This window comes from Kiritimatiellia bacterium, assembly GCA_025054615.1.
Classification (GTDB): domain Bacteria; phylum Verrucomicrobiota; class Kiritimatiellia; order CAIVKH01; family CAIVKH01; genus JANWZO01.
In genome coordinates this window covers 102,429-159,909 of record JANWZO010000003.1, presented here as the reverse complement: position 1 = coordinate 159,909, position 57,481 = coordinate 102,429, and the positions used below count along the sequence as shown (strand labels likewise).

General features: G+C 61.9%; 54 protein-coding genes and 1 tRNA gene (2 of these 55 only partly in view). 21 read left to right on the top strand and 34 right to left on the bottom strand.

Annotated features, from left to right (window positions below):
* Positions 1 to 338, top strand: partial view of a glutamate 5-kinase gene (gene proB / locus NZ740_02565; GenBank protein MCS6770892.1) — the end only. The gene continues 835 nt to the left of window position 1, outside the view; only the last 338 of its 1,173 coding nucleotides appear in the window; its start codon lies off the left edge, out of view; it ends in the stop codon at positions 336 to 338.
* A gap of 59 nt (positions 339 to 397) precedes the next feature.
* Positions 398 to 1,654, top strand: coding sequence for a glutamate-5-semialdehyde dehydrogenase (locus NZ740_02560; protein MCS6770891.1), 1,257 nt, complete (start codon positions 398 to 400; stop codon positions 1,652 to 1,654).
* On the opposite strand, the gene NZ740_02555 is transcribed toward NZ740_02560, so the two are convergent.
* The gene (locus NZ740_02555; protein MCS6770890.1) at positions 1,623 to 2,810 is read right to left on the bottom strand and encodes a KamA family radical SAM protein; all 1,188 of its coding nucleotides are present in this window, start codon (positions 2,808 to 2,810) and stop codon (positions 1,623 to 1,625) included. The genes NZ740_02560 and NZ740_02555 overlap by 32 nt on opposite strands.
* A complete protein-coding gene (gene lhgO / locus NZ740_02550; GenBank protein ID MCS6770889.1) occupies positions 2,807 to 4,051 on the bottom strand; it encodes an L-2-hydroxyglutarate oxidase in 1,245 nt (414 codons plus the stop codon). The genes NZ740_02555 and lhgO overlap by 4 nt, the downstream gene beginning before the upstream one ends.
* Before the next feature lie 132 nt (positions 4,052 to 4,183).
* Here lhgO and NZ740_02545 point away from each other — a divergent pair, with 132 nt between their 5' ends.
* Entirely contained in the window at positions 4,184 to 5,434 is a 1,251-nt protein-coding gene (locus NZ740_02545; GenBank protein ID MCS6770888.1) for a serine/threonine protein kinase, read from the top strand.
* 22 nt (positions 5,435 to 5,456) lie between these two features.
* On the top strand, positions 5,457 to 6,095 hold the full coding sequence (locus NZ740_02540; GenBank protein MCS6770887.1) for an NAD(P)H-dependent oxidoreductase: 639 nt from the start codon (positions 5,457 to 5,459) through the stop codon (positions 6,093 to 6,095).
* Between the two features lie 58 nt (positions 6,096 to 6,153).
* Here NZ740_02540 and NZ740_02535 read toward each other — a convergent pair whose 3' ends face one another.
* Positions 6,154 to 6,585, bottom strand: a complete 432-nt coding sequence (locus NZ740_02535; protein MCS6770886.1) for a hypothetical protein — start codon at positions 6,583 to 6,585, stop codon at positions 6,154 to 6,156.
* A 114-nt stretch (positions 6,586 to 6,699) separates the two neighbouring features.
* On the opposite strand from NZ740_02535, the gene NZ740_02530 reads away from it, so the two are divergent.
* Positions 6,700 to 6,775 (top strand) — tRNA-Ala (locus NZ740_02530).
* 137 nt (positions 6,776 to 6,912) lie between these two features.
* Here NZ740_02530 and rfbB read toward each other — a convergent pair.
* The 5 genes from rfbB to NZ740_02505 form a co-directional block, all read right to left on the bottom strand.
* Positions 6,913 to 7,971 (bottom strand): dTDP-glucose 4,6-dehydratase, encoded by a 1,059-nt coding sequence (rfbB, locus tag NZ740_02525; GenBank protein ID MCS6770885.1) that lies wholly within the window; start codon positions 7,969 to 7,971, stop codon positions 6,913 to 6,915.
* A 57-nt stretch (positions 7,972 to 8,028) separates the two neighbouring features.
* On the bottom strand, positions 8,029 to 8,694 hold the full coding sequence (locus NZ740_02520; GenBank protein MCS6770884.1) for a response regulator transcription factor: 666 nt from the start codon (positions 8,692 to 8,694) through the stop codon (positions 8,029 to 8,031).
* Positions 8,695 to 8,775: 81 nt separating this feature from the next.
* Positions 8,776 to 9,585, bottom strand: a complete 810-nt coding sequence (locus NZ740_02515; protein ID MCS6770883.1) for a thermonuclease family protein — start codon at positions 9,583 to 9,585, stop codon at positions 8,776 to 8,778.
* Between the two features lie 48 nt (positions 9,586 to 9,633).
* Positions 9,634 to 10,467: a DUF6268 family outer membrane beta-barrel protein gene (locus NZ740_02510; protein MCS6770882.1), complete on the bottom strand. Its 834-nt coding sequence runs from the start codon at positions 10,465 to 10,467 to the stop codon at positions 9,634 to 9,636.
* 83 nt (positions 10,468 to 10,550) lie between these two features.
* Positions 10,551 to 10,913, bottom strand: coding sequence for a divalent-cation tolerance protein CutA (locus NZ740_02505; protein ID MCS6770881.1), 363 nt, complete (start codon positions 10,911 to 10,913; stop codon positions 10,551 to 10,553).
* A 75-nt stretch (positions 10,914 to 10,988) separates the two neighbouring features.
* Between NZ740_02505 and NZ740_02500 the strand changes: the two genes are divergently transcribed.
* Both NZ740_02500 and NZ740_02495 read left to right on the top strand, forming a co-directional pair.
* On the top strand, positions 10,989 to 11,897 hold the full coding sequence (locus NZ740_02500) for a UDP-2,3-diacylglucosamine diphosphatase (protein MCS6770880.1): 909 nt from the start codon (positions 10,989 to 10,991) through the stop codon (positions 11,895 to 11,897).
* A gap of 304 nt (positions 11,898 to 12,201) precedes the next feature.
* The gene (locus NZ740_02495) at positions 12,202 to 12,693 is read left to right on the top strand and encodes a hypothetical protein (protein MCS6770879.1); all 492 of its coding nucleotides are present in this window, start codon (positions 12,202 to 12,204) and stop codon (positions 12,691 to 12,693) included.
* Between the two features lie 222 nt (positions 12,694 to 12,915).
* Here NZ740_02495 and gcvT read toward each other — a convergent pair whose 3' ends face one another.
* Positions 12,916 to 14,001, bottom strand: coding sequence for a glycine cleavage system aminomethyltransferase GcvT (gene gcvT / locus NZ740_02490; protein ID MCS6770878.1), 1,086 nt, complete (start codon positions 13,999 to 14,001; stop codon positions 12,916 to 12,918).
* Positions 14,002 to 14,119: 118 nt separating this feature from the next.
* Between gcvT and NZ740_02485 the strand changes: the two genes are divergently transcribed.
* Positions 14,120 to 14,872 (top strand): tRNA threonylcarbamoyladenosine dehydratase, encoded by a 753-nt coding sequence (locus tag NZ740_02485; protein ID MCS6770877.1) that lies wholly within the window; start codon positions 14,120 to 14,122, stop codon positions 14,870 to 14,872.
* Here NZ740_02485 and NZ740_02480 read toward each other — a convergent pair.
* From NZ740_02480 to galK, 3 genes are all read right to left on the bottom strand, one after another.
* Positions 14,833 to 15,636 (bottom strand): TatD family hydrolase, encoded by an 804-nt coding sequence (locus tag NZ740_02480; GenBank protein ID MCS6770876.1) that lies wholly within the window; start codon positions 15,634 to 15,636, stop codon positions 14,833 to 14,835. The two genes, NZ740_02485 and NZ740_02480, sit on opposite strands and share 40 nt — an antisense overlap.
* A complete protein-coding gene (locus NZ740_02475) occupies positions 15,633 to 16,037 on the bottom strand; it encodes a sulfite exporter TauE/SafE family protein (GenBank protein MCS6770875.1) in 405 nt (134 codons plus the stop codon). Before NZ740_02475 ends, NZ740_02480 begins: the two co-directional genes overlap by 4 nt.
* Before the next feature lie 354 nt (positions 16,038 to 16,391).
* Positions 16,392 to 17,531, bottom strand: a complete 1,140-nt coding sequence (galK, locus tag NZ740_02470; protein ID MCS6770874.1) for a galactokinase — start codon at positions 17,529 to 17,531, stop codon at positions 16,392 to 16,394.
* 171 nt (positions 17,532 to 17,702) lie between these two features.
* Here galK and NZ740_02465 point away from each other — a divergent pair, with 171 nt between their 5' ends.
* Positions 17,703 to 19,193, top strand: coding sequence for a hypothetical protein (locus NZ740_02465; protein MCS6770873.1), 1,491 nt, complete (start codon positions 17,703 to 17,705; stop codon positions 19,191 to 19,193).
* Between the two features lie 29 nt (positions 19,194 to 19,222).
* Here the strand turns inward: NZ740_02465 and obgE are convergent, their stop codons facing one another.
* The 3 genes from obgE to rplU all read right to left on the bottom strand — a co-directional run bounded on the left by obgE (position 19,223) and on the right by rplU (position 20,988).
* Positions 19,223 to 20,317 carry a GTPase ObgE gene (obgE, locus tag NZ740_02460; GenBank protein ID MCS6770872.1) on the bottom strand — a complete coding sequence of 365 codons (1,095 nt, stop codon included), beginning with the start codon at positions 20,315 to 20,317 and terminating at the stop codon, positions 19,223 to 19,225.
* A gap of 85 nt (positions 20,318 to 20,402) precedes the next feature.
* Complete coding sequence (gene rpmA, locus NZ740_02455) at positions 20,403 to 20,657, bottom strand: 50S ribosomal protein L27 (GenBank protein ID MCS6770871.1); 255 nt, start codon at positions 20,655 to 20,657, stop codon at positions 20,403 to 20,405.
* A 13-nt stretch (positions 20,658 to 20,670) separates the two neighbouring features.
* Positions 20,671 to 20,988 (bottom strand): 50S ribosomal protein L21, encoded by a 318-nt coding sequence (gene rplU, locus NZ740_02450; GenBank protein MCS6770870.1) that lies wholly within the window; start codon positions 20,986 to 20,988, stop codon positions 20,671 to 20,673.
* Positions 20,989 to 21,078: 90 nt separating this feature from the next.
* On the opposite strand from rplU, the gene NZ740_02445 reads away from it, so the two are divergent.
* From NZ740_02445 to NZ740_02420, 6 genes are all read left to right on the top strand, one after another.
* Complete coding sequence (locus tag NZ740_02445; protein MCS6770869.1) at positions 21,079 to 21,711, top strand: hypothetical protein; 633 nt, start codon at positions 21,079 to 21,081, stop codon at positions 21,709 to 21,711.
* 118 nt (positions 21,712 to 21,829) lie between these two features.
* Positions 21,830 to 24,310, top strand: a complete 2,481-nt coding sequence (mutS, locus tag NZ740_02440; GenBank protein MCS6770868.1) for a DNA mismatch repair protein MutS — start codon at positions 21,830 to 21,832, stop codon at positions 24,308 to 24,310.
* Positions 24,307 to 25,242, top strand: a complete 936-nt coding sequence (locus tag NZ740_02435) for a cation diffusion facilitator family transporter (protein ID MCS6770867.1) — start codon at positions 24,307 to 24,309, stop codon at positions 25,240 to 25,242. The genes mutS and NZ740_02435 overlap by 4 nt, the downstream gene beginning before the upstream one ends.
* A 36-nt stretch (positions 25,243 to 25,278) precedes the next feature.
* Positions 25,279 to 25,554: a hypothetical protein gene (locus NZ740_02430; protein ID MCS6770866.1), complete on the top strand. Its 276-nt coding sequence runs from the start codon at positions 25,279 to 25,281 to the stop codon at positions 25,552 to 25,554.
* Positions 25,551 to 26,144: a NifU family protein gene (locus NZ740_02425; GenBank protein ID MCS6770865.1), complete on the top strand. Its 594-nt coding sequence runs from the start codon at positions 25,551 to 25,553 to the stop codon at positions 26,142 to 26,144. The genes NZ740_02430 and NZ740_02425 overlap by 4 nt, the downstream gene beginning before the upstream one ends.
* A 41-nt stretch (positions 26,145 to 26,185) precedes the next feature.
* Complete coding sequence (locus NZ740_02420; protein MCS6770864.1) at positions 26,186 to 26,575, top strand: hypothetical protein; 390 nt, start codon at positions 26,186 to 26,188, stop codon at positions 26,573 to 26,575.
* Here the strand turns inward: NZ740_02420 and NZ740_02415 are convergent.
* From NZ740_02415 to NZ740_02385, 7 genes are all read right to left on the bottom strand, one after another.
* Entirely contained in the window at positions 26,566 to 26,952 is a 387-nt protein-coding gene (locus tag NZ740_02415) for a hypothetical protein (protein MCS6770863.1), read from the bottom strand. The genes NZ740_02420 and NZ740_02415 overlap by 10 nt on opposite strands.
* Positions 26,953 to 26,966: 14 nt before the next feature.
* A complete protein-coding gene (rseP, locus tag NZ740_02410) occupies positions 26,967 to 28,340 on the bottom strand; it encodes an RIP metalloprotease RseP (GenBank protein ID MCS6770862.1) in 1,374 nt (457 codons plus the stop codon).
* Positions 28,341 to 28,358: 18 nt separating this feature from the next.
* Positions 28,359 to 29,198 carry a phosphatidate cytidylyltransferase gene (locus NZ740_02405; protein ID MCS6770861.1) on the bottom strand — a complete coding sequence of 280 codons (840 nt, stop codon included), beginning with the start codon at positions 29,196 to 29,198 and terminating at the stop codon, positions 28,359 to 28,361.
* Between the two features lie 12 nt (positions 29,199 to 29,210).
* A complete protein-coding gene (locus tag NZ740_02400; GenBank protein MCS6770860.1) occupies positions 29,211 to 29,927 on the bottom strand; it encodes an isoprenyl transferase in 717 nt (238 codons plus the stop codon).
* Positions 29,924 to 31,222, bottom strand: coding sequence for an adenylosuccinate synthase (locus NZ740_02395; GenBank protein ID MCS6770859.1), 1,299 nt, complete (start codon positions 31,220 to 31,222; stop codon positions 29,924 to 29,926). Before NZ740_02395 ends, NZ740_02400 begins: the two co-directional genes overlap by 4 nt.
* Positions 31,223 to 31,430: 208 nt before the next feature.
* Complete coding sequence (locus NZ740_02390) at positions 31,431 to 32,567, bottom strand: iron-containing alcohol dehydrogenase (GenBank protein ID MCS6770858.1); 1,137 nt, start codon at positions 32,565 to 32,567, stop codon at positions 31,431 to 31,433.
* The gene (locus NZ740_02385) at positions 32,564 to 32,857 is read right to left on the bottom strand and encodes an antibiotic biosynthesis monooxygenase (GenBank protein MCS6770857.1); all 294 of its coding nucleotides are present in this window, start codon (positions 32,855 to 32,857) and stop codon (positions 32,564 to 32,566) included. Before NZ740_02385 ends, NZ740_02390 begins: the two co-directional genes overlap by 4 nt.
* 80 nt (positions 32,858 to 32,937) lie before the next feature.
* Here NZ740_02385 and NZ740_02380 point away from each other — a divergent pair, with 80 nt between their 5' ends.
* From NZ740_02380 to NZ740_02365, 4 genes are read left to right on the top strand one after another with little or no spacing between them, the layout of a single operon-like run.
* The gene (locus tag NZ740_02380) at positions 32,938 to 34,419 is read left to right on the top strand and encodes a cryptochrome/photolyase family protein (protein ID MCS6770856.1); all 1,482 of its coding nucleotides are present in this window, start codon (positions 32,938 to 32,940) and stop codon (positions 34,417 to 34,419) included.
* A gap of 9 nt (positions 34,420 to 34,428) precedes the next feature.
* Positions 34,429 to 35,502, top strand: a complete 1,074-nt coding sequence (locus NZ740_02375; protein ID MCS6770855.1) for an ADP-ribosylglycohydrolase family protein — start codon at positions 34,429 to 34,431, stop codon at positions 35,500 to 35,502.
* Positions 35,503 to 35,547: 45 nt separating this feature from the next.
* Positions 35,548 to 36,447 (top strand): Hsp33 family molecular chaperone HslO, encoded by a 900-nt coding sequence (locus NZ740_02370; protein ID MCS6770854.1) that lies wholly within the window; start codon positions 35,548 to 35,550, stop codon positions 36,445 to 36,447.
* Positions 36,444 to 37,121 carry a DUF3431 domain-containing protein gene (locus NZ740_02365; protein MCS6770853.1) on the top strand — a complete coding sequence of 226 codons (678 nt, stop codon included), beginning with the start codon at positions 36,444 to 36,446 and terminating at the stop codon, positions 37,119 to 37,121. Before NZ740_02370 ends, NZ740_02365 begins: the two co-directional genes overlap by 4 nt.
* Before the next feature lie 282 nt (positions 37,122 to 37,403).
* Here the strand turns inward: NZ740_02365 and NZ740_02360 are convergent, their stop codons facing one another.
* The 3 genes from NZ740_02360 to NZ740_02350 form a co-directional block, all read right to left on the bottom strand.
* A complete protein-coding gene (locus tag NZ740_02360) occupies positions 37,404 to 38,294 on the bottom strand; it encodes a CPBP family intramembrane metalloprotease (protein MCS6770852.1) in 891 nt (296 codons plus the stop codon).
* A 9-nt stretch (positions 38,295 to 38,303) separates the two neighbouring features.
* Positions 38,304 to 39,290: a glycosyltransferase family 2 protein gene (locus NZ740_02355; protein MCS6770851.1), complete on the bottom strand. Its 987-nt coding sequence runs from the start codon at positions 39,288 to 39,290 to the stop codon at positions 38,304 to 38,306.
* 170 nt (positions 39,291 to 39,460) lie between these two features.
* Positions 39,461 to 46,069 carry an alpha-amylase family glycosyl hydrolase gene (locus tag NZ740_02350; protein MCS6770850.1) on the bottom strand — a complete coding sequence of 2,203 codons (6,609 nt, stop codon included), beginning with the start codon at positions 46,067 to 46,069 and terminating at the stop codon, positions 39,461 to 39,463.
* Between the two features lie 241 nt (positions 46,070 to 46,310).
* Here NZ740_02350 and NZ740_02345 point away from each other — a divergent pair, with 241 nt between their 5' ends.
* A complete protein-coding gene (locus NZ740_02345) occupies positions 46,311 to 47,066 on the top strand; it encodes a biotin--[acetyl-CoA-carboxylase] ligase (protein MCS6770849.1) in 756 nt (251 codons plus the stop codon).
* A gap of 40 nt (positions 47,067 to 47,106) precedes the next feature.
* On the opposite strand, the gene NZ740_02340 is transcribed toward NZ740_02345, so the two are convergent.
* From NZ740_02340 to pyrB, 3 genes are read right to left on the bottom strand one after another with little or no spacing between them, the layout of a single operon-like run.
* Complete coding sequence (locus NZ740_02340; protein MCS6770848.1) at positions 47,107 to 48,054, bottom strand: glycosyltransferase family 9 protein; 948 nt, start codon at positions 48,052 to 48,054, stop codon at positions 47,107 to 47,109.
* Complete coding sequence (argF, locus tag NZ740_02335) at positions 48,051 to 48,992, bottom strand: ornithine carbamoyltransferase (GenBank protein MCS6770847.1); 942 nt, start codon at positions 48,990 to 48,992, stop codon at positions 48,051 to 48,053. The genes NZ740_02340 and argF overlap by 4 nt, the downstream gene beginning before the upstream one ends.
* Before the next feature lie 9 nt (positions 48,993 to 49,001).
* The gene (gene pyrB / locus NZ740_02330; protein MCS6770846.1) at positions 49,002 to 50,093 is read right to left on the bottom strand and encodes an aspartate carbamoyltransferase; all 1,092 of its coding nucleotides are present in this window, start codon (positions 50,091 to 50,093) and stop codon (positions 49,002 to 49,004) included.
* 105 nt (positions 50,094 to 50,198) lie between these two features.
* Here pyrB and NZ740_02325 point away from each other — a divergent pair, with 105 nt between their 5' ends.
* The gene (locus tag NZ740_02325) at positions 50,199 to 51,206 is read left to right on the top strand and encodes an NAD(P)-dependent glycerol-3-phosphate dehydrogenase (protein MCS6770845.1); all 1,008 of its coding nucleotides are present in this window, start codon (positions 50,199 to 50,201) and stop codon (positions 51,204 to 51,206) included.
* A 42-nt stretch (positions 51,207 to 51,248) separates the two neighbouring features.
* Here NZ740_02325 and NZ740_02320 read toward each other — a convergent pair whose 3' ends face one another.
* From NZ740_02320 to NZ740_02295, 6 genes are all read right to left on the bottom strand, one after another.
* Positions 51,249 to 51,704, bottom strand: coding sequence for a V-type ATP synthase subunit K (locus tag NZ740_02320; GenBank protein MCS6770844.1), 456 nt, complete (start codon positions 51,702 to 51,704; stop codon positions 51,249 to 51,251).
* Between the two features lie 23 nt (positions 51,705 to 51,727).
* Positions 51,728 to 53,488, bottom strand: coding sequence for a hypothetical protein (locus NZ740_02315; protein MCS6770843.1), 1,761 nt, complete (start codon positions 53,486 to 53,488; stop codon positions 51,728 to 51,730).
* An 8-nt stretch (positions 53,489 to 53,496) separates the two neighbouring features.
* On the bottom strand, positions 53,497 to 54,102 hold the full coding sequence (locus NZ740_02310; GenBank protein ID MCS6770842.1) for a V-type ATP synthase subunit D: 606 nt from the start codon (positions 54,100 to 54,102) through the stop codon (positions 53,497 to 53,499).
* A 27-nt stretch (positions 54,103 to 54,129) separates the two neighbouring features.
* A complete protein-coding gene (locus tag NZ740_02305) occupies positions 54,130 to 55,425 on the bottom strand; it encodes a V-type ATP synthase subunit B (GenBank protein MCS6770841.1) in 1,296 nt (431 codons plus the stop codon).
* On the bottom strand, positions 55,418 to 57,154 hold the full coding sequence (locus NZ740_02300) for a V-type ATP synthase subunit A (GenBank protein MCS6770840.1): 1,737 nt from the start codon (positions 57,152 to 57,154) through the stop codon (positions 55,418 to 55,420). The genes NZ740_02305 and NZ740_02300 overlap by 8 nt, the downstream gene beginning before the upstream one ends.
* A 98-nt stretch (positions 57,155 to 57,252) precedes the next feature.
* Positions 57,253 to 57,481 carry the final stretch of a DUF2764 domain-containing protein gene (locus NZ740_02295; protein MCS6770839.1) on the bottom strand. The gene runs 311 nt beyond the window's last position, so only the last 229 of its 540 coding nucleotides appear in the window; the start codon falls outside the window, past its right edge; its stop codon occupies positions 57,253 to 57,255.

The window sequence follows — 57,481 nt, the reverse complement described above, 5'->3', positions numbered from 1 at the left end:
TCGCGCTGTTCCACCGGCCGAAGGGCTCACTGGTGGTGGACGACGGCGCTCGCGAGGCGGTAGAAACCCGCGGGAAGAGCCTGCTGCCGGTCGGCATCCGCGCGGTCGAGGGGAATTTTGACGCGGGGGCGGTCGTCAACCTCAAGGCGGGGGATGGCTCGATTTTCGGGCGGGGTCTCAGTAATTTTTCGAGCACGGAAATTCGGTTGATGAAAGGGAAACGGTCGGACGAATTGGAGGCCGTGCTGGGCGCGTCAGAGTCGCCGGTGGTGGTACATCGCGATAACATGGTTTTCCGCAAAAAGGAAGCCCCCGCGACCGTGGGGGCCGGAAACTGATCCAAAGGGCCCGCCGGGAAACCTAACCGGCGGAGCTGCCCGAGAAGGGATGGTGCCGTATGACGCTTCATGAACAGATGGTGGAGATGGGACGCCGCGCCATTTCGGCGGCACGGAAACTCGCGCAACTTTCCTGCAAAAAGAAGAACGCCATCCTCGAAGCGATGGCCGAGGAGTTGGACGCGCGTCGCGCCGAAATCAAGGCGGCGAACGAGCGGGATATGGAGGCCGGCCGAGCCGCTGGCCTTTCCGCCGCGATGCTCGACCGGCTTCTGCTCACCGACAGTCGGATCGACGCGATGATCAAGGGCATCCGTGATGTCGTGGGCCTCAAGGACCCCGTCGGCCAGGTGATCAGCAAATGGATGCGCCCCAACGGGCTGGAGATCCGCAAGGTCCGCGTGCCGATCGGCGTCATCGCCATCATTTACGAATCCCGTCCGAACGTCACGGTGGATTCCGCGATTTTGTGCATCAAGACGGGCAACGCCGTTATTCTGCGGGGCGGCAAGGAGGCCGTTCATTCCAACAAGGCTCTAGCCGACGCTCTCCAGGCGGGCGGCGCCTCGAAGGGCCTGCCGGAATACGCCATTCAACTGGTCGGCACGACGGATCGCGAAGCGATCCGCGAGCTGGTCCAACTGGAAGGGATGGTGGACCTGGCGATTCCGCGCGGTGGCGAGGGCCTGATTCGGGCGGTCGCCGAGCACGCGCGGGTGCCGGTGATCAAACACTACAAGGGAATTTGTTACGTCTATGTGCACGAATCGGCGGACCGGGAGATGGCCCTCAAGGTTGTTGAAAACGCGAAGTGCCAGCGCCCCGGGGTTTGCAACGCCGCCGAACACGTCCTCATCGATGCCTCGATCGCGCGCGAGTTCCTGCCGGCGCTTGTTGAGATGCTGCGCGCGCGCAAGGTCGAACTCCGCGGCGACGAAGCTGCGCGAGCCATTGTTCCGGACCTGAAGCCCGCAACGGACGCCGATTGGGACACCGAATACCTCGACCTGATCATGGGCGTCAAAATCGTCCAAGGGCTGGACGAGGCGATCGACTTTATCAACGCGCATGGGTCGCACCACTCCGACGCAATCCTGGCGAGCGACCCCGCTGCCCAGCGCGAATTCACGGATCGCGTCGATTCAGCGGCGGTCTATGTGAACGCGTCCACGCGCTTCACCGACGGCGGCGAGTTTGGGATGGGCGCGGAAATCGGAATCAGCACCGACAAACTACACGCCCGCGGGCCGATGGGGTTGGAGGAGCTGACAACGTATAAGTACATCATCCACGGCTCGGGCCAGGTTCGAACCTGACCGGCAGTTCCCCCGTTTCGGGAGCCGCGCCTGGGTCGTAGTAGCGGTAGAGGGCACCGGCATGGTTGCGGATGACGAGGTCGGCGCCCTGCCGGCCCACGACATACGAGGGAGTCAGCGGCACCTTCCCCCCGCCACCGGGGGCGTCCACCATGTAGGTCGGCACGGCATAGCCCGACGTGTGGCCGTGCAGGGCGCGGATGATCTCGAGGCCTGCCTGAATCGGCGTGCGGAATTGCATCGACCCGACAATCGCATCGCACTGATGCAGGTAGTACGGGCGAACCCGCATGCGGAGCTGGCCCTGGCAGAGACGCCGCATCGTCTCAGGATCGTCGTTGATTCCCTTCAGCAGGACCATCTGACCGCCCAACGGGATTCCCGCGTCGGCCAGCCGCTCACAGGCGCGAGCGGTTTCCGGCGTCAGTTCCTCGGGGTGGATGAAGTGGATGCTGATGAACAGGGGGTGAAACCGCCTCAGCGTACGGCAGAGGGCAGGGGTGATCCGCATCGGCAAGACCGCCGGCACCTTGGTCCCGATCCGGATGATCTCCACATGACGGATGGCGCGCAGGCGCTCGAGCAGCCAGGCTAGCCGTTCGTCGGACAGGATCAGCGGATCGCCTCCCGAAAGGAGGACATCGCGTACTTCCGCATGCGCACGAATATAGGCGAGGGCCTCCTCCCACATCGCCGCATTCGGGATGAAGGTTCCCTGCCCGACAAGCCGAGACCGCATGCAATATCGGCAATACGTCGCGCAAAAGTCGGTGACAAGAAAAAGGACTTTGTCGGGATAGGTGTGAATGAGGCCCGGCGCGACTCGATGCCTTTCCTCGCCGAGAGGGTCGTCATATTCGCCAGGGTACCGCTGGAATTCCGCAAGCGAGGGTATTTTCGTCCGGCGCAGCGGATGGGCGGGATCGACCGGGTCAATCAGGCTCGCATAGTACGGCGTGATTCCTAGCGGCAGGCGATTCAGCCTCCGGACGGCCTCTCTCTCCTCTTCGGTCAGGCGGAAGATGCGCTCAAGTCCTTCGAGGTCCGTGATCCGGTGCCGCAACTGCCAACGCCAATCGTTCCAATCGGTGAGTGTGGCGGAAGGGTAAAAGCGCCGGCGGAATGCGGCGCGGCGCCGGCTGGTCGTCAAGTTCATGTTGGATTCTGCACCGCTGCGCGAATCGGACCTCCCGTCTCGCGGCCGCGCCCGAGGTGGCGCAGGACCATTTCCGCAACAGTCATGCCGATGCTCAGCGAGGATGTCGCTGCCGGCGACGGGGCGTTGAGCACATGGACCATGCGCTCCGCCTCCACGATGTGGAAATCGTCGACGAGTCGGCCATCGGGCGCTACGGCCTGCGCGCGGACCCCCGCGCCAGCGGGGACGAGGTGCTCCTCGCGGATCTCCGGCATGAGCCGCTGCAGCGCCCGGACAAATGCTTTCTTGCTAAAGGATCGGTGGAACTCGCCGAGGCCGGTGCGCCAATATCGGCCCGCCATGCGCCAGAATCCGCCGTAGGTGGCGAGGTCCACGCTGTCGCGCAAGGAAACATCCAGTCTGCGGTAGCCTTCGCGCTTGAACGCGAGCACGGCGTTCGGTCCCGCCTCAACTTTACCGTTGATCATCCGCGTGAAATGGACGCCCAAAAATGGGAACCGTGGATCAGGAACGGGATAGATCAGGTTGCGGACAAGTTGTCGTTGGTCGGGGACCAGCTCGTAATATTCGCCGCGAAAAGGGACGATCTGCACGCCGGGATCAACGCCGCACAGCCGCGCGACACGGTCCGATTGCAAACCGCCGCAGTTCACCAGCACATCCGCCCGGATCGGTCCCTGTGTAGTTTCCGCCACCAGCCGGCCGTCCGCCCGCTTGGCGCCCAGAAATCGGCAGCGCGTTCGCACCTCGGACCCCTGCTCCAGAATCAGCTCGGCCATCTTGATCGCCACCGCGCGGAAGTCAACGATGCCGGTCTGAGGAATGAACAATGCCGCAACGCCCGCGGCGTGTGGTTCGATCTCCCGGAGTTCTTCGGGCCCCAGCCTTCGAATCCCATCGAGCCCATTCGCTCGGCCGCGCCGCTCAAGCTCCTCGAGCGCGGGGAGTTCGGCCGAGTCAACGGCGACGACCACCTTGCCGCACCGCTCATGCGGTATGCCGTATTCCGCGCAGAAACGGTACATGGCCTCCCGGCCCCTGGTGCAGTTCTGCGCCTTCAGCGAACCAGGCTTGTAGTAAAGGCCGGAGTGTATCACTCCGCTGTTGTGACCCGTCTGGTGGGCGGCCAGCTCGGATTCGGCCTCGGCGACCACCACGCGGAGTCCCGGCCTAGCGGCAAGCGCCAATCCGGTTGCCAACCCCACGATGCCGCCGCCAATAATCAAAACTGCAGGCATGTTGGAGGGTGAAAACGCTTCAGCACTGTAGCTCAATCCGTCGGTACGTCCAGCGCTCAATCGTCCGCGGAAGCCGCCCGGCGGCCGGACAAATCGATTGCGAAACCTGTCGTTCGCCATAAACTTCCCGCGATGGATCCCGACGAAGAGAACGAGAGAATGGTGCCGATTCACGAGGCGGAAACGGCAGTGGACAGCTTCGTTCTCCACGCGGAAACGCGACCGGAGACTAGCTCGGCGCCGGGGGCGGAGCCCACCCAGCCGATGGCGCAGCCCTCCGGCAAGGGGATGTCGCAATTGGTCTCGAATTACCGCGCCATTGTTCAGGCGCGCGCGATCTACTACCCCGTCGCCTACCGGTTCACGAAGGAACTCGGCCGCGGAAGGCAGGGGATCGTGTTCCTTGGCTTGCGGCAGGGCGCCCGAGGCTGCATTACCCGACATGCGATCAAGGTCTTTGATCCGGGGATTTACCCGAACGCAAAAAAATATTGGACCGACATGGGCCGAATTGCGGCCCAAACCTCAAAACTTCAGCTTGTCAAAAGCCCCAATTTGGTCGCCCCGGACATTTACGAGGAGTACAACGGGATCGGATACGTCCAAATGGAGCGTGTCGACGGCGTGGGGCTGCGCTACCTGCTGGACGGGCAGCATCTGGCCCGCGCCCGCCGGAACAGCACGGACCAAGAGTGGAATACCTTCACCGACGTGATCTTCCGCCTCGAGCGGAACCGCATCGCGATCCAGCCGGGCGTGGCCATTTACATCATGCGACGCGTGTTGCGCGGCCTCGAAACGCTGCACGACCTCGGGTTCGTCCATTGTGACGTCAAACCTTCGAACATCATGATCGACCGTCTCGGCTACGTAAAACTGATCGATTACGGTCGCGCGAACACGGTCAATGAGAAGCTTTCTTTCCTGCTCGGTACACCGCTGTTCATGGCACCCGAGATGCACCGCCGGGAGACGGCGCTCCCCCAATCGGATATTTATGCGGTGGGGCTGGTCGGTCTCGAAATGCTGCGCGGGCAACCGTTGCTTGACGCCACGACGACGTCGGAAGCGGACATGCTGAATTACAAAATGTCGCTTTGTGATCGCCTCCCCGACCTGCTCCCGGAATACGTCCGGCGCAATGCGGAATTTGTGGATGTGATGCGCCGATTTCTGAACCCCGACCCCCGCAAGCGATTTGCAACGGCTCAGGAAGCGGAATCGGGCCCGAGGGGCCTCATTCTCGTTCACAAGCAGCTTGCGTTGGCCGGGCAAGATACAGAATATGGGCGCGAATTAGAGGGATATTTGGCCAAGTTGGTCGATCCCCGTACGGGTCAGGTGGAAACGGAAGAGACCATGGCCGTCCCTGGAGAGACATAACGCGGTAAGAGAAGGAAAACGAATGAACGTATTGCATGTGATTGCCAACCCAAGGCCAATCGAAGAGTCCGTGTCGAAACAACTGGCAGCGGCGTTTTTCGCTACCCTGCTGGAAAAGAATCCGGACGTGATCGTCAACAATGTGGATCTTTACCAGGACCCGCCTCCCTACCTGTCCCTGCAGGCTTATCGTCGGCTGTACACGCCGCTGACGGACCCCGGATACAAACCTTCGAAAGATGAAGAAGACGCGATCGCGTATGCGAAAGCCCAGGCGGAGGCGTTGCGGCAGGCCGATGTGCTCGTTTTGACCATGCCGATGTGGGTAGGCGGACCGCCCGCCATCATGAAAGCCTGGCTCGACCAGGTAATCCAACCGGGGCTCCTCTACACCATCGAAAACGGGTCGGTGAAACCGATGCACCAGCTTCGGAAGGTCATCCTGCTGGTCGCTTCCGGCGATGTGTACAAGGAAAGTGACGACCGCGACGGCCTGACCCCCATCATTCGCAATTCCTTCGGTTCTCTCGGTGTTGACGACATTGAGGTGGCCTGGGCCGACGGGCAGGACCCGCAATTCCATGCCGACGGCGCCGAGCGCAAACAGGCGGCGATCGAAATGGCCCAGGAAATCGCTGAAGATATTGCGGCCGCAGTTTGAACGGCTTGCCAACTCATGGTTGCCGTGTTCCGCTCGCTCCCGGCGGCCAAGTTGTTCCTCAACGGCGGCGATTCGGCGGTTGGACACTCGGCTTAGGCCTAATCGTTTGGGGATATGGCCTCAATTCCCATTCGTTTGGGAACCGCCGAATAGCCTCGAAGCGCTCCTGCGGCGTTTCGATGACAAAACCGTCCATCCGACGAGTGATCCGGATATTTCCCTGGAGCGTGGAAATGTCATAGCCCATAGCGGTCTTATACGGCCGGCCGTCGAACAGTGCGGCAAAAGGGGCGACCTCCTCCGGCGCATTCTGCGCCTTCCACCGAGACAGAAAACGGGTGGTTGATGGCAACTTCGCAGTCCACCCGTCCCGATGCTCCCGGATCCAGCCCGGCGCGTAATATGATTCGTCCGCCGCGCGGATCGGTTGCGGGATCGGCCCCACGAACGCAGCAGCGGAGACCAGTATGAAGAAGAGCCGGGATTTCATGGCGTCGTTTTTCCTATCACTTTACCCCAAAACCGCATCTCGACACAGCGTTTTTCGCGGACAGCAAAGTCTTGCATCACAACTGCTCGCGGTGTTAGCTTGAAAACTCCCTTTGGGGCGGTAGCTCATCTGGTAGAGCGCCTCGTTCGCAACGAGGAGGTAGAGGGTTCGAGTCCCTTCCGCTCCACCATCCGCCGCGGATCACTTTTAGTATCGCGGTCCGCCCGCGAAGGCAAACCGCCCCGGCAAGAGGGCCCCTCCAGTCCTTATTGCAGCGCTCATCCTCTCATGCGTGCGAGGCCGAGTTTGTCCTTCCATTAAGGCGGCCTAGGCGGATCCGTAATGTTCCTCGATCCACCTTCGGTACTCTCCGGAGCGAACGCGGTTCACCCATTCCCGATTCTCAAGATACCACAGCACAGTTTTCCGCAAACCGGTGTCGAACGACTCCTCCGGTTTCCACCCCAGTTCCATCTCGGCTTTCGTGCAATCGATGGCGTACCGTCGGTCATGGCCCGGCCGGTCCTTGACGAACGTGATTAGCGAATCGCGGGGCTTTCCGGAGGGAATCGGCGGGGCAAGCTCGTCCAGCAGCGAGCAGATCTTCCGAACCACTTCAATGTTTCGCATTTCGTTTCGGCCGCCGATGTTGTAGGTCTGACCCCGGCGCCCGCGCGTCATGACGGCCCACACCGCCGCCGCGTGGTCGCGCACATACAGCCAATCGCGGACATGAAGGCCGTCGCCATATACCGGAAGCGGCTTGCCCTCGAGCGCGTTGAGGATCATCAACGGGATTAATTTTTCGGGAAATTGATACGGGCCGTAGTTGTTGGAACAGTTGGAAATCGTCACGGGCAGTCCATAGGTGTGGTGATAGGCCCGAACCAGATGGTCGGACGCGGCCTTGGAGGCTGAATAGGGGCTGTTCGGCCTGTAGGGGGTCTCCTCTGTAAAAAATCCCGATTCGCCGAGGGACCCAAAGACCTCGTCGGTGCTGACGTGGTGAAACAACTGGATGCGGTCTTTCCGGGCGCGGGCCGCTTGTAGCAACACGTAGGTTCCTACGATGTTCGTTTGGATGAAGTCGTCCGGCCTGACGATGGACCGGTCCACATGGGATTCGGCGGCGAAGTGGCAGACCGCATCGATGCCGTATTCATCGAACACGCGCGCGATCGCAGACGCATCGCAGATATCGGCGCGAATGAATACGTATCGGTCCCCCGCGCGCGCGGCCACGTCCGCAAGGCTCTCGAGATTGCCGGCGTAGGTCAGCTTGTCGACGTTGATCACCCGGCCGCGATATCCGGACTCCTCAAAGAGGTATCGAATGAAGTTGCAGCCGATGAAACCGCAGCCGCCGGTCACAAGAAGGTTTTCCATGTTCGCGAGTGTAAGCGCCCGCCAGTCGGTTCCAATGTCAAAAACCCCTGCCCCTCCTTAGGGCGGATTGTTTTCGACCCAGCGAACCGCTTCGCGGACCAGTTGGGCAGTGTCCGCGCAGCCGAGCTTCCGCTTGATGCTGGCTCGGTGAACCTCAACAGTGCGGGCGCTCAATCCAAATTTTTCGGCAATCTTTCGGGTGGTCATGCCCTCGCCGACGCAGCGGAAAATTTCGCGCTCGCGGTCGGTGAGACTTTCGATCCCCGACTCCGGCCGAGCCTGCCCGGGACCTGCAACGGCCTGCTTGAGTAACCGCGCAGCCACGTCGGGGCTCGCGTAAATGTCTCCGCTGAACACCTTGCGAAGCGCATCCACCAACACCTCATCCGCATTCTCCTTCATCACGTAACCGCGTGCGCCGGCTCGGAGGGCGCGCTCCGCGTACTCCATTTCATCGTGCATCGAAAGCACAATGCAGGGCAGATCCGGCTTTTTCCTGAGCAGCTCCCGGATCAAATCGAGGCCGCTGCCGTCCTTCAGCGCCAGATCGATGATGGCCGCGTCGATTTTGCCCGGCTCAAATTTGGCCAACGCCTCCGCGCAGCCCGCCGCCTCCGCGGCGATCGCATACTCGGGGTGGCGAGCCAATAGCATTGCCAGGCCCTGCCGCACGATGGCGTGATCATCCACAACCAGCAGCCGCTTTTTCGTAGTTTTTGTCACGGTGCTGAATTGTAGCGAAAGCTTGCGGGGCTTGACAAATCGGCGCGCCGCGCCTACGCGGGAAACCCGGGCGGAGGCCGGTTACCAACCCAGATCAGCCCGCCGCGCGATCGCCTCCATCATCCGTCCATCCGGCAGTCGGAACCGAATCCGCACATCGGCAGGCGATTCTGTCCGAAGAATTTCAATTTCTGTTCCGGCGCGCAGCATGCCAAGCATGCGGGCCGGGTCTTCCACGGCGTAAACGGGAACCGTTCGAGTCAGGGTCCGCCAACCCGCCTCAAGCGGCTGGAGTCGAGCACGGGGGTCTCCGGGCGAAAACCCGCGGGACGCGAGGGCCCACGCTCCACGCCGTTGATCCCGAGCGGCCGATTCCAGCGCGCGCAGCCGCATTCTCATCGTCGATTCAGAAGGGCCCTCCGGCGGCATTTCCTGCATGCCGTAGATTCGCGCCAACCCATTCGACACCAGAGCCTCCATCAGGTACGTATCGCCAGATTTGACGATCGCATAGTCCCGCTCCTTTTCGCCCGCGCCGCGGGCATCCTCAAACTGCGTATAAACGGTGAACGGCCGGCTTTTGAGAAATTCGCGCGTGAACCGCGAGGCTTCCTGCCCGATTCGCAGGACTTCCTGCGTTGATATCCCAAAGTATTCGGCTTGTTCGGCGACCCGCTCCGGAAACCGCATGTCGGTCTCGGGCGCATCGACCCATAGTAAGCGAAGGACATAGATTCGCCGGCCGATCCGGACGCGAAAGCTGTCGCCGTCATTCGACGGATGTTCGATCAGCGTGCAGTTCTCCTTGGTCCGCCATTTTTTGGACGCATGCACCTCCGGAATCATCGCCGCGAATACGAACAGCAGCGCCACCGCGAATCGGATGTTCATGATCCGATGATATGGAGCATCCAAGCGGATTGAAGGCCAAGTGCAACGCTAGCGGAAAATCAGCGCAATTCGGGCATACCATGTCTCATCGAGGTCCCGCTCAAGACGAGGCTCGCCGCCTCCGCGCACATCGATTTCCCGACCGAAAACCCCGCCTGCCTGCGCCTGCAAAGATAAATTCCGAACAGGACTCCATTCTACGCCCAAGCCCGCTCGATATTCTTTCAAAGCGACATCGCGCTCGGTCCCCGCGAGTTCGACATTCCACTCATCACCGCCTGGCTCAAGTCCGACGCCGAATGAAAGCGAATCCGTTGCGCGATAGATGAGTCGGGGTCTCGGAAACTGTACGTCGACTGTCCATACTTCATTTGTCCAAAGCGCCCCGATCGCAGGAAACAGGCGACTCCGACCGAAATCCTGGCTGTAGACGGCCCCGAGGCTGAGACGCCAACCTCTGGCCCAATCTCGACTCGCCAAGGACATCGCGCTAACGCCGAGATCGTCGGATGAAACCGACTCAAGGTCGGACCGGATGGCGGGCGCGATCATGTTCATCCAGCGCCAACCGCCCTTCTCCGGGCCGACCGCACGAATCGGGAATCGCAAAGAATGCGCTGTAAAATCGGCCAAGTCCTCCTCTTCGATTGAAAAGTCATATCGTGTCCATCGCACTCCCGCCATCACCCGTACGCTCGGTCCACGATAAATCGGAAATCCCGTGCGAAGCTCGACCTCGCGCAGCTCGATTTCGCCCCCCTGTTCCGTTTTTGCTGGGCCCTCGTGGGTATACGTGAAGGCGGATCGCTCACGTGCGCTTTGGGCGCTCGCCGCCAAGACCAGCCCGATTCCTATAATGACCGCTGCAAGATACCGCTTCACAAGGATTGCCTAAACTTGCCTTTTCCACCATTCGCGCGGCCGCCAAATTGCTTATCAAAAATCGACCACACTTCGACCCGGCTTCATGGCGTGCCGACCCCGGAATCCAGCCCGGATGTTTCATCGCAAATCCACCGGAGGAACGGCCCATGTCCACCCAGTACAGGAACCACGAGAACGCAGGGGATCTGATACGGATGCAGTTCCCGGATCCGAGCCACGAGTCGATCCTGCAACGCGCCCCGCGTCTTGACCAGCATCGCAATTTCGCGACTTGTTTCCACCGCCCCCTCCCACCAGTATATCGACTCGATGGGACCGAGTATGTTCACGCACGCCACCAGCCGCTCCGCCACCAAGGTTTGGGCAAGCCGCCTCGCCGTTTCATGATCGGGAACTGTCACGTAACCCAGTACCACATCGCCACTTCGATCAATGGAATTCATACCGCGTACTCACAGATTTCTAATCGGGAATTCGCAAGATTACGGAAATCAATGCATTAGAACGGATTCGCTCCAGTGAAAGCAAAAGCGCCAGTCACCACATTTCGGACGATCTGGCTGTCCGATATACATTTGGGCACGCGAGGGTGCAAGGCTCATGCGCTCCTTGATTTCTTGCGCCATCATGACGCCGAATACATTTATCTGGTGGGCGACATTTTCGACGGGTGGGCGCTCCGAAAATCGTGGTACTGGTCCCAGGAGTTTAACGACGTCGTCCAGAAATTGCTCCGCAAAGCCCGGAAAGGGGCCAAGGTCGTCTATCTGCCCGGCAATCATGATGAATTCATGCACCATTTCGTTGACCTCGAGTTCGGTCACATCGCGATCAAAAAAGAAGTGATCCACACGACGGCTGACGGGCGGCGCCTGCTCGTTCTGCATGGCGATGAATTCGATGGCGTGGTCAAATACAACAAATGGCTGGCCCTGCTGGGTTCGCGTGCATATGACGCCGCGCTCATTTTGAACCATTGGTTCAACGTCATTCGAAGAGCGATGGGGCTTCCCTACTGGTCGCTGGCGGCTTTCCTCAAATACAAGGTAAAAAATGCCTGCAAATTCGTCAGCGATTTCGAAAACGCCCTGGCCGAGCACGCCCGGAAGCAGCGTTGTGACGGCATCGTGTGCGGCCACATCCACCGTGCGGAGATCCGGCGCATTCATGAGATCGAGTATTGCAACGACGGCGACTGGGTGGAGAGTTGCACCTCGTTGGTCGAACATCACGACGGCCGTCTGGAACTGATCACATGGGCCGACGTGCGCGGCACAGCTAACGCCGAAGAAGCGGAAGCGACCCGAGAATCGATCCCGGCCCCTACGCCGCTACCGTTCAGCTCGACCGCAATTCATGCCCTGCGTCTCCCCGTCGATTCCAACGCCGCCCGCGCCATCTCCCCGCTGCTGCCGCACTCGATGTAGGCGCCGAAGGCGTCGTTTCACGGCGGCACATTGAGCGAGAGATACTCGAACGCGATTTCACACAGGAAAGTTTTTCGCCATCATCCTACTCGCCATCTTGTGAGGGCATCCCATCGGGTCAGGTGAGTTCGAAAGCATTCCCTCTTTCCCTATTCGCAGTTGTGCAAAAAAATACGATTTTTGAAAAAGGAAGCTCAATTCGGGCAGGCTGGTAGAACGATTTATTAGCCATTTTTTTCGAATTCGGGGCATTTTGGCACGGGACATGCTTAGAGCTCATTTGATGCTGATTAGGTCTACAATTGTGAGTTTGGCCGTGCTGGCTGTCGCAGGTGGCTGCGGCACTGTCAACCAGACGTATCGCCCATCTCACCTTGGGAACCTCGCGGACAACAAGGTGGATCGGGGGGTAGAAGTTTCCATCCTGCCGGATAAGTATCGGGCTCGCATCGGGGATCCGTTGTCATTCAAGGTTGTGATCAAGAACGTGAGTTCGGAACCGATTCTTTTGCCGGTCGAACCGGATTTGGTGCTCACGTGGATCTATCCGGACGGCAAGCGGGACAATATTATCCGCGGGCCCAAGAAAAAGGTAGCGGTGAAATATAGGACGCTGGCACCCGGCGAATCGATTGTAGAAAATTCCGTCATAACGACCTACTACTTCGATCGACCCGGGATTCACGAATTTCGCGCGATTCTGCGAGGAGATGAGGTTGCGATGTCAACACATCCCCAGTCTTGGAACGGTCGTGCGGTTTCGAACGGTTTCGGAGTCATGTTTGAGGGAAACTAGCAAAAAAAATATCTAACTCCATTTTCCAATAACAGACGACGCCCGCGAGCCCCTACTACCCCCCACACCCACCCTCCAATCGCGGGCCGTCTGTTTTAAGCGACCTGTATAGAACGACGACGCGGAGGAAATTTTGCGCGATTCGTCCCGTCTCACCGTTGAATCGAATTCAGCCGCGGCCTCCAATATGGGGTGCTCTTGGGAGGTGGCGAACGACAGCCCTCATGCTGCCCGCCGCGCCGAGCCGTTTTTATAGAAGGGCAACTTGACGACCTCTGCGCTCAGCCGGGTGCCGCGCGCATTGATTTCGACCTTCGTGCCGACGGCCGTATAGGCGTCATCCACGTACGCAAGCGCGACGGCAACTCCGAGACTGGGGGCCAAAGATCCGCTGGTAACCTTGCCAATCACCTGGTCCCCCGCCACCACATCATCTCCGGCCCGCGCCGCACGTTTGGAGGCGAGTTGAAGGCCGCACAAATAGCGGCCGCATCCCTGCTGAAGGTCCCGCAAACAAGCTTCGCGGCCGATGAAATCCTTGTTGACGTCGATGAATTGTCCGCGAGCCGCCGCGACAGGTGTGCGGTCGGGCCCCAGTTCGTGCCCATACAATGTATAACCCATCTCAAGACGCAGGGTGTCTCGAGCGCCGAGGCCGGCAGGCTTGATGGCGCCAGGTTTGAGGAGCATGTCCCAGATATCTACGGCCGCCCGCGCAGGAATGTAGAGTTCGTAGCCAAATTCTCCCGTGTATCCGGTCCGACTGATCAGCGCGGGTACACCGGCCAGCCTCAAGAGTTTGAACCGGAAATAGCGCAAGGGTGGCAGGGACTCCCCGAGCGCCTGCTCGAGATCTTCCTTGGCGCGGGGGCCTTGGATGTCGAGTTTTGCCGTCTCTGGGGACAGATCCTCGAACTGCGTCCGCGAGGAGAGGTGGGCCCGAATCCACTCCGCATCCGCCTCCCTCGTTCCCGCGTTGACAACGAGCCAGAAGTGATCTGCGGAGATTCGGTAGCATGTCAGGTCGTCAAGACATCCACCGTCGTCGCGCAGCAAGTAGCCGTACCGCGCCTGGCCGGCCTCCAGCGACGACACATTTTGCGTCAGCAAGCGCTCCAGGTCCGATAGCGCTGTAGGTCCCCGGAGTGAAAACTCACCCATATGGCAGGTGTCGAACACGCTGGTCCGCGAGCGGGTCCACTGGTGTTCGGCAAGGATCCCTTCATATTCGATTGGCATGTCCCAGCCGGCAAACGGGGCGATCTTGGCCCCACGGGCGACATGCCGGTTGTACAGCGGCGTCTTCATACCTCGAGTGTACCCGTGGCGCGCCGAATCGGCAATTTTTTGCAGCCCCGATCGCCGTCAGCGTAAAATAGTTCGTATGCGATTCATCGCGTTGGAGCGTCTCCTCGGTCCCGAGGCCATGGCAAGATTGCAGGCCGCCCGCGTCTTGGTCGTCGGGCTGGGCGGCGTCGGATCATGGGCTGCGGAAGCCCTTGCACGAAGCGGAATCGGGCACCTGACACTGATGGACGGCGACGACATCTGCGTTTCGAATACCAACCGCCAGTTGCATGCCGTTGCGGATTGGATCGGCCGGCCCAAGGCAGAGGCGCTCGCCTCCCGTATCCTCGCAATCAATCCCGAATGCAGGGTGCGAGCGCGCAGGGAATTTTATCTGACCGGGAATCCCGAGCGGCCCTTCGATGAACCCCTCGACGTTGTCGTGGATTGCATCGACGGCGTGATGTCCAAGGCGACTCTGATCGGCAGTGCGCGATCGCGCGGCATTTCAGTCATCACCTGCGGCGGGGCCGCGGGGAAATTGGATCCATCGCTTGTCCGGACCGACGACCTGGCACACGCCCACCACGACCGACTGTTGATGTTCGTTCGAAAGAAGCTTCGCCGCCATTTCGGACTTCCTGGAGGCGGCAACCGTAAGATGGGCGTCCTTTGCGTCTACTCTCCCGAACCTGTCAAAATGCCGGACCCTTGCGACGCGGAGAAAACCGTGTCGGGAATCGACCCAAACAGCGGACCGGTCTGCGAGGGCCGCCTGGGGTCCGCCGTGTTTGTAACTGCGGTTTTCGGATTCCACGCCGCCGCGGCGGCTGTACGGCTGCTGCTGGGCAATCAGGCCCCGAACCATTCTGCGAAGTTGGCTTCCACCTGACTCACGAATTCCTCGAAAGGTCGATCCAGCGCCTCGGCGGCCCGGCGATAGATCGCCCGCAAATTCGCTGGGTGGTTGATCGGCTGCCCATCCGGACCGACTATGGGGTATTCAACCAAATCCGCCGGCGGAAGCTGATCCGGCGCATCGGTTTCAATCAGAAGTCGGTCTGACGGCACGCGGCGAAACGTCGCCAACTTGTTTTCCTTGTCAGGCCGCAGGAAATAGCCCGGCAACGAAAAACGGGCGCCATACGGGATGAGGATCGAGACCATCTCAGCGGATCCACCGTAGCTGTGCATCAAAAGCCCTCTCTCGGGTAACGGCTCCGATTCCAAAACGTCGACCAGCGCACCCCAAGCGCGCAAACAATGAATGCTCACAGGTCGCTTCAGCTCGCGGGCGAGTCGAAGCTGTCGGCGAAACGCGTCGACCTGTCCCTCCCACGGCAGGTCGGATTTCCAGCGATCCAGTCCCACCTCCCCAACGCCTGCTTGAGGGAAATCCTCTAAGTAATCGCGCAGAGATTCTTCCCAATCTGTCGGCTGCTCATGGACGTACCATGGATGCACGCCGAAGCTAGGAATAATTAAATCCGGAAACTGACGCGCAAGAGCCGCGACATCCGCCCAATCGCTGCACGTGGAACCGTTTACCACCATCCGCGTGATGCCGACCGTCCGCGCCGCGGCGATGATCTCGACCTGTCGCCCCCCGAAGCGTTCGTCTTGCAGATGGTTGTGCGCGTCGACTAGCCGGATCATCTCACCCAAAGCCGCCACGCCGCATACACCAGGAAGACCGCAAATGCGCGCCGCGCATAAAGCTCAGGGACTTTCTGCACCAGAACCGCGCCGGCGATAGCCCCGAGCATCCCGGCAATCGACGCGATCGTGAAAATCCGCCAATCCAAATTTCCGAACCGGCCGTGCGCCGCCGCGCCAGCCAGCGAGATCGGAATGATCAGCGCGAGCGATGTGCCCACGGCCACCGGGTAGGGAACCTTGAACCAGAGAATCAACGCAGGAACAATCAAAACCCCGCCTCCCACTCCAAACGCCCCGCCAGCCACCCCCGCCGCCAATCCGATTATCGCGTAGCCGAGCCAGTTCATGCGCCGAATCATGCGAGCGCGCAAACGGGGCGCAAGCGCCAAATCGGCCACGAATTTTCCGGCCGTCCGCTCGCAGTTCCATTACGATCGGATGCGAGCGCGACGTCGGCCGTCGCTACCAGCTTCAGGCCCGACATCGGGCTGGCGATGAAAACAGCGCACATCATGGCGATTGGTCCAATACTCGCAGCGCTGCCACGCATGCATTCGCGGGTAGGGGTATCGCCGGCACGAGCCAGTTACGATGTACGCACTGCGCTCCCAAAAAAGGCACTGCTCGCAACAGGAAAGCCAGATGATTTCCTTCCCCGGCGAAACCGGCCCGGAATCTCCGATGCGCTTGAGAGTGATAGCCACGAATTCAATTTACCACAGAGGAACGACCCATGCCCGTGCGGTGTCGCATCAATCCGTGGCGGCGCCGTCAGCTCCCCGAGTCACATATAAACTGGGCGATTTCCCCGTCCGGGCCGAATATTCCGCCCGGAGCCGGGCACAGAAATCGTCAACGCCCGATTCGGAAACCAGCGCCACTGCGCAGCCACCGAATCCCGCGCCGGTCATCCGGGCGCCAAGACAGGCAGGGTGAGCGCGGGCGAGATCCACGATCAGATTCAACGCGTCGTTGGTGACCTGAAAATCATCGCGCAGACTGTCATGGCTTTCATTCATCAGCCGGCCCAGCCGGCGGCCGTCGCCAGCCGACATGGCCTCGGCGGCTGCGAGCGTCCTCGCGTTCTCCGTGACCACATGTCGAGCGCGCTTCCGAACGGTCTCCTCGAGCTCGTGGGCGCGGGCTGCCCATTCCGCCTCCGTGACGTCGCGTAACGCCCGTACGCCGAGTTGGCGGGCCGCCGCCTGACACTGCGCGCGCCGCTCGTTGTACGCCGAATCCACGAGACCGCGCCGCGTCATCGTATCCATGATCACAACCGCGCAACCCTCGGGCAGCGGCGCGGCCCGATGAGACAGGTCCCGGCAATCGATCAGCAGAGCGTGTCCGCGTTTACCAATAGCCGAAATCAACTGGTCCATGATCCCGCATTGGACACCGACCCACCGGTTTTCCGCGCGCTGCGCCAACAGAGCCATCCGAATCGGGTCCCACGCCCAACCCGAGACCACCTGGAACGCTCGCGCGACCGCCAGCTCATATGAGGCCGAAGAAGAAAGACCCGCGCCCATCGGCACGTCACAGGCCGTCACCCCCTCAAATCCTCGAAGGACGAATCCTTCTTCCCGCAATGCGTTGGCGACGCCCTTCGGATACTCGGTCCACGCCTCGCCGCCGTGTTCCGGTCGGTCCGCGTCAAACTGCAGCGTGGCCTGATGGTCCAGCGAATGGAGGATCACCATCGTGTCCGACCGGGCGCGAAGGGCGATCCATGTCGCGCGTTCGATCGCGATCGGCATCACGAACCCTTCGTTGTAATCCGTATGTTCGCCGATCAGGTTGACTCGCCCCGGCGCGCGGACCAGCGCGTCGGGGGCGCCGCCGCACCGGGCAGCAAATTCATTCAGGACCCGTGACCGAATATCACTCATCGTTGAGATTGGTCGATAAGTGGAGGCGGCCTGACGACCTCTGCGCACGCCGCAACATCCTCGCCTCTCACTCCGGCCGCGTTTTCGACGTCGGCATCCACGGTGTATATTTACATTGTGCAAAGTCTTCAACAAGTCCGTCTTGCCGCATGGATAACCCTTGTTGCGGCCATGAGTGCCCCGGTTGGCCGCGCATCTGATCCGCCGGCCAACGTTTGGATTCAGGATACCCCCGCCTATGACTGGCACTACGGCTGCTACGGCGGAGGATCCGGCATGCTGTTCGCCTACTGGGACCGCAACGGCTACTCAAACATCTACACGGGACCGACTGCGGGTGGAGTGGCACCTCTCGTGTCCTCGGGGACGAACAGCGGTATTGTGGCGCTGTGGGCTTCCAAAGCGGGTCTGGACGGGCGCCCGTCCAACCACTACGGGCACGTGGACGACTACTACGTGGGCTACCAGAGCACCGCTCCAGATCCCTGGCTCTCGCGCGGCGTCGAGCACGAGCCCGACTGCATCGGCGATTTCATCGGAATGAGCCAGGACAAGTGGACAAACCTCAATGGCGAGTGCCGAGGAAACAAAGACGCGTGGGCTTTCAATTTTTTCGACACCAGTGGCGCACTCCGCGTGAATTTTCAGCCCGTTGACGGGCAGGGCAATGCTATCCGGGACATCCAGTCCGGACTGCGCGCCTTCGCCGCATGGCGGGGATATGATGCAGACGTTTTCTCCCAGTTGGTTGACATCTGGCATCACACGCCACCGGGCACAGGCTTTACCTTCGATCACGTGCGCCGGGAAATCGATGCTGGACGCCCGATCCTGCTCCACTTGCAGGAGCAAGCTTATGCCGATAGCTCGGGGTACAACCCGGACATCCACGCCTTTCTCATCGTCGGCTACGAGATCACCGCCGGTGGGGTTCGCCGCGTTCGCGTGCGCACAGGCTGGTCGGCCAATCCCAACGACTTTCAGATCTGGACCTGGACGAACCAAGCCTTTGTACCTTGGGGGACATATCTCTATCCCCGAGGGGTCATCGGCTTGCGAATGAATTCGGCGATCACGCTCGGATCGATCTCTAACAACATGGTGACCATCGAATGGCTCGGCCCCACGGGTACCGTGACAAATTCGGTTGCAGGAACCGCCTGGCCCTCCACATGGCATGTTGTGGAAGCCGCCCCGTTCCCCGGCGCGCCTTTCGCTCCAGTCTCTACCGCCGCCCCCGGCCGGCGGGTGGACTTCCAAATCTCGGATCAAGAGCCGGCATCTCAAATCTTTCGGCTCCGCAGACTGGAGCCATCCATCGTGCCGGATCCGGCACTTCGCTCGGCGCTGTTAGCTTCCGTGCCCTTCAAATGGGGGGCGTCCAACGTTCTTTATGACCTGGATGTGGAAACGGTCCGCTCGCTCAGCGTTTCCGGCGCGGGCGTGTCCAGACTCGACGGCTTGCAAGACGCAGTTTCGCTCACGAATCTCGTTGCCGACAACAACGCGATCTCCGACCTTTCGCCGCTTTTGGCCTGCCTCGCGCAGGGAGGCTTGCCTAGCGGTTCGTACGTCAACGTTACGGGCAACCCGCTCTCCAGTGAGGCGTTGACCAATCAGATTCCCTCGCTCCTCGCCGCCGGCGTTTGGGTGGATCACTGACCCTGCCGGCAAGCGCAGCGGTTTCGACGCTAGAGCGCCACGAACGTGCGCCGGCCACGCCGCCAATCGTGTAACAGCTCCCGCAGCGCGCCGAGCCCCTCGCCCGTTTGAGCGGAAATCGGAAGCGGGTCGAGATTGGTCTTCCGCCGGAACGCCTCCAGATTCCTCGCTGCCACCGGCACGTCCATCTTGTTCGCCACCACAACGTACGGGCGCTGCACAAGATCCTCAGAATAGAGACGCAGCTCCTCGCGCAGGTGCGCGAAATCGTCCGCGGGGTCCCGGCCGTCGATGCCCGCCATGTCGATGACATAAACGAGAAAACGTGACCGCTCGATGTGCCTCAAAAAATCGTGGCCGAGGCCGACGCCCGCATGCGCGCCGTCGATGAGCCCTGGGATATCGGCAATGCGGAGCGAGGTGTAGTCCTCGAACTGGAGCGTCCCGATTAGCGGGTTGAGTGTCGTGAACGGGTACGGCGCAATTTTCGGATGGGCCGCTGTCAGCGCCGCCAATAGGGTCGATTTGCCCGCATTCGGATATCCTACGAGCCCGACATCGGCCACTGTTTTGAGCTCAAGAATAATCGTCCGGGCCTCGCCAGGCGTCCCTCGTGTGAATTCGGTTGGCGCGCGGTTCGTTGGCGACTTGAAATGAACATTCCCCTTGCCGCCCCGCCCTCCCCGGGCCAACAGCAGCGTATCGCCGTCGGATACCACCTCGCCGATCGGCACGCGCTCAGCCTGGAAAACCGACTCCCGCGGATGCCGCTCCTCATCCTCCATCTCGGGGACGGGGGCGCCGGGCGGAATCGAGGGCACATGCCACGCCTGCGTTCCGCAGGGCACCGGCAGGATCAGGTCCTCGCCATCCTCGCCCGTGCGCTGAGCGCCCCTGCCCCGCCCGCCATGCTGCGCGCGCTGGATCGGCTGGTAGTAAAGGCTCACGAGCGAGTCCACATCCTTGCTCGCACGGATAAACACGCTACCGCCCCGGCCGCCGTCTCCCCCATCCGGGCCGCCGAGCGGAACATATTTCTCACGCCGGAAGGACGCGCAGCCGTCGCCGCCATTACCGGCGAACACCTGAATCACCACGCGATCTTTGAACGCGATCCCTTTCATGGACCCCCAAAAACCCTGGCGGCCTAAAAAAAGCGCGTCCGACGTGACCGCCGGACGCGCCATCTGTAACTTGTCGACCGACCCGTCAGGCCGATGCGGCCGCCCGGACGTTCACCCGCCGCCCGCCGCGGTCAAACTCGACCGTCCCATCCCGCAGCGCAAACAGAGTAAAATCGCGGCCCATCCCCACGTTCATCCCGGGAATATATTTCGTTCCCACTTGGCGGACGATAATGCTCCCGGCGGTCACAAACTCGCCGCCGAACGCCTTTAGGCCGCGCCGCTTGCTGACACTGTCGCGCCCATTGCGCGTGGATCCCTGGCCTTTTTTATGCGCCATAACCCGCCTCCCTTCAGCTCGAGATCGACTCTACCTTCAGCCGGGTCAGGCTTTGGCGATGCCCGACCTTCCGATGATATCCTTTTCGGCGTTTCTTTTTGAAATTGTAAACTTTCTCACCGCGGTGCTGGTCCACCACGGTTGCGACCACCGACGCCCCGGCGACCAAAGGCCGCCCGACCGACAGCCCCGCGCCGGTATTCAAAGCGAGAACGCGGTCGATCGTGACCTTCTCACCTGGCGCGGCCTCCAGCTTTTCGACGTCCAACACGTCGCCCGCTTTCACGCGATATTGCTTGCCGCCGGTTTCAATGACTGCATATGCATCCATGGACATACCCTGAACAAAGTGCAAACTTTTACGAGAGAGATGGACAGCGCGTCAACCCCAAAACCCCGCCTTGTGCGCATCCCGCGTGACATGCGGCGTGTTCACCCGCCGGCGCCGCGCCGCACCCGCCGCCGGGTCCGACTGCCCTGGATCCGACTCGCATTCATGGCAATTGCCGGCCTCGCGATGATCGGGTTGACAGCCGACCTCGTCTCGCTTCGCCTCCGTGCGGAGCGCGCGCTCGATCCCAAAGGATCGTCCACGCTCGTATCCGACGCCGTCGTGGAGATCGCGACGGCGACCAACCGTTACGTCGACTTCGCGGGCCGTTTTTCGCTGCCTCTGCCGCCCACGTGGGCCGCCTACCCCTATCAGAACGAGGGGGATTACGACGTGACCTTGCGCGGCCCGCACCGCATGGAGGTCTGCGTCTCAACCCGGCCCATCGGAACTGGCACGCTCGAAGAGGTGCGCGCGACGATCCTCGCCAACGAGGCCCGCGCGCGCATCCGAACCAACCTTGAAGAGACCGAATTCCTTGGCCGCCCCGCCTTTCGCCGGGTGGTCCCCCTTCGCACCTTCACCGTCGAGGCGTACGACTTCATCGCCGGCCCGTGGCACATGCACATCTCCGCCAGCGCCCCGCGCAATGCGTTCGACACCCTTCGACCCGCCCTGATGGAAATGTGCACGCGCCTCACGGTCGGCCCGGAGACGCCCTGACCCCGGTTTTTCCATCGCTTGTAAAAATTTTGTCCGCGGCTTCCATGCTCTGTAATTTACAGGCCATGGAAAAACCGCACTCGTCCTGACTCGCCGCATGTCCGACACCACCACACCCATGATGGCGCAATACCGGCGCATCCGCGCCGAACTGCCACCCGATACGATCCTCTTCTTCCGGCTCGGCGATTTCTACGAAATGTTCTTTGAGGACGCGAAGACGGCCTCCGCCATTCTCGACATCGCGCTGACACGGCGGCAGGGCGTTCCAATGTGCGGCGTGCCATACCACAGCGCCGAACTCTATGTGGCCAAACTGCTGCGCGCCGGGCTCAAAATCGCCGTGTGCGACCAGATGGAGGATCCCGCCACTGCCAAGGGCATCGTCCGCCGCGAGGTCACGCGCATCATCACGCCGGGGACGGTCCTCGAAGAACACGCGCTGGAATCGTCCCGAAACAACTACCTGGTCGCCATTGCGCCCGACGGCGGACGCTTCGGCCTCGCAGGCCTCGAACTGTCGACCGGCGAATTCTGGGTGGAGGAGGCGCCGGACGCCGACGCGCTGCGGCGCGCACTGGCCAATACCTCGCCGTCAGAGTGTATCGTTCCCGAGGCAGCACGGGAGGACCCCGCCATCCGCGCGCTTACCGCACCCGGCGGTCCAACCCTCACAGCGCAGGAAGACTGGACCTTCGCCGCGGATTTCGCCATCGACGCGCTTGTCCGGCATTTTCGTGTTCACTCGCTCGACGGATTCGGGCTGGCCGACTGTCCCCTCGGCCTCCGCGCTGCCGGCGCGGCGTTGCACTACGTGCTTTCCGCGCTGAAACGGCCCGCCGGCCACATCCGCCCCCCCCGGGCCCGACGCGCGGGCGATCACATGCTGCTCGACGAGCTGACGCTCCGAAACCTCGATATCGTCGAATCCTCCGCCGGCGGCGGCCGCGAGGCAACTCTGCTGGGGGTCCTCGACGCCACGCGGACGCCGATGGGAGCTCGCCGGTTGCGCGCGTGGCTCACGCGCCCGCTCCTCCGGATCGACGCCATCCGCGCGCGTCATGATGCCGTTGAGTCGCTCGCCCGGAATCGCGCAACACTGACTGCACTGCGCGAAACGCTTTCGGAAATCCGGGACCTCGAGCGACTGATCGCGCGGCTCGCTGCAGGAACGGGAAATGCGCGCGACGCGTGCGCCCTCGGCCGCTCGCTCGAGGTGCTGCCACGTCTGCGGGAGGTCTTGGCGCCCCTCCAAGCGCCGTTGGTAGCCGAGCTCGCCGCCTCGATCCATCCGCTGCCGGAACTGGCCGGCGAAATCGCCCGGGCCCTCGTCGACGAGCCGCCCGTCTCTCTCAAGGAGGGCGGCCTCTTCAAGCCCGGCTACAACGCCGAGCTCGATGCCCTGCGCAACGCAGCGAGTGCCGGCCGACAGTGGCTGCTCGAATACCAGCAGCGGGAAATCGAACGCACAGGCATCCAATCGCTCAAGGTCCGACACAACAACGTCTTCGGCTATTACATTGAGGTGACGCGGGCTAACCTCGACAAGGTTCCGCCTAACTACATCCGCAAACAGACGATCGCCAACGGCGAACGATTCATCACGCCGGAGCTGAAGGAATACGAGACGACCATCCTCGGCGCCCAGGAGAAATCCATCGCGCTGGAATACGAATTGTTCCAGGCACTACGGGAACGCATCGCGGCGGAAACCGATCCCATCCAGCGGACAGCCGACGCGGTCGCACAGCTCGACGTGCTGGCGGCCTTCGCCGAGCGCGCACTCGCGCGCCAATACGTGCGGCCCATCGTGACCGACAACCTGACCCTGCGACTGAAGGACAGCCGCCATCCCGTCATCGAAGCCTTGCCTGGCGCGGAACGCTTTGTGCCCAACGACGCATGGCTGGACGGCGACGCCAACCAACTGGTGATCATCACGGGCCCGAACATGGCGGGCAAGTCGACGTTCATCCGGCAGGTCGCGCTGATTGTCGTGATGGCGCAAGCGGGCTCGTTTGTCCCGTGCGCGGAGGCGGAAATCGGGATGGCCGACCGCGTCTTCACGCGCGTTGGCGCAAGCGACGATCTGGCGCGAGGGCGCAGCACCTTCCTGGTCGAGATGCAGGAGACGGCCAACATCCTGAATAATGCGACGCCGCGAAGCCTCGTCGTGCTCGACGAAATCGGCCGCGGCACGAGCACGTTCGACGGGATCAGCATCGCGTGGGCGGTGGCGGAATACTTGCACAACAACCCGCGCGTTAAGGCGCGCACGCTGTTTGCAACCCACTATCACGAGCTGACAGACCTCGCGCTCACGCTGCCCGGCGTGAAGAACTACAACGTTCTGGTCCGCGAGAGCGGCGACCGGATCGCGTTCCTTCGCCGGATCGTGCCCGGCGCGGCCGAAAAGAGCTTCGGCATCCATGTCGCGCAACTGGCAGGCCTGCCCGCCGAGGTCATCGCCCGCGCGCGCGAAATTCTCCGCAATCTCGAGGAGGGCGAATTCGAGGAGAGCGGCCAGCCGAAGCTGGCCCGGCGCTACGGTCGAAAACCTGCCCCTGCTCCGGAACAACTCAGCCTATTTGAGCCGTGAGCGCGCCAAATCCCAGCGAACCCCGTTCAACCCCGGCTCCCGAGCTGTGGGTGCTCCGCCTGTCGCTGGCGGTCGGCGTCGGCATGCTCGCGATGAAGGCGGCCGCGTATGCGATCACCGGCTCCGCAGCGATCTTTTCGGACGCGGCGGAATCCGTCGTCCACAACGTCGCTGTCGGGTTTGCCCTGTTTAGCCTATGGTACTCCGCGCGGCCGGCCGACCGGACTCATCTGTATGGCCACGACAAGATCGACTTCTTTTCCGCCGGCTTCGAGGGGGCCATGATCATTGTGGCGGCGCTCTACATTGTTTACGAGGCGGCGCGCAAGTGGATCACAGGCTTTGAGCTCGAAAACCTGTCGTCCGGCCTCTGGCTGACTGCGGCGGCCTTTGCAATCAACGGCGCGCTCGGCGGATTTCTGGTGTGGCGCGGCAAGAGGACGGGTTCACTGATTGTCGAGGCCAACGGGCGGCACGTGCTGACGGATAGCTGGACGAGCCTGGGCGTGATCGCAGGACTTGGGCTCGCCTGGCTAACCGGCTGGAAGGCGCTGGACCCGATCTGCGCGATCGCCGTGGCCCTCAACATACTCTGGTCGGGCGCGCATTTGATCCGCCGCTCGTTCAAGGGGCTGATGGACGAGGCGAGCCCCGCAGATGATCACGCGATTCGAGACGTGCTCGCGCAAGAGCTCGGCCGCTATGGCGCCCAGTATCACGACCTGAAACACCGCCGCACCGGTCGGACATTGTGGGTCGAGCTGCACCTGATGCTTCCGGACGATACGCCTTTGTGGCTAGCGCACGCGCAAGCAACGGAAATCGAGGAGGCCATTGAACGGCGGCTCGGCGATGGAACACAGGTTATCACCCATCTTGAACCGGCGCACGATCATGCGCGGGTGCACCGCGAACGCCTGAAGGCGGATTGAACCTGCGGGCCCCCCCGTGCTAGTTTTTCGATTCTGATGAGGCAGTTCGATTCGTTCACCGCTTCTGAACTGTATTGCCCTGCCTGCCGTAGGGCACAGCCGGTCTATGAGCGGCTCCTGCTCGTGCTGCCCGGCAAAGAGATTTACGACATTCGCTGCCGGCAGTGTTCGACCTCTCTGGCCCAGCGCGAGGCGCGAGCAGCTCCGCTTTCCGCCCAACTTTCGGCGCCGCGCAAGACGGAATCTTCGGTTCGTCCGCCGGCACGGCGGCGTCTTGAAATGAAGCCGCAAGCGCGTAAGGTGGGCTCGTGAGCACGCATATCAAGATCACTGGCGAACTGACCAGCGACCCGGCCGTCTGCCTCTTCCACGTGGAGAATCCGATCGTGGAGGACTGGACGGTCTCCTTCAACTCCCCGGAGGAGGCGGCCGGCTCGGAGCTCGCGGAGCGGCTTTTCGCGGTGGATGGTGTGGTGCGCGTGGTCATTTCGGGGCCGACCATCAGCGTGACCAAGAACGTGATGACGCCGTGGCCGCAGATGGCCGGCGAGATCGGCGCAGCGATTCGCGCAGCGTATGCGTCGGGCCAGCCCCTCATTGCGGAGAGTGTGATCGATCGGCTGAAAGCCCTCCCTCCGGAGGACATCGAACCGGCCGTAGCGGAGCTGTTCGAGGAACACATCAATCCGGCGCTCGCGATGCACGGCGGCTTTGTCCGGTTGGTCAAGGTCGAAGGGCGCGACGTGCACGTCGAAATGGGCGGGGGATGCCAGGGCTGCGCGGCCTCGAAGGCGACGATGAAATTCGGCGTTGAAAATGCCATCCGGCGCGTCGCGCCGCACGTCCGACATGTGATCGACGTGACGGACCATGCCGCGGGCACGAACCCCTACTACCGGTGACCGGCTTGGCGCGATTCTCATTCATCTGGATTCTGGGTCTGATGACCGCGTTCGCGACCGGCTGCGAGGGCGGGGACGACTCCGGTCCGCCGCCCTACGCGCCTCACCCCGATGACGCGAAACTCGTCCGCGGGTGGGCCAGCGTCCAGTCGGTGGAGATCCGTCCGCGGCCGGGCCGGCCGGATCGGTTTCAGCTCATCCTCCGCGGGAATATGCCGACGCCCTGCCATTCGTGGCGGGCATCGGTCAGCGGACCCGCTGATGAGGACCGCATCGACATCGAGCTTTATAGCGTGGTCGATCCCGCCATTGTGTGCATTCAAGTCATCGGCGATTTTGAGGGCGCCATCGAACTTCCGCCCGTCGCCCGGCGCACCGAGGTACGGATCAACGGGGAGCGGGTCGGCTTCTTGGGCGGCGATCACCAGTAGTCGCCGGGGTTGAGGTCCGCGCCGCGGCGCGTCCCGCGATCCCACCTCCAGACGTCGCGTCCGCCAATTTGCAGAAACAGCCGGGCGCCATCAGCTGACCAGCGCAGCCTTTCGCCGAGGTCGAGGCGAAAATCATTGGTGAAGGGCGGAGAATAGTACGCGACTAACGTTAGACCCCGTCCTGAAATGCGGACGCGGAAGTGGTCATGGACCTCTCGCGTGCGTTCCAGGAAGGCTCGTAACTCGCCGTCAGGCGAGTCGATTCGCTGGTGCAGCACGACAGGAGGTTTGCCGATCTGCCAGGCCATCCACACGAGGGCCGCGAATCCGAGGATGGCGCCCCACCGACCATGAAACAGCCCGGATGTGCGCGCCATCGGTTCAACTGACGTCAGGGAGAGGCGGGCTCCGCGGGAAGCGGATTGGTCGTCGCCGTCGGTTCGGCATCTGCCGGGGTCGGTCGCCGGAGATAGAACCGATTGATGTCGCGCCACGAAAGAAAAAGAAACAGACCGATGAGCAAAACGGCCGAGCCGTTCCAGATCCACCCCACAACGCGCGGGCTTGCCGGCCGTCGCGCGGCCATTTCCCAGAGCGCGAGCATGATATGGCCGCCATCGAGGACGGGAATGGGAAGCAGGTTCAGAATCGCAAGGTTCACATTCAACAGGCAGGTGAACCAGAGGGCCATCACGAGGCTGCTCTGAACGTAGAGCCAGAACATCGCGAGGATCGCAAAGGGGCCGCCGACCGCGCCGGCGGCGGCCTTCGCTTCGCTCGGCGTCGTCAGGCCCTTGAGCAGGCGCACGATCAACAGGGCGTGCGATTTGATCTGATCCATCGGCTTTTTCACGTCCAGCGTGTTGAACTCGATGCCGATGAGGGCGCGTCCGACGGACGGGTCATATTTCGGGGTCACCGTCAATTCGAGCTCGCGCCCCTCGCGCTCGATCACGATCGGAACCGGCCGGTCTGCCCGTTCATTAGCGAGCTGGATGAGGTGCTCCCGACTGTAGAGCTGGATTCCATCAAAGCGGACCACCCGGTCGCCGTTTCGCAAGCCCGCGGCTTCCGCGCTGGAGCCCGGGCGCGCACGAAGTACATAGCAGTAGTTCATCGGCGAAATGCCCGGAATGAAAGAAGCCCCCATAATTTCCCGCCTTGCGAGAGTGAGCTCGGCCTGCTCGCCAGAGGCATGCCGAACGGTCAGGACGGGATTTGCGGCGAGCGCGACGTCCATCATGAACTCGTCCCAGGTTTTGACTGGCTTGCCGTTCACCGCCACGATGACATCGCCGATCCGGAGGCCGGCGGCATAGGCTTCGCTGTCGGGATCGACGTATCCCAGGACCACGCGGTCCTCTGGTGGAGCGAACGACTGACCCTTCCAATACACGACATGCGCCACGGCGTAGGCGAGGATCATGTTGCACGTCACCCCCGCTAACGCGACGAGGATTTTGCGCCAGGGCGCAACGGGGGGCAGGGCTCTGCGGTTGCGCTCGCTGTCCTCGCGGCCGCCGGCCGGATCCATCTGCGGCAGCGCGACATATCCGCCGAAGGGCAGAATGCCGATCTTGTATTCGACGCCGCGAATCGTGCGCCGCCAGATCGCTGGCCCGAAGCCGATGGCGAAGGTGTCCACCGCGAGGCCGCACCAGCGCGCCACAAGGAAGTGCCCGAGCTCGTGCACAAAAATGGTCAGGCCGAACAGGGCGAGCACTACGATAAGGGTATATGCATTCAGGGCGATTGATTCGAGCATAAGTCCAATTCCAATCGGCTATGGAGGCGGCACAAAAAATAATGCGGCAATATACATCACCGGCGCGGAAAACAGCAGGCTGTCGAGCACATCCAGGATGCCGCCCATACCCTGAATCATGGTGCCGGAATCTTTCACGCCGGAAGCGCGTTTGAATAGGGACTCGATCAGGTCGCCAAAAACGCCCGCGACCGCCAGCAGGAAACCGACTCCCCAGACCGCGGGACCCTGCAGGACCGATGCCTCGCCGGCCACCGCTGAGAACGCCCATCCGGCCACCATCCCTACGGCGACGCCGCCCACGACGCCCTCCCACGTCTTCGCCGGCGAAATGCGAGGGAATAGTTTGTGCCGCCCTATGGCGCAGCCGATGAAATAGGCGCCGATATCCGTACACTTGACAACTACGACGAGGAACAAAACCAGCATCCGTCCCACCGTGTCACCCCACAAGACGAGCAGCTTGGCGATGAAGTTGAACAGAAACGCCACATAAAGCACGCCGAGCAGCGTGCCAGCGATGGAATCCCACGGGCGGTTAGTCCGCGTATGGAAGAGCTGCCGCAATAAAATGGACGCGCAGGCCGCGAAAAGCATAACCGGCTCCACCGCGTCGGCATGGGGGCACCGGAAATAGTAGGCGGCCCATGTCGCGCCGACCAGCCCCAGGCCGCTGAGGATGCCAACCATCTTGAAGTGGGGCGTCTCCCGCGCGTCGAGCAGCGCATAGAATTCGCGGAGCGCGAGATAAACGATCGGCAGCACGACAAACGGCACACCTGACGGCGGCACGAAAAACACCGCGGCCAGCAGGGCTGCGGCCAGAATTAATCCACTAATGAGGCGCTGGCGGAGCATGGAGCGGCTAGCTTATCGGATGTCGCCAAATCGGCGATGGCGCCGGCGATAATCCTCGATGGCTTCCAGAAACTGCGGTTCGCGGAAATCCGGCCACAGGACAGGCGTCACGTAGAGCTCCGTGTAGGAGATCTGCCACAAAAGAAAGTTGCTGATGCGCATCTCGCCGCTGGTCCGAATTAAGAGATCCGGATCCGGAACGTCCGGAAGGTAAAGGTGGCGGGCGACGGTCTCCTCGGTGATCCGCCTCGGATCCAGCTCTCCAGCCTTGACTTTCTCGGCAATGGCCCGGACGGCATCCGTGATCTCCCGGCGGCCCCCGTAACTCAGGGCAAGAATCAGATGCCCTGTGGTGTAGTGCGCGGTCTCATCGATCACACGGTCCAGCTCGCGGCGCACCGCCGGGGGCAGATCCTGCTTGTGGCCGATCACCCGCAGGCGAACCTTGTGGTTGTGCAGCTCGTCGGATTGCTCCCGCAAGAATTTGCGAAGGAGACTCATGAGGCCGCTGACCTCGGGCCTCGGGCGAACCCAGTTTTCGGAGCTGAACGCATAGAGCGTCAGATATTCGATGCCAATTTTCCGGCAAGCCAGCAGGATCGCGCGGACGGATTCAGCCCCAACTTGATGCCCTCGGAGCCGGGGTAACCCGCGCGCCTTCGCCCAACGGCCGTTGCCGTCCATGATGATGGCGACGTGCCGGGGAATGGCCTGCAACCGCTCCGTCATGGCTGAATCATCGTGCCGGCCCGATCGAGACGCAAGGTATTCTCGCGGCCGGGACCGGTGGAAAGGATGCCGATCGGGACGCCGGTCAGCCGGGCAAGCGACTGCAGATAGAACCGGCACGCGGCGGGCAGCTCCTCGACGGAACGGGCCCCCCCCGTCGGGACCTTCCAGCCCGGAAACCGCTCATAGACCGGGATGCACCGTTCAAGCGCCCGGACCGAGGCCGGAACATGTTCGATCCGCTGCCCGTCCAGCTCGTAGGCCACGCACACCTTAATCTCGTCCAGCTCGTCCAGGACGTCGAGCTTGGTAACCGCCCACTCGTCAATGCCGTTGACCATCGCCGAATATCGCGCGACGACGACGTCAAACCAGCCGCACCGGCGGGGCCGCCCCGTTGTGGCACCGAATTCGCGGCCGATTTGCCGCAATCGCTCGCCTGTCCCATCCTTCAGCTCCGTCGGGAAGGGCCCTTCGCCGACGCGCGTGGAATAGGCCTTGATCACGCCGATCACGCGGTCAATCCGGTGGGGAGGGATCCCCGCGCCGGTGCAGGCGCCGCCGGCCGTCGCATTCGACGAAGTCACAAACGGATAAGTTCCATAATCAATATCGAGCAGCGTGCCCTGCGCGCCTTCGAAAAGGATCGGCTCGCCGCGGGCCATCGCGCCGTGAATCAGCGGGATGGTGTCAGCGATATAGGGCTTCAGCCGGTCAGCTGCAGCGGTCAGCGAGGCAACGGTCGCCTCCACATCCAGCAGCGGCGCGCCGAATGCCTCGAGGATCCGGTTGTTGGTTTCCACACGCTTGCGGACCATGTCCGGAAAATCCGGCTCGAGCAGGTCCCCCATGCGCAGGCCGGTACGAGCGGCCTTGTCGCCGTAGGCGGGACCAATTCCACGTTTGGTGGTGCCGATGGCCGCGCCCGTCTGCGGTGCGCGCTCGCGGTAATCATCGATCAATCGATGATACGGCATGACCACGTGAGCGCGGTTGCTCACAAACAACCGGCCGGCGGTGCGGACTCCGCGCTGCTCCACGCCATTAATCTCCTCGCATAGCGCGAGGGGATCCACAACGACGCCGTTGCCGATCACGCAACGCCTGCCCTCGTTAAGGATTCCCGACGGAATCAGGTGCAGGACATAACGCTCTTTGCCGATCTCGACAGTGTGTCCGGCATTGTTGCCGCCTTGATAGCGGACGACCCACTCTGCCTCTTCCGCGAGCACATCGATAATTTTGCCCTTACCTTCATCGCCCCATTGGGCGCCCACCAAAACCGTATTCGCCATCCTGTCCTCGGTTGGTTTGGTTGAATTCCGTAAGATGCGCTCCGCCGCGCACAACCGTCCGGCAAGCTAGAGCAAGCCGGGGGGATGGTCAATGTCCAAGCCGAAGGGGCCGGCCTTTTCCGGAACCCGGCACCCCTCACGCACCGCCCCGGATTTCATCGCCGAAAGACTTCGACTACACACCGGAAGGCGTCGGGCGACGCGGCGCTCAAAGCGCGCCGATGACGATTCGCTCCAGCTCGTCAGCTCTCAACGGGACCGGATTGCCTTTCATGCTGCTGGTTTCCAGGGCCCGAGCGGCGAGGCCGGAGGCGTCTTCGGGGCGGATGCCGTAGATGGAAAGGCGCGGAATGCCAAGCCGCCTGTTCATCTCGCGAAGCCATTCTACCGCGTCGACCGGCCGCGCGTCGGGCTTGCCGGTAAGCAGCCGGGCGACCTCCTCAAATTTTCCCTGCTTTGTAAAACATTCCTGAGGCCGTTCCATGGCATGTAAAAAATTCGCCTCGAACACGCCGGGCAGCAACGCCGCGCAAACCTCGCCGTGCGGGGCTCCAAATCCCCCGCCGATGGGAGAGGCCAGTCCGTGCACAGCGCCCAGGCCGGCGTTGGCCAGAGCCATCCCACTGTAGAGCGCGGCAAGCGCCATGTCCGCGCGGGCGTCCAAATCGTCGCCCTTCTCGATCACTCGGGGAAGGGACCGGGCGATGCGCGGGAGGCCGTCGCGGCACAACGCATCCGTGAGCGGCGTCGCACGGCTGGACAGAAAAGGCTCGATAAGCTGTGCCAGCGCGTCCATCCCGCATGCGGCGGTGATGCGCGGAGGCGCGCCGACAGCCAGCTCGGGGTCCACTAATGCGACGCGCGGCAGCATCAGGGGGCTTCGGAGGCTTACCTTCACGCCATGGCGAGGCGAGAGGAGGACCGCGTTCCGCGTCGCCTCCGATCCGGTCCCGGCCGTTGTGGGAACGGCGATGAACGGCGCGGCGGGGCGGGAAACGGCTTGTCCTTTGCCGATCACCTCGGCGTAGTCCAGCGGGTCGCCCTCGTTGGTCAGGAGCATGGCGATGGCTTTGCCGGCATCGATCGCGCTGCCGCCCCCGATGGACACGACTACATCCGCCCCCGCATCCCGCGCCGCGGCAACGCCCGCCCGCACGGTATCAAATGTCGGCTCGCCGGCGACCGGGAATACTGCTGCGGCGCGAATGAGTTCCGCATGGCGCCTCGCAGCGCCGGTGACCAGGAAAGGGCGGCCTCCGAGGCTTCCGATGATGTCCGCAAGTCCGCGCGCGGTTCCCTGTCCGAAGACGATCCGCGTGGCGGTTGCGAATTCGAACGGTCTCATGCCAGCGGAATGTATTTCACACTGCGCCGCTCCTCCGCCATGAGCGGAGCGACAGCATCTCGCCAGGCGGCGTAGTGCGGCGTCGCCTTGTGCGCGGCGGGCGCATCCGGGGTCTTGTATTCCTCGATGAGCAGGAACCGCGTCGGGTCGTCGGCCTGCTGGTAGGCGTCAAAACGCGCAACCCCGGGTTCCTTTCGGCTTGCGAGCACGTTGGCAAGCGTCGCGGCCTTGAACGCCTCGATGCCTTCCGGTTTCACGTGGACGTGGACATGTACGATGATCGGGTTCATGCCCGAATTCTAGCGCGAGGGACCGACCGTGCCGACGCCAAATGCGCGTAATGCGCGACTTGGCTCTGCGAACTGTTCATGTGTCCGAGATTGCGCTGATTTTTCCGCACCAGTTGTTCAATACCCATCCGGCGCTGAAAAGCGGTCGCCGTGTGGTTCTAGTTGAGGATTCGCTGTTTTTTGGCGACCGCTTCGCGCCGGCGCGCTTCCACAAGCAAAAGTTGCTGCTTCACCGCGCGTCCATGGCGGCCTATGCGCGGGAACTGGTACGCCGGGGCCACGAGGTTGAATGTCTGTCGTATGATCCGTCGCGAACCGCGAGGGATACGATGGCTCTGCTAGCGAAGCGCGGGGTGCGAGAGGTCCACCTCGCCGACCCGGTGGACTATCTGCTCGCCAAGCGGCTTCGAGAATCGGCGCAGAGGAACGGCGTCGCGCTTCATATCCATCCAACTCCGATGTTTCTTACGGACGTCGGGTGGGCTGCGGAAGTCATGGCGCGAAAGAGACGCTATCTGATGGCCGATTTCTATGTGGCGCAGCGTCTGCGGCTCGGCCTGCTGGTGGAGGACGGCCGACCGGTCGGAGGCCGGTGGAGCTTCGATGCGGAAAACCGCAAGCCGCTGCCGGCGACCTTGGCGCTCCCGCCGGATCCGCCACCACGTGCGAATTCGGCCATTCTTGCCGTGGCTGCAGGCATCGAGCGCGAGTTCCCTGGAAACCCGGGTTCGACGGAGGGATTCTGGTTTCCCGTCACCCGGCGAGATGCGTTGGCAGGCCTGGAGGCATTCCTCGAGAGCCGGTTGGCGCACTTCGGCGACTATGAGGATGCGATCTCTTCGCGGCGCTCCGTGCTGTTCCACTCGGTGTTGACTCCTGCGCTGAACATCGGGCTGCTGACGCCGCGGGAGGTGATCGACCGCACGTTGGAGTTTGCCGCCGGTCGCGCGATCCCTCTCAATTCGCTCGAAGGCTTCATTCGCCAAATCGTGGGTTGGCGCGAATTCATCCGCGTGCTGTACGAGATGGAGGGCACTCGCATTCGCACTTCCAATTTCTGGAACCACACGCGGCCCCTTTCTCGAGCGTGGTATGAAGGGTCCACGGGCCTCGCCCCTGTCGACGCGGTAATCCGGCGCGTCCTGAATCGGGCGTGGTGCCATCACATTGAGCGGCTCATGATCCTATCGAACGCCATGCTGTTGTGCCGGATTCGACCGGATGACGTCTACCGCTGGTTCATGGAGATGTTTATCGACGCCTATGACTGGGTCATGGTGCCGAATGTGTACGGGATGGGCCTTTTTGCCGACGGCGGCCTGTTCGCGACGAAGCCCTACATCTCTGGGTCCGCCTACATTCGGCGGATGAGTGATTTCCGTCCCGGCCCGTGGTGCGAGATCTGGGATTCGCTGTTCTGGGCCTTTATCGGCGACCACCGCGACTTTTTTGCCGGACATCCGCGGCTGGCCATGATGGCGCGCACGTGGGACCGGCTCGGCGTCGAAAAACAGCGTGAGCATCGGGATCGCGCCTCGCGATTTTTGGAAAAGCTTGTATAATGGCACCCGATGAGTGGTCTTGAAAAACCGGAAGCCGAATGGACGCGGATGCAGGATCCGGAGGTTGAGCGCGCATGCGGCGCATTGTGGGGCGCTTTTATTGGCGATGCGCTGGCCATGCCGGTCCACTGGTATTACGACCGAGCAGCCCTTCGGCGGGATTACGGAGAAATCCGAGGTTTCGTGGCCCCGCGCAATCCGCATCCGGACAGCATCCTGTGGCGCTCGTCGTATAAGCCGCCAGCGCCCGAATACGACATCTTACACGATCAGGTTCGTTTTTGGGGGAAGCGCGGCATCCATTACCACCAGTTCCTTCATCCCGGCGAGAACACGCTAAACCTGAAGCTCGCCGCGGTGCTGATGGAGTCGCTCGCGGCACGAGGGGACTATGACGCGGACGATTACTTGCGGCGCTACATCGAATTTTTGCGGACACCGGGGAAACATTCGGACACATACGTGGAGGAGTGCCATCGACGCTTTTTCGAAAATCTCGCCAAGGGCTTGCCCCCGCGCGAATGCGGCTCCGAGGACATCCACATCGGCGGATTGAGTTCGGTCCCGGTCCTCGCTGTGTTCTACCGACATGACGAGGCTCGCGCGCGCGCCGCGGTCCGGGAACATGTCGCGCTCACTCACCGTTCCTCTGGTGTGCTCGAGGCGGCGGACCAGCTCGCGCGGCTTCTGATCTCCGCGCTGCATGGCGTGCCCGCCGGCCCGCTCTACGAGGGGGCCTGGTTAGAGGTCGCGCGCGCCCGCGCTGAGGATGGCCGCTGGCTCCTGACCCGGCCGGATGACGAGGTGGTGGGCGATCTTTTCAGCCCCGCATGTTACATCGGCGACGCGTGGCCGTCCGTCCTGTATCTGGCGGCCAAGTATGTGGAGGACCCGGAGGAGGGCCTCGTATCGAACACCATGTTGGGCGGCGATAACTGCCACCGGGGCGCCGCGCTCGGCGCGCTCCTGGGCGCCGCGAACGGCGAATTCGGCCTGCCGGAACTGTGGCGTGAAGGCCTCAAGGAGGCCGGCCGCCTTGCCCGCCTGATATCCGTCATCGCCGGCACCCCCAAAAGCGGCTAGCCCTAGGGCAGCCGCACACGACCGCCGACGAAGCGGGCGACATTCATGCCAGACCTGTTGGTGAAGGGGCAAATTTTGGGCTGCAGCACGGCCGTCGCCTACGCGGTCACCACGGAGACCGTTGCGGAGGCCGTGCTTCGCCATGATTGCGACCCGGTTGCCGCGCACGCCCTCGGCCGCGCGATGACCGCCTCGATCCTCACAGCCGCCGCTCTCGGCGACCGGGAGCGTCTAAATGTGCGCTGGGCCTACGAGGGGGCACTCCGCAACATCGTTGTCGACACGGGCCCCGACGGCGCAACGCGCGCGTTCATTGCGCCCAACCATTTGGCCGACGTCGCCGATGAAGGCGAACTCTACGGCGCTGAAGGCAGCCTTCACGTGATGCGGTCCCGCGAAGGACTCATCTTATCCCAAAGCACGATCCGGACGGAGTTGCTCGAAGTCGTCGAGGATCTGAATCACTTCCTATGCGTCAGCGACCAGGTGGAATCCGCGATGGTCGCAACCATCGCGCTGGCCCCCGATCCAAAGTCCCCGATCCGAATCAGCCGCGGCCTGCTGCTTCAGGCGCTCCCCGACTGCGACTTGATCCGCTTTCAGGCCCTGCGCGACCGCATCCGCTCCCCCCGCGCGCTGGGATGGATGGGCCGCCCCGATGAATCCGACAATCTGGTTGAAAACCTCCTGCACTCCATTACAGATGAGGTGTGCGACCGCGCCCTGATCCGGCTCGAGCCCGCGGCTACCCCGGTTTTCCGTTGCAATTGTGATGCAGAAAAAATGGGCGCCGTGCTTCGCGCACTGCCGTATGAAGACCGGATGGACATCCTTCGGAAAAGAGAGCCTCTCACGGTCACCTGTCGATTTTGCGGCCGGCGGTACACGCTTTCCATCGAGGACTGCATCCGCGCGTGGAATTATGCCGGTCCACCGCCGCCATGACCCTCGAGCTCGTCGTTGCCCGACACCGCGAGGATCTGTCGTGGCTCCGCCGTGTGCCCCGTGACATTCGCATTTTCGTATACGACAAATCGGGTGCAGCAGCTCCTGGCGCAATCGCGCTGCCCAACATCGGACGCGAAGCGCACACGTACCTCTTTCACATCGCAACTCGGTATGATGCCCTAGCGGATGTCACGGTGTTCGTGCAGGGAAGGCCCTTCGACCATGCCCCGGACCTTCACAAACGTCTACGCGCCCTCTCTTCGGGCCAGGAAAGCGTGGCGGATTTCCGATGGCTCGGTTTTCTGGTGGACGAGGATGACGAGACCGGCTCACGATTGTTTCAGACGTGGAGCAAAAATACGGAACGGCGCCCGCTGAATATGGCCGAATTTTGGCGGCTCGTCTTCGGCTCCGAACCCATGCCTGACCGATTCGTATTTTTTGGCGGGGCCCAATTTGCAGTGACGCGCGAGATCGCCCACCGTCGCCCGCGCAAGTTTTACGAAGCGGCGCTGCAGATCGCCGGATCTTTTCCGGACGCGGCGCATTGCTTCGAACGCGTGTGGGACCGCATGTTCGGCGTGGATGGAATCCCGGAGTCCATCCGGGGACGGCCCCTGCCCTATTATCTGAAACCGATCCGCCGTCTGGGGGGCGCACCCGCTCATTGAATCGCCGGCCGCGGATGTGTGGCAGGATTCCGCCCAGCAGCAATCGATCTATTTCGACATATTGTCGATCGACTGCTTGAGTGGCGGTAAGAAAACCGGACTCCAACGGTTCCGAGATGTGGACCTTTGCGAGCCGCGATGGATGATCGCGCATCGAATAACGCGTATCGCGAGGACGAGGGGCTGCGTGACATCGATGAGCCGGCGACCGAAAAGCCGCGGCCGAGCACATCCAACACCGGTAACTTGCCGCCTAGGTCCAAACTTGCCCAATCGACCCGATCAGGGGAGCGCTAACAACAAGGCAGTCGTCAGGGTGTTGAAGAGGGCATGCATCGTCACTGCTGTTACGATCGATCCGCTTAAGGCGTAGGCCGCAGAGAGGGCGACTGACAGTGCAAACAAGGTGGCAAAGGAAGGTAGATGGCCATGAATGGCGGCAAAGAGGAAGGCCGAAATCAGCGTAGCCGCCCACGCGCCATACCGACGCGCCAGAACCGGCAAAAGGATGCCGCGAAACAGCAACTCTTCGAAGAGAGGCGCCAGGCCCACCGCCAGCGCGACGAAGTAAAGCCGCATCCAGGGATTTTGCTCTTCCGCCATGAGGACTGCGACATCCTGAAGTGAGGGCCGATAGCCGAGCAGGTTCAGCGCGAGCTGAAAAATAAAGGTCAGGGCAAGCAGGATTGGCAGGGCAGATAGAAGGGCGACCACCCCTTGGCCAACCGCCGGCAGGACATCCGGTGCCGAGATCCCAAACGCCGTTTTCCACGACAGTCGGCGATGGGACATTATTGCGGCAAGGGCCAGGAGCCCCAGAATATGGAACGCCAAACTCTGCAACACAACCAGACGCGAATCGCTTTGAATCGCGAGTGGCGCCGTCCATTCCAGCCACGCGTCGCTTATCAGGGCGGACGAGGCGAAACCCAAGCCCAACACGGCCAGCATGCATCCGGCATCCTCGATCCTCCAAGGCCGCGAGATCAGGTCGGCGACTGCGGCGCGTATCGGCGGGGGCCTCTGCCGCCAGTACAGCCAAAGCGCGATTTGGGCGAAGATCCCGATCAGCACGAGTACGCCATAGACCGCGCCGATCACGCCCGCGCGCTGCAACAGCTCGTACTCAAGTGGTGTAAGGCCGGCGGCGCTAGACTGATCGAGGGGCGGCATGGATCGGCCTCACGCGGCTGGCCGCGATTCGACCGTTTCGCGAATGACGTAGATCGGCTTGTTTTGCGCCTCGTGGTAGGTGCGAATCTGCATCTCGGCCAGGAGTCCCATGCTGATGAACTGCATGCCAAACGCGAGCATCATGAGCGGAGTGACGATCCAGAACGGCCGTTTCAACAGGTGGGGATCGGCAAGCACAAAGATCCGATCAATCGCGACGGCGGCGATCATGACGGCGGCAATCCCGCCGCACAGCAGGCCAAAGCGCCCGAAGACGTGAATCGGGCGTGTGCTGTATTGCAGCAGGAACTTAACCGTCAGTAGGTCGAGGACCACCCGAAACGTGCGCGAGAGGCCGTACTTTGATTTTCCGAAACGGCGCGGGTGGTGACTCACAACGACTTCGTCAATGCGGCCGCCGACCCAACTGGCGAGGGCAGGGATGAAGCGATGCATTTCCCCATACAGATGGACATTTTTGATCACCTCGCTTCGATAGGCCTTTAGCGTGCAGCCATAATCGTGAAGCGCGACACCGGTGATCCGGCTGATCAACGCGTTGGCAATCATCGAGGGCAGCCGGCGATTGAGGAATGCATCCTTGCGGTCTTTTCGCCACCCGCTGACCACGTCGTACCCAGCGTCAATCCGTTCGAGCAGCTTGGGGATGTCGGTGGGGTCGTTCTGCAGATCCGCATCCAGGGTCACGATGACCTCGCCACGCGCGGCGTGGAAGCCCGCGCTCATCGCCGCAGTCTGCCCAAAATTCCTGCGGAATCGGATGGCGCGGAAGTTCGGATATTTCTGCAGATTTTCTATCAGCAGCTGCCAGGTGCGATCCGTGCTGCCATCGTCCACCAGGATGATCTCGTAGGTCCGATCGAGCGTCGACAGCGAAGCGTGCAACTTTTCGCAGAGCAGGTGAATGTTCTCCTCCTCGTTGTATACGGGAATGACTACGGAGACCGCCGGAGGCGCTGACGCTGTCGACTGCATGACAGAGATAATGCGTTCTGGCGCACAGCGACGCAACACTGCGGTTCCGCCGGACTTTGGCCAACTGTCCACGGCGGCTTGGTGCCGTGAAACGCCCCGACCCTTCGGCCCGCTGACCACCGATGGCGCGAGGCCAAAGGTGGTCAGCGTTCCTTCTTCGGAAAGGGTCCCTAGGGCTTGAGTTCGATTCGGTAGAAGACGTTGGTCCCTGGCGGCGAAACGGCGCTCACCGTCGGATTCGAAGTCAGAGCCGTGCCGAAATAGATTTGCTGCCAATGACCGGTGATCGATGGGGCCCGGTGCACTCGGTAATTGTTGCCGGCCACCGCATCCCATGTGATGTGGTCGAGGGACCCGCCGCGCTGGATTTCAGAGATTTCCAAAACGGAGTTCGGGTTCAGCGGGACAGTGCCCGCGAGATATTCCTCGTAGTTGGTGTGGCCGTCATTGTCCGAGTCGTCGTTCGGATTGAGATTCCCGTAGAGCGCCTCCCACCAGTTGGGCAGTCCGTCGCCGTCCACGTCCGGATCGCTGTGATCTGCGATTCCGTCGCCATCCGTATCAGCATAGGTGGCGCCGGTGTCGATCAGCTTGAGATACTGCACCTGCTGGCCCAGGAACGGATTCCCGTTGAGAATCACCGTGAAACCATTGTTCAGAATATTGGATCCCGCGAATCCAGGTGAGGGCCACAGGTAATTCGTCGAGGGCGACGCAAGGTCAATGACGTTGTACACCCTGTGGGGCTGGATCCCGAACCAGTTCACGCCCGGTGAAACATTCACATTGACGTTGTAGGTGTCGAACCGATTTGTCGACCCTTGATAGTTGTTATTGACCGCCACGATCACCACGTCTTGAGAGGCCGCCGGCACGCCCGCCTTTTCGTATTTCACGACGGCGAAGATATTCGGATTCCATCCATTGGTTCCGGACAGCATGTAGTTGTTCTGGCTGCGCAGAGCAGGCGATTTCAGACGGGCGCTGTTCAGCCGCTTATAGGTCTCGAACATGTTGGTTTTCCAGCCGGCGTTGTTCCACACATTTGTCAGGTGGTTATAGCGCTTGAAGTGCGGAATGCCCTTGCCGAAGTTCACCTCATATCGGGCGTAATTGTTCAGCGGATTGATGCCGCGGTTGGTGTAGATGTGCGCGGCGTTCTGCAAGCCCATTTCCTGGCCGGCGAATAGCATCGGCACGCCGTCCCAAGCAGTCAGGATCGCATAGGCGTAGATGAGCCGCCACTGGTCATCGTGGGGCAGCAGCTCATCGTGTCCGGTCAGATTGAGCAGGATCGGCACAACGTCATACGCGTTGCGGCGGTTGTCGAACGCCTGCCAGGTTGGGAAGGTGAACGGCTGCTGGCCGCTGTAGGGCGTTCCGCCCCACGGTTTGTAGTCGAAGTATTGGTCGCGCCAGTAGAACACCATGTTTTCGTTCATGATGTCGAAGTGGCGCGCCGAGCGGAAACTCAGGCCGTTCCGTTTGTTGCCGTTGACTTCGCGGAAACCGTCGAGGGACTCCGCCATGAAGAGGAAATCCCACTTCACGCTTCGTGTTTTGTTGATGGTGTACTCCCAGAAGACGCTCGGCAGGCCCTGTGCGAAGTCGCAGCGAAGGCCGTCGATGCCCTTGTAGGACTGGTTCTTTGGCGTGCCGATCGGATGCCCGGATTTTTCTAGCCAGTAGATGGGGTAGTGCGCGAAGTAGAGCCACAATTCGCGAGTGGCATTCGTCGTGAATCCGTAGAAATCATCCTCCTGGAAGAGGTACCGGTCGCGCCAGTCGTCGGTCTGCTTCTGCACGAGCGCGTCGTAGGCGCCGAAGAAGAAGTCGGCTACATCGGTCCACTTGCCGAAATCCGTGCGGTCCGGCGCGACGGCGATGTCGGTGTTGTTCGCAGACTGGAAGTAGGTCGCGTGCGTGCCGTAATCGCCTGCCTTCGAATACCACTGGGGCCGCGCGACGCGAATCAGGTCGGTTGCATTCGTCGCCCAACTAGGGAACATTTCGACGGCCACTTCGCCGATTTCGCAGTCCCAGGCCGAGTGGTTGAAGGTCCCGTCGAGCATCACCCCAATCCCGTTCTGGTCCATCGCCTGCACGAATTCCTGGAACTCGAGCATGGCCTGGCTGCCGTCGGGCACGTAGGGATCGCCGAGAACGGGGTTGACCTTCCAGTAGTTGCGCACAGCGTAGGGGCTGCCCGGGTCATAGTCGAGGCCCGTGCTCGGGTCGATCTCGCGGTTGTCGAAGCCGATCGGGTGAATCGGCTGCAACCACAGCATGTTGACGCCCAAACTCTTGAAGAAGTTCGTGCTCAGGCGGTCGAGCCCGTCGCCGACATCCTGCTGGTAGATATCGCGGAAGGTGCTGCGCCCGGCGAATTGATCGCTCGTGGCTTCCGCGGTCATCGGGTTTAGCTCATACATCGTGAGGTTCAGCGCTTTCTTGGGCGTCACGACAACGGCGAGGTCCCGACGCAGCGCGTTGTCGGTGTAGTAGTAGCGCTTGCCATTGATCTTGTAGCGCGCGGTAACGCGATAGGCCCCGCACTTGTTGACCGGCAACGTCACGCTATAGGGGCCGTTTCCGCTTCCGCTCATCGGATAGGCGCGATAGTACGTTGTCGCGCTGGCCGGCGTTATCGTCTCCCAATCCTCGTCGCCCGGAAGCACCGCGAAATCGCGCCGGTTCAAATTCGAGAACAGCTCGACCTCCGAGATCACATTCGTGCCCGACGGACCGTTGATCCAAAGGTGGAAGGTGATGTACTCGACGTCGCCCGCGAGCTCATCGAGGAAGAACCGCCGAATGTTGTAATTCGCGTTATTCGTGTTCCCGTTGACCACCGAGACCATGTAGGGCCTGCCGCCGTCGAACACGCCGTCCAGGTTTTCATCGCGAATGCTCTCGATGCTCACCGGCAGGAAATCCGTGATTTCGAGATCGTTGGGATTGTTGTCGAAGCGGGGCGGGCACTGGCTCAACGTGCCGCCGCCGTCGTTATCATCCATCGCGACCGCCGCGATATAGATTTTCTTTGGCACATGGCCGAAGACCTCGACCAGGTTCAGCTCGCCCTCTAGCGCCTGACCCGCCGGCCCCATCGCGCTGCGTCCGCCGGCCCCGGCATTGTTGAACGCGTGATAGCCGTTGGTGACGCGCGACTCGGCAACCAAATATGGCTTGCTCGCCTTATTGAAGAAGATGACGCCGGCCTTCGCCCAGGGAGAGGGTTCTGGACCGCTGAATTGGTCGGTCACGTACAGGAAGTGATCGCCGCTCGTCTCGCTTCCGTTCGCCGACCAGGTTGCCACGTAGAGGTTGTTGCTCTTGACCGCGGCCCAGATTCGCATGCCGTTGTCGGCGATTTCGTATTGGGCGCTGTCGAACAGCCCGTCCATCACGAAGAAGTTGGTGATGACCACGCAGGGTCCGACGTTGACATTCCAGTTTGCCCCGCCGTTGTTGTCCCAGATGGTACCCGCGGAGTTGCGGAAGACGAAATTGATCTGGGTCGCGACGCCGGGAACCGCGTATGTGAACTGCCACTGGCCGCCGCCGAGATTGTTCATCGTGTTTGTCGTGACTCCAGTGAAGCCATTGTAGCCGATGTAAATCTGGATCGGCGAACTGTTGCTCAACGGGCCCTCGTTCGGTGTATACGTGATCGTGAGCGTGCTGCCGGCGCACTGGTTCACAGTATTGGGTGTCCACGTCACCTGGGGCGGAATGAAGCCTCCTCCACCGCCCGCATTGGTCTCGACACAGGTCGATGGCTTGCTTGCGCCGTTGTAAATGTTGAAGTGCCAGGCATTCGTGTGCAGGAGATAGCCCTGCCGGACCTCGCACCCGTTCGGCACACCGTCGCCATCCGAATCGAGATTGTCATCCCAAATGCCGTTATAGAACGTTTCGGCATTCATCGGGTTGAGTCGAGTCCAGGTCTCACCGTAATTGGGGATCATGTCCTGATTGCCCTGCGATGACGTATCGCCCGGCCACGGGACATTCGGGCCCGGCGCGGTGCCGCTGAAGAAATTGGGCATTTCGACCTCATCCGGCAGGCCGTCTCCGTCAGAGTCGATCGCATTGACGCCATAGAGATTGAACACGCGCCGCACCGCGGTTCGGCTGGTAACCGATCCGCTGACGGCAACCGCCTCGAAGAACTGCGGGCCGTTCACAAAGGCTCCCCAGAGCCGCTGGGTCACGCCTCCGACAATCCAGCGCCCGTCAAAGACGTTGGTCGCGCCGTTCACGCTCCCCACCAGCGGAAGTTCCTTGCCGTCCCAGAAGAGGCGCAGCGACGACGCGCCCGGCGCGCTCACTATCGTGCGGAAAAACGGCAACTCGATGTTGGATCCCGTCCCGCGATTGATTCCGGCGAAGGTAATCGTTGGAGGCGTCCCCGCCGCCACATTGAACGTCCTCACCAGGGTGCTCGTGTTGATGATATTTCGCGGCTGGCCCCAATCCGCCTCCAGCGCGCGAACGGTGACCGTATGCGTACCGACCGACAACGGGGGCAGCACAAATCGCCATTCGCCCTTCTGAATTTCATCGCAGGGCGTCCACGCGCCGCCGTTTACGCTAAACTCCACATAGTATGCGGTTTTGTCCTCGTTGGTCACGGTGACAACCGTCGAGCCGACAATCGTACCGGCTTCCGGCGGCCAAAGGATCGACAGATCAGGCCCGCGTCGGTCGACATAAACCACCTCGCGGAATGTATTGAAAAGGGCCGGCTTGCTCGGCGGACGCCCTACAAACGCGCGGCCCTGCACTAGGTGCAGACCCTCAGCCATGTTCGTGAGGGTCGCCGTAAGGCGGAAATGCCCCGTGCCGCCTGCCCCGCCGACCGTGATCGGATTGGCCGACTGAAATTTGCCGCTGACGTTGTCAACACCCGTGGAGAAGAAATTCGTCGGGTGCATCTTCTGACCAAGCCCCCATTTGATCATCACCGAATCGACCGCGCCATCCGGCGGGTTCTGGTAGTGGACGTTGATGTCCACCGTATCGGCGGTGAGTCGCACAATCTGGCGCAATTTGTTCGTCGCGAGCCGGCCTCCGGGCACTACCCACGCCATGGTCGGCGCGTTGGTGCCGCCCTGCACGAACCTGAGCGGGTCGCCGTCAGCCTCTGGAACTCGCGGAGCATAAAACACCCACCCTTGCCCACTGTTCCCGGCGGGGATCGTCAGGTTGACGCGGCCGTTGCTGTCCACGGTCAAATTCGGCGCGGAGAAAATCGAATAATTTTTGAGGACGGTTCCGGGGTCGAATGATGTCTGCACATTGTTGCGGGTCTGCGACGAGCCGGAGTCGTTGAGGCCGACAAGGAGCAGCCCCTCGCCGGCGTTGGGGTTCCCGTTGTTGTTCATGTCCTGAAAGCGCTCGAACACGAAGAAGTCGCCTTCCGACCATCGCGTCCACTCCGAGGCGCGCGCAAACTGCTTGTTCACCCAAATCATGTTTGGCACGGCGTTGTAGTTGTAGTCGCCCAACGCGGAACCGTAGCCGAGTTTCATCCATGTCTTCGTATTGACCTCGCTGCCAGCAAGGTTGTTTCCGGTGAAGAACACGACGGGCAAGCCAATGCGCGTCAGAATGTAGGCGTACGCCAGGTCGAGCTTGTTCGGGGGATTCTCATCATGGCTGTGCGCGAACATGACGCCTTCGGCGGGTGAAAAGCCGGAGGTGATATTGTCCAGCGCCGCCAGATTCCCGCCGTTGAACGCCGGTCCGATTATTTGGGCTTTTCGAGGGAAATCGAGGTAGCGGAATTTGTTGCCGAAATTACGCCAGTAATCGATCTCCCCCTGGCTGCCGATGAAGAATTCCGAGAAAATCAAGGCGTCATCGCGTTCCTGATAGTTGAGGTAAAGCTGCTCATAGCTCGTTGCCGCGTTTGTGTAATCCGTGTAGCCGCGACGATAGTCAAAGTTGTACTGGATCTCGTGCAGGAACGTGCCAACCTGCCCGGGCAATCCGAAAAAGTTTGCCACCATGTGCTTCGGCGCATCGAGCCGCACGCCGTCGTAATCCATCGCATTGCCCAGCCAGGCGACCCAGCGGCAAAGGTACTGAATCGTGTTTTCCGCGGTCGGCGGTCCATAGGGATATTTGTCCGGTTGGCCGGGATGGCGGATGAAGGGCGCGGGCGGGAACGAGTAGTTGGGCGAACCCGTGCTAAATCGATTGTCCGCCTCGACCTGAAAGTCGATCAGGCTGACCAGCTCTTGATGAAGAGTGCCACCATAGCCATTGCCATGGTCCCAGATGAACATTCGTGGCGCGCGTTTGAATCCGCCGGGCTGGCTTGCGTCCCACCATCCGTGATAGTCGTTCGGAACGGTACCTGGATACGTGCGAAAGTCCGGCCCGTTGCCGTTGTGGTTCATCACGATGTCCGGATAGATTCGAATGTGAGATCGGCGCGCATTGTCCACCATGTTGCGCAACGATCCCCGTGTACCGTATCGAGTGGCGCGGGATCCGCGTTGGGGCACATCTCCAAGGTCGAACTTATCAAAATGGCTGTAGCCAACGTTACCTCCTCCCGCAAATTGCCCACCCGCATGCGGCGATTTTGCCGGAGGCGGCGTCCACAGGCCCTCATAGCCGATCTCGGCTATTTCAGGAATGCGCCGGTAAATCTCATCCCATTCAGTCTCGAAATATTGGAGAATCACTTCAGCGCGTGCGATGCCCCAAACTAGCGGCAGGAGCGCCGCAACGAACCCAAATACCCGCCAACGTGATCGCGCCATGGTCCTATCTCCTGATCTTATTCGATAAAGCTCAAATTCGCCCAAACAAGTAAAACGCTTTACTACATTACACGCCCCGCCGCGATTGTGAAGAAAATTTGAAAAATTTTTTCGCGCCCCATTTTGGGGCCGCCAACCGTACTTTCCCAGCCGAACGCAGACTGCACAAATTATTACCCCGCGTTTTCTAAATGATTCAAAACTTTTCAGATCCGAAAACAGTATTCACGATGACCTGGGAATGATCCGACATCGTCAAAACGACCCGCTCACGGCCGAAACATTTAAGCGGGCCCTCCCCGGCTTTCAGATCTTGGTGCGTCCGTGTCTGCGTTCCACGCAGGACTTTGCCATTTCCCTTTTGCGTTCGGGTCAACTGAGAGCGCCAGCAATCATCGTCGCCTCCCGCCAGACTGCAGGTCGCGGGCAACGCGACAACCGGTGGTGGTCCGATCGCGGATCGCTGTGCATGACCTTCGTCTTGTCCGCTATCGGAGAACCGCCGGGGCAAGTCCCGCTTCGTGCTGGGCTTGGAGTGGCTGCCGCGCTGGCGCGTTGGGCCCCAACGGCCGCCCTCTCTCTCAAATGGCCGAATGATGTGCTGGCAAACGGCCGCAAAATTGCCGGGATTCTCTGCGAACGCTTGGAAGAGTGCGACGTGATTGGCATCGGCATTAACGTGAACGTACGCATGCAGGCCATGCCAACGGATGTCCGGCGCCGCTCCGCATCGCTTCACCAACTGACGCGACGACCGGTGCTCCGAATGTCCCTTGCCGTGGACGTTGCTCGGGAGTTGATGTCCGCCCTGAAACGCCGCGATTTTTTCGAGGAGTATTGCAGGTGGCTCATCCAGCTCGGCCGCGACGTGACCGTTCGCACGGATGATGGAGTTGTCGCGGGACGTTGCCAGGGAATCGATGACTGCGGCCGGCTGCTCCTCGAAACTGATCGCGGCGTGATCGCCCTTTCGGACAGCCGAGCAATCGTTGGTTGAGTTCTTCAACGCCTCTGGCTGTTGATCTCGACGGGGTTCATCAGGTCCCGGCCCGGCCTGCGCGCTTATTCGCTCCGAGCTGCTGGCGGACTGCCTCGATGACGGGTTCCGCGGGGATGTCATCCATCCGCGTTGTCGGGCGCACCACGCGGTGAATATTTCCGTAGGGACCTGTCCGAACCGGGTCCGTCGGCCCAAAAATCGCCACCGTCGGCGTTTCGACGGCTGCGGCAATATGCATAGGCCCGGAATCGACCGTCACCAGCAGGTCAAGCGCTCGAATCAGCCCCACGAGGTCAATGAGCGTGGTCTGGCCGCACAAATTTCGTGCGGACCCGCCAATAAGTCCGGCCAGCTCCGCGCAGGCGCCAGCGTCCGCAGCCCCTCCGAGGATCAGCCACGAGCCGACCTCATCGCGAAGCGCGCGAGCCGTTTCCGCGAAGCGCCGGACCGGCCAGTTTTTTTCTGGACGCCGCGAACAGGGCAACAGGCCGACGCGCGGTCGGGGGTCCTCCAGAACCGCGGGCGGAATGCGTATCGGAAACTCCACGGGTGAATCCGGAACTCCGAGATACCTAGCGGTGTCGAGGCACTCCTCGACCGCATGGCGGTTTTTGTTTCGGGGCCCGGCCACGGCATCGTAGAACAGGCGGGAGCCTTCGCGGGGAAACGAGGGGCCAATCACTCGCGCCACCCTTGCCGCGCGCGCGACCAACGCGCTTTTTAAAAGCCCTTGGAAATCGAGTGCGAGGTCGTACTCTAGCGTGCGCAACTCACGAAGAAACGCGTGTCCGTCGCGCACGAGGCTTTTCCGCGGGAACGAGATCGCGCGCGAAACAGGTTCGAATCGTTCCACCAGCGGGCGGTAGACGTCGTGGCACGCCCAGTCCACCTCCGCGCCCAGCGCCGAACGGATCCGGTGCACGGCCGGCAGCGCATGGAGAAGATCGCCGAGAGAGCTGAGCTTGACGACGAGGATCCGCTTCACCGCGCCCCGCGCGATTCGAGGAGATAGAGCATGATCGCCTTCTGGGTGTGCAGCCGGTTTTCGGCCTGGTCGAAGACCACCGACTGCGGGCCGTCGATGACCTCCGCGGTCTGCTCGTAGCCGCGCATCGCCGGAAGGCAGTTCATGAAAATGGCGTCCCGCTTCGCCACGCGCATGAGGCGCGCATTGACCTGATACGGCATGAACACCTTCACACGGGATTCCATTTTATGCGCCGGGATGTGGTAGCTCATCCACGAATCCGTATAGATCACGTCCGCGCCCCGCGCCGCCTCGGCAGCGTCGGAGGTCACGGCGACATTGGATCCGTTCTTCCGCGCGAATTTTCTAGCGGCGGACACCACATGCGGAAGGGGTTCATATTCCTCGCCCTTGGGGCAGCCCACGTAGATGTCGATGCCGAATTTCGCGCAGCCGAAGAGCAGCGAATGGGTCACATTGTTGTTCCCGTCGCCCAGAAAGGCGAGCTTGAGGCCCTTCAACCGACCCTTTTTCTCGCGAATCGTCTGTAGGTCGGCGAGGATCTGGCAGGGGTGCTCGTAGTTCGTTAGCGCGTTGATCACCGGCACCGAGGCAAGCCGAGCCATTTCCTCAATGTGCGCCTGCTCAAACAAGCGGCCCATGATGATGTCCACGTAACGGCTGACGACGCGTACGAGGTCCGCGACATTTTCCTTGCCCGCGCTGAGCGGAGAGTTCGCCAGATCGTAAAAGATCGCATGCCCCCCCATTTGGGTGGCGCCGGTCTCGAAGGAGACCCGCGTGCGCAGCGAGGGCTTCTCGAAGATCATCAGCAGGGTCTTTCGGCGCATCGCATCCCGATATTCGTCCGGGTGTGCCTTGATGTGGTCGGCGCGGTCGAGGATTTCCGACAGCTCGGCGGAGCTCCATGTCTCAAGCGTGGTAAGGTGTTTCACGGCGCGGCCCTAACTGGTCAAATCTTCGTGATAGCGGTCGATTTCCTGTTCGCGCTCAAAAATCATCGCAAGCAGCACTGCACGGACCCACATGCCGTTGCGAACCTGACGCCAATATTTGGCGCGCGGATCGTTGTCGATCTCCGGCGCGATCTCGTTACGCCGGGGTAGCGGATGCATGATGATCGCCTCCGGCTTCAGAAGCCGAAGGTGTTCGACGCGCAAGTGGTAGCGGGTCGTGTCGATGGCGCGGCTTTCCCCGGCCTGGTCCCATTCGTCCTGGATGCGAGTCATGTAGACGGCATCGACCAGCGGCAGCACCGATTCGAAATCCGAAGTGAGCTCGTAGCTCACGCGCGCGGCGTCCAGTTTTTCGAGAATATCTGCCCCGATCTGGAGTTGACGCGGCGCGACAAATATCTGCTTCACACCTGCATAATGGCGCAGCAGCAGCGACAGCGAGCGCACCGTGCGGCCCCGCAACAGGTCCCCGACGAAGGCGATCGTCGCCCCTTCGAGGCCGCCGCGCCGCTTTTCGAGGCTGCGCTGAAGTGTGTAGATATCCAGCAGGGCTTGGGTGGGGTGTTGGTCCTTGCCGGATCCGGCGTTGATCACCGGCACGGGACGGTCGGTGCGCGAGAGCATCCACGCGATGCGCTCCGCAAAACCGCCTTCCGGGTGACGCATGATGATCACGTCGAAATAAGAGCTGAACGTGCGCACCGAATCCTCCTGCGACTCGCCCTTGATCTCGCTCGAGGTGTGCGCATCGCGAACCTCCGCGGGCTGGATGCCGAGAATCTGGCAGGCCGCATAAAACGAAAGAAAAGTGCGCGTTGAGGGCTGTGCGAAGTAGAGCATCGCGCGCTTCTCGCTGAGCAGGTCCTGCAGGAATTTCATGCCCCCGCGTGTCTTCGCGATTTTTCGCATCTTGGTAGCCAGGTCGCCGATGCGGTCGAGCATGGGCCGGTCGAACTGTTGCGCGATCAGCGCGTGGTACGGGCGGCTGCCCCGGTTCAGGAGCGGACCCTTCTGTTCGGGGTCCATGTCGCGGAAGGTCTCCCACGGCAGCGAGCGCAGCGGACTTTCACGGAAGGCCATGTTGACGGGATACGCCGACCGTCCGCCCTTTCGCAACTGAAAAAATGGCCGACTGCAGCCTCCCCGGCACTCGCCTTTTCTGAGCGGTGCGGCATAATTCAACGCATGAATATCGGCATCCTTGGCGACGGAGGCTGGGGAACCGCCCTCGCCCTTGTCCTCCACCGCAACGGCCATCGGGTTCGCATCTGGGGTCCTTTTCCGGACTATGTGCACGAGGTCGCCACGCGCCGCGAAAATCCCAAATTCCTCCCGGGCGTGGCGCTTCCACCCGACCTACTGTGGACCTCAGACCGCGAACTGGCTGTCGCCGGCGCCGATTCGATCGTCCTCGCGGTTCCCTCAAGGTTCTATGGCCGGGTCGCGTCGGACTTCGCGCCGTTTCTCCCGCCGCAGGCCCTTCTCATCAGCGTCTCCAAGGGTCTCGACCAGGAAACCCGCCTGCGCCTGACGGAAATCGCCGAACGCCGACTAGGCCGGGGCCCGGTTGCTGCCCTATCTGGGCCAAGCCACGCCGAGGAGGTCGCCCGCGGCATTCCGACGGCCGTCGTGGCGGCTTGCCCCGACCACGAGGTCGCCGCCGCTGTTCAGCGACTTTTCAACAACTCGGCGTTCCGCGTTTACACCAGCGAAGACATTGTGGGCGTCGAACTAGGCGGCGCGCTCAAGAATGTGATCGCGCTGGCGGCCGGGATCAGCGATGGCATCGGTTACGGCGACAACACGAAGGCGGCGCTTATCACACGCGGGCTGGCAGAAATGACGCGGCTGGGCGTGGCGCGGGGCGCTCGCGCCGAGACGTTTGCGGGCCTCAGCGGCATCGGCGACCTGATCGTGACGTGCACCAGCCGGCTCAGCCGGAATCGGGCTGTCGGCGAACGGCTCGGCCGTGGCGAGCCCCTCTCGAGCATTCTTACGGGTATGGAACAGGTCGCCGAGGGGATCTGGACCTGCCGTGCGGCGTGGGAGCTGGCGCAGGAAATGGGTGTCGAAACGCCCATCATCGAACAGGTTGTAGCGGTGGTGCACGACAGACGGGATCCGCGCGAGGCCGTGCACGCGCTCATGTCGCGGCCTCCCCGCCGCGAATCGGAAAATTTCGGCGTCGGCTAGCCGGCCCGGCCGGCGTCGAACCCTCCGAACCGCCGAGCCACCTTACCGTACAGCGGCGCCGATGAAGACCATCACAAAGAGGGCGACTGTTTCAACGATCCCGAGGGCCATCAGGTAGTTGCCGAATCCCTTGCCGGTTTCGGCCATGGCGTCCGCCGCGCCCGCGCCGACCTTTCCCTGGTACCAGGCGGACACGCCCATCGCGATACCGCCAAAGAGTCCAGTCCCGATCATTCCCCAAAACTGCGCGGGCGACTCCGCCGCGGCCCGGAGGATGTTGTTCATCAGAATCATCCCGTAAATTGTCTGCGACAGTGGCGCCCCGACAAACGTGACGAGTATGAAAGGAGCGGCCCGGCTCTGCGCGAAACACTTCTTCCAGGCGCCGACCGCCGCCATGCCCGCCACTCCGGCGCCGAGCGCCGAGCCCACCGCCGCCATGGCGACGGACGCCGCCGCTCCTAACCGACCCAGTCCCGCCATTACTTCGGCTTCCATCTGCGTGCTCCTTTCACATTCGATCAGTTGTTCGCGTCGCCAGACACCACGGGCGCCCGCCTGCGCCGTTGAAACGGCGCATACGGTCGGCCTGTCCATTGCATGCCCATGTGCGACGAAAATTCCAATGTATTCAAACGGATTCCATGCACCAATACGCCCATGGCCGCCAGCGTAATGTTCAGGGCATGCCCGAAAAAGATGATGAACGCTCCAACGATCCCCGAAAGGAATCCGCTACCGGCCGTCCCCATTTCGTTGAAGGACGACGCCACCGCATAGGAGGCGAAGCCGACAGCAAAGAGACGGAGATAGGAAACGACGTCGACAAAATTGCTAACAAGATTCAGCGGCAGCATAACGTGGTTGAACCACTCCTGTTTGAACGAGGCCACCGGCGTCATAAACAGGACGATCAGGGCCACACCGGCGAGAAACATCCAGAGCACCCATCCGGGAAAGGGGTCGCCCAGGACCATGTTCCGGGCCGCGAAATACATCGTCCACGTCGTGCAGGTCCACCCGATCTGGGCGATTGCCTGGGGGCTGTTGCGCAAACGGACGGCATTCCACAGGTGAGCCAGCGTGAGATGAATGGCGCCGATCAGGAAACAGAGATGCTTGATATTATCCTCGTCCGTCAGCCAGGCAACCCGCAGCCGCGCGAGGGGGGCGGGGACGTCGGCGATGCCGAAATAGGTTCCCGTCAAAACGCCCCACAGAATCGTCGCCGAGCCCAGGACAGCCAGCAGGCGAAACGGCTCAGGCGGCGCGGAGGGGAGCTTGCGTCGCGCGAGCCAGGTCAGGGCCAGGAATAGCGCGCCGTACCCCGCATCGCCCACCAGCATTGCGAAAAACAGGCTGAAGAACAGCAGGAACGGCGCGCTGATGTCGATTTCCCGATAGCCCGGCATAATCCCGATGGCTTTGAAAACGGTCTGAATCGGCCGCACCCACGCCGGGTTGCGGATCAGGGTCGGAACCGGCTCATCCGGTTCCGGATCCCGAATCCGAAGGCCCCAGCCGTGTCGGGCAGCCGCCGCCCGCAGCGCCTCCACCTGGTCTGCCGGACAGTAACCCCGAAGAAATGCAATGGGCTCTGCGGAGCCCATCCCCTCGCGCGCCTCGAGAAACCGGACCAGGTCTTCCGCCTCTTCCGCCAGCTCGCGCACGGCGCGCGCATCGGCGGCATGTTCCTTGAGCGCCTCCTGCAACGAGGCCAGCCGCCCTTCGAGGTCGCGGATGCGGCGGTCGATTTCGTTCAGCGACAGTTCAGGAAGCCGTACCTCTTGCGCATCGACGGCGACGGGTTCCCGGCTGATCACGGCAAAGTAGACGCCGGACTTGTCGCGATGCAACACTCGCACCACCGCGTTCGGCAGGTCTGGCGGCTCGCGGTCGGGCTGCATCTGGTAGAGGCGGATGAAAATATTGCGGCGGCCAAGCTCGATAACCACCGAGGGATCGAACGAGCCGAACGGCTCGATCCGGCGACGCTCCTGACGCAGCTCCTCTAGCTCCTCCGCCATATCGCGAAGGGATCCCACCAGCGACCAGATTTTTTCGACGACCTGCTCCGGCGGCGCCCCGCTCGGCGGGCGATCGCCTTTCGGCGGCAGGACCTCGAGCGCGCGCGTGATGTGCGCAAGACGCGCGCGCGCTTGGTCGAGGTCTCGGCTTTCAGGGGTGCGGACCGGGTGCAAGTGGAGAATGCCGAGATCGCGTAGGGCGGCCAGGGTGGCCTCGCGGTCCTTCGCAAGACAGAGCAGCGTAACGCTCTTCATCGGGACGATCACGGCATCGCCTCCGCGGCTGCGGTCTTGGATTTGGCGATTTTCGCGCGCGCGACCTCGGCCGTCTGCTGGTCGCCGAGGAAAATGCGGATGATTCGGATGTTTGCCTGTGCCTCAGGGATTTTCACCTTTTCAAACAGGTTCACGCGCTGGGTGGTGATGCGGAGTTCCTCTCCGAGCAGCCGGTGTTGTTCCGCCAGGATTTCGCGTTCGATCTGCAGCCGGATACGCTGTTCGATCGCCGCGCGAGCGTCATCGATCCACGGATCGGTGGCGTGAAGGTCAATCTCAACAGGCTCAAATTCGATCCCCTGGAGGACCGGAATATTGACCCCGGCGATGTTTCCGATTGTCGTGCGAACCTCCTTGAGCACGACCATCGACGCGAGGTCCACAGGCAGCGCAAAGAGCCGGATCCACGGAGCGATCGACGACATAAGGCGATCCTCCTCTTCGCGCACCTCGTCGATCCTCTGCTCCAGCCGGCGCATCTCCATCTGCAATTGCTGTTTTTTCAACTGCAGGGTGGGCAAATAGCGCTTGAACCGCCGCAGGGCGTCGCGCTGCGCCTTCAATTCGTTCTTGGTGTGTTTGATCTTCGCCATCGGGATCCGTGAAACGATGGTCCCCCTCTACTTCGTGGGCCAATATTTCTCGATCATCTTGGTCGGGATCCCTGTCTCCGCGGGCTCAAAACAGTCGGCGAGGATTTGCCAGCCGAGATCCAGCGCCTTTTCCAGCGGGATATTGACGCTTAGGTCCATCATTTCCCGTTCAAACCGCTCGCCGTATTTGAGCAGTTTCCGGTCCCACGCGCTCATGCGAAACCCCATGGCCTGCTTTTCCAACGTCTCCTTGTAAGCTGCGTAGAGCTGGATCATCGAGTTCATGATGGTGCGGTGGTCGGGCCGCGTTTTGTCATTCACGAGCTGTTTGAGCCGGCTGAGCGATCCGAACGGCTCAATGCGGCCGTTGCGGAGGTAAAACTGGCCCTCCGTGATGTAGCCGGTATTGTCGGGCACCGGATGGGTGACGTCATCGCCGGGCATCGTCGTTACGGCCAGGATCGTGATCGACCCCGCTGATTCGAAGTCGACAGCCTTTTCGTAGCGAGCGGCGAGTTGGCTATAGAGGTCGCCGGGATATCCGCGATTCGAGGGAATCTGCTCCATCGTGATCGCGATTTCCTTGAGAGCATCAGCAAAATTCGTCATGTCCGTCAGCAAAACCAGCACGCGTTTGTTCTGCAGCGCGAATTGCTCGGCGACGGCCAGGGAAATGTCCGGCACCATGAGGCACTCGACGGTTGGGTCCGCAGCCGTGTGCACGAACAGCACGGAACGCGACAGCGCGCCCTTCTCTTCAAGAATGTCGCGAAAAAACAGGTAGTCGTCGTGCTTGAGCCCCATGCCGCCGAGAATGATCACGTCCACTTCCGCCTGCAGCGCAATGCGCGCGAGCAGCGGATTGTAGGGCTCGCCCGCGACGGAGAAGATGGGCAGTTTCTGTGACTCGACCAGCGTGTTGAACACGTCGATCATCGGGATGCCCGTCCGGACCATATTGCGGGGGATAATGCGCTTGGCGGGATTGACCGAGGGGCCGCCGATCGGCGTCATGTTTTCGGTGATCGCGGGACCTCGGTCCCGGGGCATCCCGCTGCCGTTGAAGACGCGACCCAGCAGAGTTTCAGAGAACGGGACCCGCATCGGATGGCCGAGGAAGCGCACAGTCGCATCGGTGGTAATGCCGCGGCTTCCCGCAAACACCTGCAAGTAGACCCGGTCGCCCTCGAGTCGGATAACCTGTGCCAGCGAGGTGCCATGAGCGGACTGCACTTGGGCCAGTTCGCGGTAGCCAACGCCCTCGGCCCGAACCACGATAACATTCCCGGAAATCTGGTCGATCTTCTGAAAGGTTTTATACATACGCGGTCACCTCCGCGGTCATCTGTTCGATGCGGGTTTCCGCTTCGCTAAATTCCGGAGAGTCCATCGGCGCACGGTTCCAATCTTTGGTCACCTGCGTGAGGCGCTGGAAAAACTGCCGAGCCGCATCCTTCTCGGTGAAATTCATCGGCGTCTTCAAAATCTTGTAGATACGACTGAAGACGTATTTTTGGCGGTCGGCCGAGGTCGCTGCGTCCACGGGATGGAAGGCGTCCTGTTGCAGGTACACTGCATCCAGATACTCAGCCTTGAGATAGACCACAAAGTCGTCGATGGACGTCCCCTCCTCGCCGACGACCTTCATCATCTGGTTCACGTCGTTGCCGCGGCGAAGGATGCTTCGGGCGTAGGCGACCTGCTCGGCCGGGACCACACTTTCATACTTGCTCCACGAATCCAGCGGCTGGATGGCCGGAAAGCGTCGCGCGTCTGACCGCTCGCGCGAAAGGCCGTGAAACGCCCCGACCACCTTGAGCGTGCTCTGCGTGACCGGCTCCTCGAAGTTGCCGCCGGCCGGACTGACGGTTCCGCCAATCGTGACCGAGCCGATGCTGCCGTCGCGCAGCCGCACAACGCCGCCGCGCTCATAAAAGGCCGCGATCACAGACTCCAGATAGGCCGGGAAGGCCTCCTCGCCGGGGATCTCCTCGAGCCGGCCCGACATTTCGCGTAGCGCCTGCGCCCAGCGGGAGGTCGAGTCGGCCAGCAACAGCACGTCGAGACCCATCTGGCGATAGTATTCCGCGAGGGTGACGGCCGTGTACACCGAGGCTTCGCGCGCCGCCACGGGCATGGAACTCGTGTTGCAAATGATCAGCGTGCGCTCCATCAGGCTGCGGCCCGTCCGGGGGTCCTGCAGGTGCGGAAACTCGCGAAGTGTTTCCACAACCTCCCCCGCCCGCTCGCCGCAGGCCGCGATGATCACGATGTCCACCTCGGCATAACGGCTGGTGATCTGCTGAAGTACGGTCTTGCCCGCTCCAAACGGCCCGGGAATGCAATAGGTGCCGCCCCGCGCGACCGGAAAAAAGGTGTCCACAATGCGGACCTTTGTCACCAGCGGCTCCGTGGGGCGGAGCCTTTCGACATATGCGCGAATGGGGAGTTTGACCGGCCATCGCTGAACCATCCGCACCTCCTGGTCCCGACCCCGTTCGTCCTGCAGGATGGCCACGACGTGCTCGACCGGATATTCGCCGGCCGGCGCGACGGATTTGACCGTCCACCGACCGGCGAGTCGGAACGGAACCATGATTCGATGCTTGAAAATCCCCTCGGGCACCCACCCTAGCGCATCCCCTGCCTCGACGATGTCGCCCGGCCTGGCGATCGGGGTGAAAGGCCAGGTTTTCTGACGGTCCAGCGCCGGTAGATACTTCCCGCGTTGCAGGAAAAAGCCGCTCTCAACCGCCAGCTCGGGCAGTGGGTTCTGGAGGCCGTCGTAGATGCGCGCGAGCAGCCCCGGGCCGAGCTCCGCGCTGAGCAACTCCCCGGTGAATTCGACGGGGTCGCCCACGCGCAGGTCGCTCGTATCCTCGAATACCTGCAGCTCGGCGATGTTGCCCCGGATTCGGATCACCTCTGATTTCAACCGCAAGTGGCCGGTGCGCGCATACGCCACTTCGTTCTGCGCCACCGGCGACTGGAATTCCACCTTGATGAGATTTCCATTAACCCCCGTGATCTTGCCGATGTGCGTCGTGCTCATGCCGTCAACTCCGTGGATGCCGCGCGCCGCGACGGGTTTCTAACGGATCCCGATTACACTACGTCTCGGCGCCTCGCTAGATGGCTGATTTCGCGCTCTCACCTCGATGCCCTCGCCGCGCGGACGGCCGCCGTGGCGTCGTCGAACCGCTTCCGGCCGTCTTCATCCGAGTAACATCCCCAGCGCTCCGATAATTTGAGCTTGAGAGCATACGCCAGAACGGTGGAAAGGCCGAACGGCTCCTCCCGCGCCCATTCGTCGAGGAGTGACCACCGGAAACGGTCCAGCGACAACTCGCGCTCGAGCGGATTGGGCTTGGCGTACGCT

Coding starts and splice junctions, on each gene's coding strand:
- NZ740_02560 (MCS6770891.1), top strand. CDS start 398: ATGACGCTTCATGAACAGATGGTGGAGATGGGACGCCGCGCCATTTCG.
- NZ740_02555 (MCS6770890.1), bottom strand. CDS start 2,810: ATGAACTTGACGACCAGCCGGCGCCGCGCCGCATTCCGCCGGCGCTTT.
- lhgO (MCS6770889.1), bottom strand. CDS start 4,051: ATGCCTGCAGTTTTGATTATTGGCGGCGGCATCGTGGGGTTGGCAACC.
- NZ740_02545 (MCS6770888.1), top strand. CDS start 4,184: ATGGATCCCGACGAAGAGAACGAGAGAATGGTGCCGATTCACGAGGCG.
- NZ740_02540 (MCS6770887.1), top strand. CDS start 5,457: ATGAACGTATTGCATGTGATTGCCAACCCAAGGCCAATCGAAGAGTCC.
- NZ740_02535 (MCS6770886.1), bottom strand. CDS start 6,585: ATGAAATCCCGGCTCTTCTTCATACTGGTCTCCGCTGCTGCGTTCGTG.
- rfbB (MCS6770885.1), bottom strand. CDS start 7,971: ATGGAAAACCTTCTTGTGACCGGCGGCTGCGGTTTCATCGGCTGCAAC.
- NZ740_02515 (MCS6770883.1), bottom strand. CDS start 9,585: ATGAACATCCGATTCGCGGTGGCGCTGCTGTTCGTATTCGCGGCGATG.
- NZ740_02505 (MCS6770881.1), bottom strand. CDS start 10,913: ATGAATTCCATTGATCGAAGTGGCGATGTGGTACTGGGTTACGTGACA.
- gcvT (MCS6770878.1), bottom strand. CDS start 14,001: ATGAAGACGCCGCTGTACAACCGGCATGTCGCCCGTGGGGCCAAGATC.
- NZ740_02485 (MCS6770877.1), top strand. CDS start 14,120: ATGGCAAGATTGCAGGCCGCCCGCGTCTTGGTCGTCGGGCTGGGCGGC.
- NZ740_02480 (MCS6770876.1), bottom strand. CDS start 15,636: ATGATCCGGCTAGTCGACGCGCACAACCATCTGCAAGACGAACGCTTC.
- galK (MCS6770874.1), bottom strand. CDS start 17,531: ATGAGTGATATTCGGTCACGGGTCCTGAATGAATTTGCTGCCCGGTGC.
- NZ740_02465 (MCS6770873.1), top strand. CDS start 17,703: ATGAGTGCCCCGGTTGGCCGCGCATCTGATCCGCCGGCCAACGTTTGG.
- obgE (MCS6770872.1), bottom strand. CDS start 20,317: ATGAAAGGGATCGCGTTCAAAGATCGCGTGGTGATTCAGGTGTTCGCC.
- rpmA (MCS6770871.1), bottom strand. CDS start 20,657: ATGGCGCATAAAAAAGGCCAGGGATCCACGCGCAATGGGCGCGACAGT.
- rplU (MCS6770870.1), bottom strand. CDS start 20,988: ATGGATGCATATGCAGTCATTGAAACCGGCGGCAAGCAATATCGCGTG.
- NZ740_02445 (MCS6770869.1), top strand. CDS start 21,079: ATGCGGCGTGTTCACCCGCCGGCGCCGCGCCGCACCCGCCGCCGGGTC.
- mutS (MCS6770868.1), top strand. CDS start 21,830: ATGATGGCGCAATACCGGCGCATCCGCGCCGAACTGCCACCCGATACG.
- NZ740_02430 (MCS6770866.1), top strand. CDS start 25,279: ATGAGGCAGTTCGATTCGTTCACCGCTTCTGAACTGTATTGCCCTGCC.
- NZ740_02420 (MCS6770864.1), top strand. CDS start 26,186: ATGACCGCGTTCGCGACCGGCTGCGAGGGCGGGGACGACTCCGGTCCG.
- NZ740_02415 (MCS6770863.1), bottom strand. CDS start 26,952: ATGGCGCGCACATCCGGGCTGTTTCATGGTCGGTGGGGCGCCATCCTC.
- rseP (MCS6770862.1), bottom strand. CDS start 28,340: ATGCTCGAATCAATCGCCCTGAATGCATATACCCTTATCGTAGTGCTC.
- NZ740_02405 (MCS6770861.1), bottom strand. CDS start 29,198: ATGCTCCGCCAGCGCCTCATTAGTGGATTAATTCTGGCCGCAGCCCTG.
- NZ740_02400 (MCS6770860.1), bottom strand. CDS start 29,927: ATGACGGAGCGGTTGCAGGCCATTCCCCGGCACGTCGCCATCATCATG.
- NZ740_02395 (MCS6770859.1), bottom strand. CDS start 31,222: ATGGCGAATACGGTTTTGGTGGGCGCCCAATGGGGCGATGAAGGTAAG.
- NZ740_02390 (MCS6770858.1), bottom strand. CDS start 32,567: ATGAGACCGTTCGAATTCGCAACCGCCACGCGGATCGTCTTCGGACAG.
- NZ740_02385 (MCS6770857.1), bottom strand. CDS start 32,857: ATGAACCCGATCATCGTACATGTCCACGTCCACGTGAAACCGGAAGGC.
- NZ740_02375 (MCS6770855.1), top strand. CDS start 34,429: ATGAGTGGTCTTGAAAAACCGGAAGCCGAATGGACGCGGATGCAGGAT.
- NZ740_02370 (MCS6770854.1), top strand. CDS start 35,548: ATGCCAGACCTGTTGGTGAAGGGGCAAATTTTGGGCTGCAGCACGGCC.
- NZ740_02365 (MCS6770853.1), top strand. CDS start 36,444: ATGACCCTCGAGCTCGTCGTTGCCCGACACCGCGAGGATCTGTCGTGG.
- NZ740_02360 (MCS6770852.1), bottom strand. CDS start 38,294: ATGCCGCCCCTCGATCAGTCTAGCGCCGCCGGCCTTACACCACTTGAG.
- NZ740_02355 (MCS6770851.1), bottom strand. CDS start 39,290: ATGCAGTCGACAGCGTCAGCGCCTCCGGCGGTCTCCGTAGTCATTCCC.
- NZ740_02350 (MCS6770850.1), bottom strand. CDS start 46,069: ATGGCGCGATCACGTTGGCGGGTATTTGGGTTCGTTGCGGCGCTCCTG.
- NZ740_02345 (MCS6770849.1), top strand. CDS start 46,311: ATGATCCGACATCGTCAAAACGACCCGCTCACGGCCGAAACATTTAAG.
- pyrB (MCS6770846.1), bottom strand. CDS start 50,093: ATGGCCTTCCGTGAAAGTCCGCTGCGCTCGCTGCCGTGGGAGACCTTC.
- NZ740_02325 (MCS6770845.1), top strand. CDS start 50,199: ATGAATATCGGCATCCTTGGCGACGGAGGCTGGGGAACCGCCCTCGCC.
- NZ740_02320 (MCS6770844.1), bottom strand. CDS start 51,704: ATGGAAGCCGAAGTAATGGCGGGACTGGGTCGGTTAGGAGCGGCGGCG.
- NZ740_02315 (MCS6770843.1), bottom strand. CDS start 53,488: ATGAAGAGCGTTACGCTGCTCTGTCTTGCGAAGGACCGCGAGGCCACC.
- NZ740_02310 (MCS6770842.1), bottom strand. CDS start 54,102: ATGGCGAAGATCAAACACACCAAGAACGAATTGAAGGCGCAGCGCGAC.
- NZ740_02305 (MCS6770841.1), bottom strand. CDS start 55,425: ATGTATAAAACCTTTCAGAAGATCGACCAGATTTCCGGGAATGTTATC.
- NZ740_02300 (MCS6770840.1), bottom strand. CDS start 57,154: ATGAGCACGACGCACATCGGCAAGATCACGGGGGTTAATGGAAATCTC.